The organism is Rothia sp. HMSC067H10, from assembly GCF_001810635.1.
Lineage (GTDB): Bacteria > Actinomycetota > Actinomycetes > Actinomycetales > Micrococcaceae > Rothia > Rothia dentocariosa.
Genome location: NZ_KV802317.1, coordinates 827041 through 884711 on the forward strand (window position 1 = coordinate 827041; position 57671 = coordinate 884711).

Consider the following 57671-nt stretch of genomic DNA (forward strand, 5'->3'; position numbering starts at 1 on the left):
CCACAGGCAGACAACAGCACAGCAAACCCAGAAACACCCAAAGCGCTCATAAGGGCACGACGAGACAAAGTAAGGGTACGAGTATTCATCGGTGAACACATCCTCAAAAAAAATTGTGGCTGGGTGAATAAAATACGGAAACACGATTCGCCCCCACACACTCCTACTGGCTTATGTATTTCAGGTTTCCAGCGGCGGAACCCCAGAGTAAGCCCTGAGTGAGAGTGGCGAGAATTTATCGCTTAGTAGCTACTCTACGATGATTCAAAATATTTAGCGATTCACCCGCGACATATATAACCATTTATTAATAAATAGTCCCGATATATTTATCTTATACATCAAAGGAAACAGAGCATAAGCTTTACCTTTAAACAGTATCCGCCTACGTTTTAGACAAACCCAGATATAGGATTATCCTATTCTGTTTAGTTTGCACGTTTCTTCTGGCAGCTACAGATATAACTAGGCACAGCACATTGAATCAGCAATACAAAAATAAAAACTCCCGAAATCATAATTATGACTTCGGGAGTATTCCGTTGCGGGGGCAGGATTTGAACCTGCGACCTCCGGGTTATGAGCCCGGCGAGCTACCGAACTGCTCCACCCCGCGGCGACTCATACAACTATACATACCGCTCTGCAACATCTCAACTTGAAGCTGTCTGCTGAGATAAACACCACAGAAAATCCCAAAACTGGATGTCTGAACACCCCTTATTGCTCTCATAGACAGCCCGAATCAATAATTTAAGATGACGAAGCGGGGCGCCACCCGAATGTGATGGCACCCCGCTATAACCGTCAGACCGCAAGCACTACTACATCTTATTTAGAGGTAGCTTCCCCAGAAGGACTCTGCGATGCTGAGGATGAACCGCTCGGCTGCTGCTCACTTCCCTGCTGATCCCCGCCCTGTTTCTGATCCTGCTGTTGTTTATTTTCGGCTTCAATAGCCTTCTGCAAAGAATCGTTCAGACGCTTCTGGGCCTCACCATATGCTGCCCAATCGCCCTTCTTGAGAGCGGCATCCGAATCCTGCATAGCCTTGGATGCATCCGCCAAATGCTGTTTCAGGCTAGCGGACTGGTCTGAGCCAGAGGCTCCAGAAGAGTTGGACGAAGATCCAGACGTCTTCTCACCGTTGCCTTCAGTGCCAGCTCCCGAGGGTCCCGACTGAGCATCCATCTTGGCACCGGAAGAACCGTTGAAGACCTGGTTGAGTGCTTCCTCCAGTGTGGGGGCAAACCCGACCTTGTCACCGAAGCTGACCAACACTCGCTGCAAACGCGGGTACCGTGCGTCGCCGCTAGACTGCACGTAGACCGGTTGAACATACAGGATGCCGCCCGCCACCGGCAGAGTAAGCATATTGCCGTTAATGACCTCGGAGGACCCGCGCCGCAGGAGGTTCAGCTGGTTCGAGACCTCAGCATCAGAGTTGAAGATATTCTGCGCCTGGCCAGGTCCCGGAACCACCGATGAACGCGGCAGTTCGAGCAGTCGCAGCTTACCGTAATCCGCGCTGCGTTCGCCGTCCTTGCCGGTACCGGCGTCACCATTTGCAGCGAGGAATCCGTACATCACGTTACGCGAGTTTGAATCACTCTGCTGAGGAATAAAGGTCGACGTCAGCGAGAAATGAGCCTTCCTATCCCCAGGCATCTGGAGCGAGAGGTAATAAGGCGGAATCTGGCGACCGCTATCATTCGTAGGGTCGTTTGGAATCGACCAGACGTCATCGCCCGCGTAGAGGCTGTTCGAGTTCGTCACATGATACTTATTCAGCATCGAGCGCTGAATAGTAAACATATCCGAGGGGTAGCGCACATGGTTAAGAAGCTCGGCGCTCATCTCTTTATAGCTCTTCACGGTTCCGGGGAATACGCCCTGCCATGCCTTCAAAATAGGATCATTTTCATCCCATGCATAAAGGGTGACCGAACCGTCGTAGGCATCCACGGTGGCTTTCACCGAGTTGCGAATGTAGTTCATCGAATTCGTGCGCGGATTCTGATTATTCTCCTGGCTTACACCCTGCGCATATGGGAACTGGTTTGTGGTCGTATAAGCATCCACAATCCACTGGACCCGATTATTGATAATAGCGGGGTACGCTTTGGAATCCACCTTCAAATACGGCGCAGCCTTCTGAACGCGGTCTACCGGGTTACGTTCGTACAGGATCTGCGAACCATCACGAACCGCATCCGAAAGCAAAATATCGGATGACTGGAACTTAATCGCGTAAGAGAGACGGTTCAGCGTGGAATCCAACCGGGGACCACCGTTGCCGTTGAATGTGTATTTTGCATCCGAAGAATTCGTTTCATCGGCGGACTGCGGACGGTCGAGCTCCAGCTGATCACCGCTGCCGCCCACAATGGAATACTGCGGAGAGCTCATACCGAAGTAAATACGAGGCTCATAGTTTTCAGAAATAACGCCATTCGCCTTGATACCGGACTGCATGAACTTGGGGTTACCCGCACCGTCAACCTGGTTACCGTAAGCTGCAATCACGCCGTACCCGTGAGTGTAAACCACGTGGCGGTTATACCAGGAATCATCCGAAGTCTGGGAAGGATTCAGCTCACGGGCGGCAATCACCGTGTCCTGAGTCTTATTGTCTACGGAATAGCGGTCCACCGAGAGATTCGAGTCGAACCGATAGTATGGACGGAACTGCTGCATCTGCGCGAATGCTGAGCTTACCACGTTCGGGTCCAAAAGACGGATGTTCGCAATAGTCTCACTAGAGTTCCCCAAAGCGCCTTGACGAGTATCGATCGTGGCGTCATAGGGAGTAGTCTCTACCTTATCGAGACCGTAGGCGTACCGTGTTGCGTCGATATTGCGTTGGATAAACTGCGACTGTGCAGCCTGTTCATTCGGCACAACCTGGAAACGCTGTACGATCCAGGGGTACAGCCCGCCAGCGACGAGAGCTACAACCACCAGCATCGCGGTTCCCACTAGAGGCAAACGCCAACGATGCGCGGAAGCCGTAGCCAAGAACAACACAGCCACCAGAACTGCGGAAATCGCCAAAATAGAACGTACGGGAATAATAGCGTTCGTATCGGTGTACATAGCACCGGCCCAGCGCCCCGACTGCTGCTGAACTGCGGTGTACCGTTCCAGCCAGAACGCAGCACCGCGCACCAGAAGGAAGGCGCATGCCAAAACCGCAGCATGACGGCGGAACGCGGCGGAAGTTCCTACACCGCCTGGGCGAACCTTAATACCACCGTAGAAGTAGTGCATAATAGCACCGCCAATAGCGCAGAGCACGATAACAGCGGTCAAAAGATTAACCACCAGATTGAGGAACGGAAGAGTGAAAACGAAGAATCCAACATCCAACCCAAATTCGGGGTCTTGAACGCCAAAGTCCTGGCGGTTCAAGAAAAGCGCCACGGTTTGCCACTGGCTAATTCCGGCACTCCCAATAAAGAACCCTAAAGCAACTGGTAGAATCACCAAGAGAATCTTGCGGATGCGTTCCATACCCCGACGGTACCGCGCCATACTATCGGTGAAATCACGCCCGCCAAACATGTCACGCAGAAGGTCTTCAGCATCCATATGCTCATGCTCGGTCGTATGGCGCTCATGCGGACCGGCTTTAGAAGTCTCGTGATGAGCCTGTTCCTCAGATTTATCCGCGTTTTTGGCGTCTTTCTTCGCCTGAGAATCATCGTGGTCAGCATGTTTGATGGCGTAAGACATCGAAGCCCAGAACGGTACCGCTACGACGAGTGCGGTTACAACAAAGATAGAGCTCTGAAGCAAGATTTCGGTGGTGAAGACGCTGCCAAAACCAAGCTGATTGAACCATAGCCAATCCGTATACACCTGTGTGGCATACACAAACGCCATAATCAAGACTATGACCACCGCGATGGTAATACCCAAAGGACCCGGATAGCGCCGCTTTTTCTTTTTCTGGTCTGCTCCCGCGCGACGGGGAGGCTGAGGAGGTTGATGTTCGTTATCAGATGCCGTCACGGATTCCTCACTTCGTTGGTGGCTGGAACATAGTTAATAAACATTATCTCAAATGTGGCGCTCTGACACAGACAGGAGCGTAGGCAAACACGCGGAGATTTACCGTATGTTTGCCCATAACCCGACGTGCACGCCTAGATTGCCGAAAACCTTTTACCCGCAGGTGGGGAACTGATCGGGGGCGGCTCCGTTCTTAATCTTGGTGAGGGTATCCACAGCTTCATCAACGTTATCGACCGGGATTACCTGCATATCACCTGCTGGTGTTTCCCCACGATAGTATTTGAAAACATTGGGGTCGGTTCTGCGGATTTCTTGAAGATCGTCACAGTTTTCGCGCGGTGCCAAAAAGTAGTGGGCACCGTGGCGTCCGGAAGCGATAATCTTATATTTAATGCCGCCGATGGCACCGACTTTACCGCTGGCATCTATGGTTCCGGTACCGGCTACATAGCTTCGGGCTGAATCTTCGTTTCCTGCGCCTTCGGGGGCAAGCAGGCTTTGCTCGGTGAGCTTATCGATGGTACCGAGAGTGAGCATGAGACCCGCGCTGGGGCCGCCAACACCGTCAAGGTTGTAGGTTGCCTCAAAGGGAAGATCAAAGTCCTGTTTAAGCACAATTCCAACAAGCCAGCGCCCCGATTTATCGTCACGCCGCGGCGTGAGAGTAACGTTCTTGTTCTCGCCATTCCGGCTGATTTCGAAGGTGACGGGACGTCCTTCTGAAGCTTGCACAGTTTCGGTGACATCTTTGAGAGTATTGATCTGTTTATCCCCCACTTTGAGGATGCGGTCCCCACCCTGCACCTGCCCCTCAGCGGGTGAGCCGGAGGCGGTTTGGAGAACGCTGATCTTCTCGGTCACCGGCAGTTTAAGGTAACGCGCCGCAGCAACTTTCGCCTGGGTTTGAGAATCCGCCATTTGTGCGCTGCTGACCTGGTTAGCTTGCTGGTGGGTAACGTGCGGATAAGTAATTTCGGAGGGAACCACAAGGTAACGGTTGCCGTCCGCAGCCAGCCAACTGTAGAACGCATCCGCTCCGGGGAGAATGGTGTAGGGTCCGCCGGAGACAGATACCGTGGTCATATTCAACTTCCCAGTGGTGGGATAAGTTTGCGTGCCGTTGATCTGGATAATATCTTGATCCTGGTACTGCCCGAGAATATCGAAGAGAGGTCCGGGCCCTTCTTTGCTATATGAGCTGGGCAGCACAAAAGCACCGAGCATCAGCAAACAGGTTGCGGAAGCAGTTAGAAAGCGCAGATTCAGGGGACGTCGTTCTAATAGTGGAAGAGATTCATCGCTCTGCTGATGGGATTTTCTCAAGAAAAATGCACGCTTAGCCATGCTTCTTAGAGTACCCGATATTTTTGTTGGGAACACCACATGATGAGCCGGGGTACACCGCGGCGTCAGCATTGTACGCCGCCAAGGTCATAAGATGGGCTGTGCCTAGAGCGAATACCGCGAAATCACGGCAAACTCACAGGTTTACCAGGTACCCTTTACTAGACGGGTAGGGGCAGACTGTGCCCGCCCTCAATACTGAAAGGTATGTGACATGGCTGAGAACCCCACCAACGATAATTCAAATGACCGCGATCCCCTTGAGGAGTTCCTGAAAAAGATGCAGGAACAGGGTTTTGATCCTAACGCCGAGCAGAACGGCAACGGCACAGCGGATAACCCGTTTGCTTTTCTGAACGGAAATATAAACCCTGAAGATATGAACGCTATGGGTATGTCTTTTGACCCCTCTATGCTCCAGGGTATTTTTGCGCAGGTACAGTCAATGTTTACTGCTGGGGCTAGTGAAAACGGGATTAACTGGCAGGGTGTGAAAGACCAGGCTCGTCAGCTCTTAGCGACCACCGGGGAGGATCCTGCCATCACCGAGTCTTTGAGGGCGGCAACGCGCGATGCCTCTAACCTCGCCGATCTGTGGTTAGACAGCGTCACCATTTTTGAGCGTCACAATATTTCTGTTGAGGCCTGGTCCAAGGCTGAATGGCTCGATTCTTCCTTCGAATCTTGGCGTGATATGGTACAGCCCGTAGCGGCTGAGGTAACTCAGGCGATGGTGCTCCCCTCCACCGAAGATGTTCCCGAAGAGCTGGCTCAACTTTTGGGCGGCACCGGATTCTTGAACAATATTGGTTCCATGATTTTTGGGGCTCAGATGGCGCAGGCGCTGACCGAGCTTGCCGGTGAGGTATATTCTTCTACCGATATTGGATTCCCCCTCGCGCCAGGGCGCAGTGCGCTTTTGCCCGCCGGTTACACTCAGCTTGCTGAAGATATTGAGGTGCCCGCACAGGAAATTCTGCTGTACCTGGCGGTGCGTGAGGCAGCGCTGATTCGTCTGCACCGCACAAACCCGTGGCTGCGTGAAGATATTTTGGAGCTGGTAAGCCGTTATGCTCGTGGTATCCGTGTGGATATGAATCGTATTCAGGATGCCGCATCCCAGGTAGATTTGAGCAACCCCGAGGCCGTACAGGATGCCTTTGACGGCGGCTTGTTCAACCCGCAGCGCACCGAAGACCAAGAACTTGCAGTTGAGCGCCTGGAAGCTCTTCTTGCCCTAGTCGAGGGCTGGGTATCGCTGGTGGCTGAGCAGGCAACCCAAAACCTGCCCACAGCCCCGCAGCTGGCGGAAACACTGGTACGTCGCCGTATCGAAGGCGGCCCGACCGAGCGCGTGTTCGAGACTCTGGTCGGCTTGGAGATTCGCCCTCGTCTGGTGCGTGAGGCACAGAATTTCTGGCGCACCTATGAGGAGAAGCACGGATATGAGGCCCGCGATGAACTGTGGGCAGCGCCGGAGACTCTGCCGACCGCCGCTGAGCTTGAAGACCCCGATGCCTATGAAGCACGCCAGGATGAGTTCAAGGTTGAGGATATTGACTTTGACACCGAGCTGCAGAAACTTCTGGACGGTGGTTTTGATGAAGGCGAGTCCGACGGCGGTGAATCTTCCACCGGCGACGAACCTAATACATAACACGCCACGCTTCGTAATCGCGCATTAGACGCTGTGGGCGATCGAGGGATGCGCACCGCATCTCATGCGTGATACCAGCCGATGAAATGCTCTGTGGGTTCCGAAGGTTTTCTGCCTTCGGGGCCCACATTTGTTGTGGATCATCGCGGTTCTTAGTTGGTGGCTTGCGCGCTTATAAATTCCATACCCGCCAGGAATGCCCGTGCTTTATCAAGGTCAGGGAACCGGGCTTCTAAAGTGCGAAAACGGGCGTTATGGTGAAGTTCCACGAAGTGACAAAGTTCGTGGTAGATCACGGAGTCCACCACGTATTCGGGGGCTCCTTGAAGATCATCGGAAATACGGATGGTACCCTGAGTCGGTGTGGCGGATCCCCACCGTTTACGCTGATTCGAGACCCAACGGATAGAATTGGGAAATTTCTCGGGCACGAGCTCGGGCAGATGCCTTGCAGCCAGAGCACGAGCACGCTCCGTTAAGTAATCATCAGACGCAAAAATGCGGCGCCGCCGAGAAGTCTCCCGTTGCTTCCTTTGCACACGGGGAATCAGGTTTTCCAGATATTCGCGAATTTGCGCATCCGTACTCGCCCCGGGAACCAACAGGCGAATACTTCCATCTTCCTGTGGCTGGGCACTGACGGTTCTGCGGCGGCGAGACGAACGCACCACCAGGATTTCCGGGGCGGATACGGTCGCCGGAATAACTTCGTGGTGCTGTCGGACTTTCTGTCGTGCCATCATATGCTGCCCTATCATGAGCGTTAGGTACGGTGTCTTATGATCGTAATTCTCCGCGAGTGCGCAGGTATTATTTAGCTGTGTCAGGTGGATTGACGGGACGGGTCAATATCATCCAGGAAGCGGGAACGACGGCGTTTTCCCCGCCCACCGGCGGTCCGTGAATCCGACCATGTGAACCACAGGTATTTGCGGGCACGTGTAATCCCCACATAAAGCAGGCGGCGTTCTTCATCGATCTCGTCGGAGGTTTGAGCAAAGGTAATGGGCATAAGTCCCTCATTTAAACCGCAGAGGAAGACCGCATCCCATTCCAGCCCCTTTGCAGAGTGCAAAGAGGCTAGCGTGACGCCTTCCATGACGGGAGCATCCTGGGTGGCAAGACGGTGCGCAAGCGTTGCAACGATATCGTGTACGGTAAGTCGATGCGGAACCGGAGCCCCTGAGGCCTCCGCTTGAGCGATGTCTTCGATGCGGGTAGCTTCCAGATGATCAACCATTGAGACGATCGCGGCAAGAGACTCCCATTTTTGGCGTACAGCTCCAGCGGACTGGGGCGCTTTTTCGGTGTATCCCAAAGGTTCCAGCACTTCACGCACATAACGGGGCACGTTCTCGGAACCGTCCGTTGATTTTGCCGACGCTCGCAGGGCAAGCATCGCTTGCTTGATCTCGGGACGATCGAAGAATTGCTCAGCTCCGCGTAACTGATACGGAATACCGCGATCGGCGAGCGCCGCCTCCAGAAGCCCGGACTGCCCGTTAGTGCGGAAAAGTACCGCGATTTCTGATGCCGGAACGCCATCTTTTTCGAGGAGATCCTGGATGTCTTCAGCGATACCCTCGGCTTCACGTTCGTCATCCGTATATCCGAACCATTGGCTTTCAACTCCCGGTCCGCGCTGGGAAATGAGTTTGAGCGGGGGTGCCCAGGAGAATTCGGTGGAATCCGGGCGTGGACGCCGTGCTGCTAGGAGTCGGTTTGCCAGTTCGACCACTTGACTGTGCGAGCGGTAATCTCGGGTGAGCCGTACTGTGTGTGCGCCCCGGTACCGTCGCGGAAATTCCAGAAGGTGCCGACTGGTGGCGCCGGTAAACGAGTATATGGTCTGCGAGGCATCGCCCACGACGCATAAATCGTCGCGCTCCCCCAGCCAGGCGCCGAGAAGGCGCTGTTGGAGGGGCGAGACATCTTGATATTCGTCTACCACGAAATGGCGGTACTGTTCACGGATGGTGGCAGCGAGCGCATCGTCATCTTCGATGATGCCGACGGTCAGAAGCAGAACGTCCTCAAAGTCGATGAGGTTCCTTTCGTCTTTGAGGTCTTCGTAGGCGCGGAAGAGCCGCACCATGTTCTGCGGGGTTATTCCGGAGGGCAAGTTGCGCTGGTGCAGGTGCGGCGTGAGGGTGTCGGGGGTGAACAGGCTGACTTTTGCCCACTCGATTTCTGCCGCAATGTCGCGTACAAGTGCCCGGTCGACGCTCATGCGCAGGCGCTGGGCGGCTTCGGTGATTAAACCGGCCTTATGTTTGACGATATCGGGGAATGAACCGCCGATAGCGCTGGGCCAAAAATACCTGAGTTGGCGCAGCGCTGCGGAGTGAAAGGTTCGGGTTTGGACTCCTACGGCGCCGAGGGATCGCAGTCGAAGGCGCATTTCTTCTGCCGCGCGGGTGGTGAAGGTAAGAGCCATAACGCGTTGGGGAACGTATTTTCCGCAGGCGATTCCGTAGGCGATTCGGTGGGTGATAGCGCGGGTTTTGCCGGTTCCGGCGCCTGCGAGTACGCGCATCGCGCCGTTGAGTTCGGAGGCGACCCGGCGTTGGTCTTCGTCGAGACCCGCGAGAATGTCTTCGGGGGAAAGCTGGGGCGTAGCGTGATTTTGTTGGGGGGCTGCTAGTGAGGGGACCGGTCGTGCCGGTACCTGTGGAGTTTGGGAACGAGTCGGGGATGATTTTTGGGCGGGTATGCCGAAGAGAGCTTGCTGTTTGGATGCTCCGGCGCCCTGTGCTGGCATAACGCCCCTCTCCTGGTGCTCTGCGGGTGTTCACACGCTGGTTACTATTGTACCTTTACCTCAGGTGGGGTCTGTCTGCGGCGGTTAGTATAAGCATGCCCAAGGTAGGAGTATCTTTATTCCGTGTTTATTGCTGCGTGACCCAAGTTTTCAAGGGATCGTACGCGAAAATGTGTGCGAGGGGCGAACGTGCCGAACCTCATGAGGCTCATTTGATACCCTAAGAGGGTGACTTTAACGCCTCTTCAGCTTGCCGCCATTGTGTCAGCGGGTGTGCCGGGAATTTACCCTGTGGGCGCATCCGCCGTTCTTGACGACACCGCCGATTTTGACTCAGCTATTATTGTGGATTCGACCAATCGTCGCTGGCGTGTACGTGCTCCTCGTCGCCCCGATGCCAGCATGCGGCTTGAGGCGGAGCACCTTATTCTTCAGTCTTTTACCCCCGGTCTGCGTGCTCGCCTGCCTTTCCAGGTGCCGACTGTGGTGGGTACTGTGCCTTATCAGGACGGCAGCGTTTTCATTTACACGCATATTCCCGGTACCTCTTATGAGGTTGATGATCTTGCGGCGCAGAACGGGCATATGGCAGATGGTCAAGATAACCTGGCCGTTTCTCTCGGTAAAATTTTGGCGACTCTGCACACGATGCCGCACGATCTGGTGTTTGAGGCGGGCCTGCCCTCGTATAATTCTGAGGAGATTCGCCGCCGCCGCAGTGTTGAGCTTGAGCGTGTGGCGCAAACCGGCAAGATTCCTGCGGATCTGTTAGCACATTGGCGTTCGGTGCTCTCCCCCGGTCCCACATGGCAGTTCCAGGCTCACGTGATTCATGGTGACATGAACTCCGATAACCTGGTACTTGACGGCGCGAAGATTGTTGAAGTGACCGGTTGGTCTGATGTTCAGGTGGGAGATCCCGCCCAAGATTTTGCGTGGCTGTTCTCTTGTTCCGATCAGGGCTTTACCGACAGCGTATTGGATGCTTACCAACGGCAGATGCGCCCCGAACCGGATGAGCATTTGATTCAGCGAGCGCACTTCTATGCAGAATTTGCGATTGCTCAGTGGTTGGCGCACGGTGCTGAGATCGGCGATGACGATATTGTGCAGCATGCCGTCGCCATGCTTTTAGATGTGCAGGATGGTCTGCGCGCGACCGGTGGGTTACTCGGGCAAGAAGAGGAAGAAGATATTCCACAGGTTATTGACGACGAAGATTAGAGTAGAAAACGATAGGTTTAAAGGCTGAGACGCCACCCTGTTGGGTAGCGTCTCAGCCTTTATTTTGTTGCGACTAAGGATATATTCCGGTTGCGCTATCTACCTCTACCATGATGCATGGACCAGGCTACCGCGGCCGCCCCGGAAGTTCTTCGCCCCATCCGGCGCGGGAGATAATGCGTTCAAGCTGCTGTTCGTTCTGCAGACCACCGGCAATATCGGTGTCCCACACGGTCTGGTCGGAGCCCACATAGTAGAACGCCGCGTGTACACGTTCAGGGTCTATCCCCTGTATCTTAGCGAAGGCGAGCCGGTACAATGCCAGCTGGATGCGTTTATGCCGCATCGCGTGTGCGGAGGGTTTACGCCCGGTTTTCCAGTCCACGAGATCCCAGTGTTCCTGCTCCTGGAGGGTGCCGTCGGCGTTAGTGATCTGTTCGGTGCGGCGGAAGACCGCATCAATACGCCCGCGGATGTTCACGCCCGCCACGTGAGTTTCTACCGGATATTCGGCGCGCCATATGGTACGGGAAGCCCATTCACTCTCAAGGAATGTCGCGCGCAGTTTATCAAGGTCGAAACTGCCGTCAAGATCATCATCGCTATAAAGTTCGTCCTGTATATCGAGCATAGGTTCGTCCCCGAAGTACTCCTCAACCCAGGCGTGGAAAAGTGTACCCTGCCGCGCCGCCGCAGATGGCTGCATCGGTACCGGACGCACCAGGCGACTCAGAACCGTCTCTTTATCCTCCGACAAAGCAATGAGGGTGGATGCCGACATATGCTCGGGTTTCGCAGGAACCGCTGGGGTAACGGCGCGCTGTGCCAAGGCAAGAAGCAGATCGACCTCATGCTCCCAATCTTGAATCTGCTGAGCTTCCGCTTCGGTAGGGTTGGCAAGTTTATCGAGATCGTCAAGGCTTAACGATCCGCGTGCCACGTTAAGAGCGGCACGCTCCACCCGTGCACGCCGCTGACCGGGTACCGCAATAATGTCACGATTCTCGGTGCGTTCGGCGAGGTCTTTCTCGGATGCCCAGCGGATCACCTGAGCGCCGTCAAAGGGGTCAAAAGGCCAGTCGGCGGTCAGCACGGAGCCCTGCTGCGGGTTATCTTTCACCCACGCCGCCGGTTCCAAGAAACGGTGCACAATCTGCGGTCGAACCCCCGGCTGCTCAGGGCCTTGTTTTCCCTGAGCAAGCTGCGCTAAAGGTTCGCGGGCGTAGCGGAAATTCTCGACCGCATCCAGCCCGTAATGCTTTTTGAGCTGTTCCAGATTTTCATCGTATGCCCCTTTGGACTCCTGCGGATCGGGCAGGTCGGGCTCCTGTACGCCGCCCATCAGCGCCTGCTTCACCCGGTGCACCTCAGGCAGATTCAGTACCTCGGCATTTGTGATCGGGTTTCCGTCGTCGTGCACAAGCGCATGCGCAATCTGCTCATAGACCGCGCTTGTATAGCACTGAGAAGCCGCCGCATCTTCGGGGTCATCAGGAGCGGGAATAACCGGTACAGACGTACCATTTTCCAGGCGTATGCCCTGGGGAATACTGTAATTCTCAAGCCACAAGCAGCGCCCAAAAAGTACCTCAATGCTGGCGTCACGATGCTCAATCGCCCACCCAGAGGTGTAAAAACCGGTGCCCAGATAGCTCGGGTAAAGCCAGGGTGCCACCTGAATACCTTCGTAAGGTTCCTCAGCATCACCCTGCGCGAATTGCACCAGCTCGTTCCAATAGGGCTCGGGCTGATAGGGGTTTACATTCGGACCCACCCATCGGCAATTACTGATGTGCAGCAGCGAGCGGGCGCGGGTCATCGCCACATAAACCAGCCTCCGTCCCTCAAAGCCCACATAGTCATTCGCCATATCTTCGCCGTCTTCAAGACGCGCATTGAGCTCTTTATAGTTCTCTAGGGCGCTCACCTCTTCAGCCCGTTCCAAAGCGGACGGCAGATAGTCGCGGTCACCTCGTAGAGGCCAGGGCAGGCTTCCAGGTTCCAGGCGGTGCCAGGTGTGTGGGCGAGTGGGATATTTATCGCACATGCGTGGCAGATACACGTGATCCCATTCCAGACCTTTCGACGCGTGCATCGTAAGGATTTGCACCGCATCGCGCCGAGGTTCCTCTTCGGCGGGAGTTAGCCCCCGCTCGTGGTTTTGGGCCTGTTCCAGCCAGGAGAGAAAACCCAGCAGATAGCTAATACCGTTGGCAGAGAGCACAAACCGCCGGGCGGTGGGGGCGTCCTCATCAACCTCGGTTCCGTCTGCGCCAGCATAGAGCATCGCGTTGATGCGCGGTGAACTCGCAGCGTAACTTGCGGCGACCTCATGAAAAGCATCCAGATGCGCGCGCGATCCGTAGGCGTCCCCGCCGGGGCGGGCGGCAAGCTCGATATCCAGGAGCATCACACGCTCAATCTCATAGAGCAGGGTGCCAATATCCTCGGTGGTGAACTGGCGCAGATACTCAACCTCGGCGGTGAAAGCGTGCAGACGGCGCAAACCTTCAACGCTCAGACGGCGCCGGGATTCGGGGTAATCCGCAGGGTAAATGGGGTTACCGGCCTCATCCGCTGTGGGAAGATGCTCGATCGCTTCAATAAGCGAACCGTATTCGACGAGGTCTTCCACAGCGTTTTTATGGGCCCGCTCAAATTCTTCGTGGACGGCACGCAGATTGGCATCGGTATCAGTTTGAGGGCTCGAAGGTACATCTCCGCTCGTCTCCTCAGAGGACTGCTCGCCAAAGGTTCGTCCCATATTTTTCTCGCGCGTGGTCGTCAGGTAATTCGACCAATCCCCCAGCGCAAGCAGATCCGCTGTGCCCAACCGCCAACGTGCGCCAGCGAGCAGACGCATCAGGGCGTCCGAACGGTTCGGGTCTGCTAAAACCCGCAGCAACGAGACCATATCAATAATTTCGGGACGTTCCAGAAGCCCGCCCAGACCAACCACCTGCACGGGAACACCCAGGCTCTCGCAGGCCTGGCGAATGGGTTCCATCTGCGCCCGGGTACGGGTAAGCACCGCCATCGTGGGCATCTGCGCCGGAGTACCGGCGTAGCGGGCGCGTTCCTGCACGATACATTCGGCAATGCCCTGTGCTTCCTCGGTCTCAGACCCGTAGCGTGCCAACTGCACTGAGCCGAGCATAGCGCGGTAACCTGATTCATCGGGATTGAGGATCACCGAGCGAGGCCGCAGATCGGGCACGTGAGGCGGAGCAGGGGCACGCACCCAATCGGGAATATTCTTGAGTTTAGCGGCGATCAGGTTTGCGGCATCCAAAATAGCGACGTCATTACGCCACGCAACTGTCAAATAAAGAGGCGTTTCATCGCGTGTTGGGAAGTATTGATAAAAACTAAACAGCTGACCGTCGGAAGCACCGCGGAACCCGTAAATAGACTGTTTCGGGTCTCCCACCGCCATGACCGGATGCTCAGGCTGACCGGGACACCCATCATGCCCGTCGCGAGCGCCATATAAATCAGCGAAGAGCCGCAGCTGGGCGTGCGATGTATCCTGAAATTCGTCAAGAAGCACAACCTTATAGCGTTCCCGCTCCAGCTGTGCGGCGGCTGGCACCTCACGGGCGATCCGCGCTGCCAACGCTATCAAGTCGCCGTAATCGAGCACCTGCATACGCGCTTTCACTCGCGCATACCGCTGCACAAGCTGCGCCAAAATAATTTTGGCTTTCAGCCTCTCTATGACCTTTTTTGCGTTGGCACTGGGACCGGGCGAACTGAGTGATTCGTACGCCGCCAGGTGTGCGGAACAAAATTCGATAACCTGCTGCGGGCTTACCAGATGTTCGGCGCACTCCCCCGACAGCTGCAAAAGGCTCTGCACGATCGTACTTTTTGAGGCAACTCCCGAGGCTGAGCTGGCGGCGGGCAAGTCACCGTCCCAGTACTGCACGATCTGCGCGGCGAGCTGCCAGGCTTGAGCATCGCCAAGCATTTGTGCATCCTGCTCAACGCCCAGGCGCAGACCGTATTCTTTGACGAGATTATTCGCGTATGAGTGGTAGGTAGAGACGGTGGGCTCGGAAGAGCCTGCAAGAAGTTCTTCTTCGCTCAGCTCAATCAGGTTACGTTCGCGCAGAATATTTAGGCGGGTGCGCATGCGATCGCGCAGCTCTCCTGCGGCCTTGCGGGTAAAGGTAACGCCCAGAACTTCATCGGCGCGCACGATTTTATTGGCCACAAGCCACACCACACGATCGACCATCGTCGCGGTCTTTCCCGAGCCCGCGCCAGCGATCACAAGCCGCGGTTCAAGCGGCGACTCAATGATGCGAACCTGTTCATCGGTGGGCGGATTCAACCCCAGCGCATGCGCGATCTCGCGGGCGCTAAGTCGAGCAGGTTGGTGTGCTGTTCCCCCGGATACTCCGGATGCGCCACGGTCGCCGTCATGCTTGTGCGGCTGAGCCGGTTCAGAGGTAGTCATACGGTACGTATCCATTCCTGACGGGGTGATAGTGTCAGCTGTATCAGATGTGATACAGCCACAGGATGCAGTTTACCACCGACGCAGTTCAGAATAGAGGCCGCACGTCACCCTCTAGGAACCACTGGTGTCCTGTGAGAATCTGTCGTTTCTGCTGGGGTTGCCTGCTCGGCACACCAGCAAGCAAAAGCCCCGTTGTCGGGCTAATCCTGAGTGATCTGGCGTCCCTGCGGGCATAGGGGGCAAATTTCCGGCAGTCGGCAGGTTTCTCCGGGCCGGTGCCGTGCCTGCATGACGGCACCGGCAATCAGCTCCGCCGCACGCTGAACCAGCTGAACCGCCCAGATACCGGTTTCGGGGTCGAGCGCATCCTGCTCTTGGGGACGATTTCGGGAAGAAGCTGCTGTGCCGTCGCCCAGCTGCACGAGCGCGGCTCCCCCAGATTTGCGCGTGAAAACCTCGAAACGCTGGGGCGCCGCCTCACGGTGCTCAAACCCGGCAGGAATATCAAGACCGTCAGGCTCAACGCCGAAATCACGGCTCATGGCATCCCCGGCGCCCGCCTCTACCGCTACCTGATAGGCAGCAAGCTGGGCGTGCTCGGCGATCTGGTTTTTATTGGGTTTGGTTTTACCCGTCTTCAAATCGACGATGACGTATCGACCGTCCTCGGTTTTCTCCAGCCTATCGACTCGCCCAGAAATCTGGGCGTTCACAGTATCGCCAGGAACCAAAACCCGGAAGGCCCCCTCCACGCCCACGAGTTCGCGGTGATCACCCGGCATAATCTCGTTGATATACGCCGCGAGTTTATCCACCATTTTCTCTGCACGTTCACGTATCTGCTGCCCCTCCCAAGTATCAGGCAGAGCAAGCGTGCTCAGGCGTTCTTCAAGCTGACCGCGCAGGGTCATATAGTCGGCGTCCGGGTACTCTTCTGCGATCGCGTGAATGAGCGTTCCCAGCGAGCGTGATGTATCGGTCTGCGCCTCGGCACGAGCCGCCGATACGAACCAGTCCAGGGGCGACTTATGAATCGTCTCGATACGCGAGGGCGATACCGGAACTGTGAGTTTTTCGGGGTCACCAGAGTCAGTCGACAAGCTGTCGCGATGCGGATGCGGTGTAAACGCATTCTGTTCGGTCGAGAGAGGCAAAAGTCCCCACCACTGTTCCGGGGCTGCCCCCGGTGCCCCGGCCTGCGCCAGCCTGTTGAGCTGTGCTGCCGCAGCATTTGCCAAGGTGGGGTCTGTATCTTGAGCCTGCGCATACCGCCTCAGTTCCGCGACAAGGGCGCGCAGGGTCATGGGGCGGCGCACGTGGGTGATGTCGGCGGTGCGCGCATCCGGCACGAGAATATCGAAAAATTCGCTGGGTGCGTCTTCCGTTGAGCTCACGGCGGTGACAACGAGCCTTTCGTTCGCCCGCGATATTGCCGTGGAGAACATGCGTAATTCGTCGTGCCGCACCGCCCGCACACGGTCGCTCATGCGCACCTGCTGAGCTGCGGCAATACCCATATCGCAGATGTCGGTCAGCTCACCAGCTTTGAGGAGCGAGCCGCGCACCGTCGTATTCGGCCAGGTTCCATCCTGTAGCCCACAGACGTAGACGGTCTGCCAGTGCCTGCCCGCTGCGAGTGCCGGGGTGAGGATTTCAACCGCATCGTAGCGTTTGCCGCGCGCCGCGAGAGTATCCATGGGAAGGTCTTGGGCATCGATATAGTCGAGGAACAGCTCAGCGGAGGAACCGGGCATCTGGTCGACGAAACGAGTAGCCGCCTCAAAAAGCCCTATCATGGCGTCAAGATTTCGATGCGCCCGCTCGGCTTCCGGCCCGGTCTGCGCGCTTTCGGTCACCCAAATTTTTTCGAGTCCGCTTGCCTGCCACAGCGCCCAAAGTACGGTTTCGGCGTTGGCGCCGCGTTCGGTGAGAGCCTTATGCCCGGCGGCAAGTACACGTGCCACGCGGCGTACCGCCGCACCGATACCTTGCGCCGGAAGTGCCTGCGGGTTCAAGAGGGCGCCCAGCAGAAGATCGTCGCTACAACGGTGCCCGCCCGCTCGCAGTTCTGCGGCGCGAAGCTGCTGACGTAGACGGCGCACTTCCATGCTGGATGCGCCCCCAAGCCGCGAAGTCAGCAGGGTAATCGCATTGTGGGCACCGCTGCCGGGGTTTGTGCGATTTTCTTCGGCGAGAACATCGGCTAGGCTTTGCCGCGCAAGCTTTTCGGCCTCATCATCGGCAGAACGTGTGCCCGCCTCCGTGACAGCTTCGGGGGGTATATTCTCCGTGAGGCTCCCGTCAAAATCGTTATGATCCGGCAGTTTCAGGTAGTCGGCGCTTTGCTGACGGGCATAAACCAGCAGAGAAAGCGCATCCAGGAAAGGGCGTACAGCGGGTTCATCACGCACCGGAACTAGCGCTGTACCCGTCACGGTGGGGATGCCGGATGCCGCCAAGACACGCCGGAACCGCGCAACTTCGGTGCCGCTTCGCACGATAATCGCCGAACGCGCATACGCCGCTCCCCGGTACAGATAGTCCTCAAGAAGGAGTTGTGCTACCTGGTTCGCCTCGTCCTGAGGTGAACCCAGAAGGTACCCGAAAACCCCCTCGGGAAGTTCATCAGAGTGCCGCGGGTCAAGCAGGTCACCATCATCGCTGAGGCGCAGGAGCGCAGATTCCTCATATTTACTCGGTGCGGTCTGCGGTTCGCGCGGCGTAGGTGCATTCGCAATAACGGGGAGCCGACGCGCGATATTTCTCCAAGCCAGGGTGATGGGCGCATTCATGCAGTACGAAGTCTTCAGTTCTTCTCGCTGCAATTCCGGGAAAATCTGGGGTAAAGTCGCCGCTAGATCGGGGCGCGCACCGCGGAACCCCTGCACCACGGTTTCAGTGCAGCAGGTTATTAGTACCCGTGCGGACGGCGCAAATGCAGCCTCCACCGCATCACGCTGATCACCCGTGTATGTGGCAAGAACCTGCCCCGGCTCGCGCCCTACTAGGATGCGCATCAGCCGGTACACGGAGGGGCTCAGTTCCTGCACATCGTCAATCAGGATCAGGTCGAAGCGCGCGCGTTCTTCCCGCAAATATTCGGGGTTTGCCAGCAGGAAGGCGCACGCTTCATGGATTAACGCGGCGGGATCGTAAGCGTTTGGGGCACGCAGACGACGAATCTGCTGGTACTCGGTATAGAGCTGCGCCACCGAATGCCAGGCTGGGCGGTCCAGGGTTTGCGCCAGGTTTTCAAGTTCTTCGGCGGTCAGCGCATATTCGGCAATACGGTCAAAAAAGTCACGAATCTCCTGGCGGAAACCGCGAGTACCTAGAGCCTCATGCAAATCGGCGGGCCAACGCACCGCCGCGCCCTTGCCTTCGCGGTGCCCCGCCAGGATTTCGCCGATCATCACATCCTGCTCGGGCCCGGAAAGCAGCTTCGGAGCGAACTCCACCCCGGGCAAAAGTCCCGACACATGCGCGCGACGCAGCAGATCGAAGGCATACGCAGCCCACGCGCGAGTGGGCGCGGTAGACATGCTGCGGTCGATACGCCGTGCCAGCTCATCGCGCACACGAGTAGCACCCGCGCGGGTAGGGGTCAGCACCAAAAGCCGCGCGGGATCGCCCCCGGCGTTCAGAAAATCTACCGCCGCCGTAATCACGCGCTCAGTCTTGCCCGTACCGGGCGCCCCCAGGATGAGTGTAGCCGTCATGGCTTTAAGTTTATCGGGGTTTCTCGGCGCTACGCAGATGTGTCCTCTGCCTGAGAACGTCACGAAGCATCGGGCATTTACACGCGAACTCCGCTAGGCTTGAGCTATGAGCTGGATAGATGCCCCTCGCGCAACCTTCGATTTAGAGACCACCGGTGTCGATGTAACGACCGCCCGCATCGTGACCGCTTCGCTGCTTCTGCTGAACCCGGATGGGAGCGTGCAGCGAGCTGGCGAGTGGCTGGCTAACCCCGGCATTGAGATTCCCGAAGGTGCCGCATCCGTGCACGGTATCACAACCGAATATGCGCGCTCCCACGGGCAACCTGCCCAACAGGTGATCTGGGAGGTCGCGGGTGCGATCGGTTCGCTCTTCCTAGACGGCATACCCGTCATCGCGTTTAACGCCGCCTACGATTTTTCGGTGCTTCACCACGAAATGCTCCGCTATAACATCGCCCACGGCGAGCTTCCCGCCGGGCACATTCTTGACCCGTACGTGATTCATAAGCACGTTATTCCCCGCAAACGCGGCAACCGCAAGCTCGAAACCCTCACCGCCGAACACGGTGTGGTTCTAGAGAACGCCCACACATCTAAGGCGGATGCGCTCGCCGCCGAGCGGCTACTCGTTAAGCTCGCCGAGCGTTTCCCCGAGGTCGCCACGGATGCCGCTGCCCTCCACACGCATCAGGTTCAGTGGTCGCTTGATCAGGCGCGCGATTTCCAGGACTGGCTGCGCACCAAGCCGGGTAAAGAGAACGAGGTTATCGACGGTCGGTGGCCAATACGCCGTTAATTCTCTATCAGCCTCGTTGATTTCGTCACGTTGAACAGACTCTGTTGAGGCCGCTTCGCTCCCCTATTCACTATGTATCGCGAAGGTTATCTCGCCGGTTTGCAAAGCGTCCGGCACTATACCTGCGCGCCGCTAACGCCTATGCTAAAGAGGTAGGGCTTCTCGCCCCAAGGTGCAGTGCAGCGCGCCGGTTATGTATCACATCAGCATTCAGAATTGTCATGGAATATCAAGACACCAACACGTACAGTATCTACCTCGGTTCCTCCCGCGAACAGCACAAATATATCGTGTCGCAATCGCAGGTGGTCCTCAAGCTTGGCAGAATCCTCATGAAATCGGGGGCAAGCGCCTACCGTATCAAGGCATCAATGGCGCGTTTAGCGAAGGCCGTGGGGCTACAGGAACATCATGCGCAAGTGACCTTCACAGAGATCGCCACCTCATCATATACAGACGGTAATTTCCGTACTGAAGTTGCCGAGCAGCGCACGATGGGCATTAACTCCTACAAGATTGACCTGCTGGGTAAGTTCATTTCTGAACTTCCCGATCGCATATCTCCATCTGAGGCTGATGCCGAGATTACCCGCATCGATTCCATGCCGCATCTCTACAAACGCTGGATGCTCTCCCTCGCCTCCGCCATAGCCTGCACCGGGTTCGCCTTCCTGAACAGGGGCGGTCTGGTGGAATGCCTCGTCGTGTTTATTGCCGCTGGCGCCGGGCAATTTTTGCGTTCTACCCTGATGAAGCGCGGCACAAGCCATATGGCGATCTGGATGGCGTGCGGATTTCTTGGGGCAGGAACCTATATTGGAATTATTAGGCTTCTGGTGGCTCTGAACCTCGTGGGAAGCGACCATATGGTGGGGTTCATCTCCTCAATTCTGTTCTTGGTGCCAGGCTTCCCTATGGTGACCGGCATGCTCGATATTTCCCGCATGGATTTCCTGGCCGGTGTTTCACGCCTGACCTATGTGGCGGTGCTTTTGGTGAGCGGGTCTTTCGCGGTGTGGGTTCTTGCCTCGCTCTTCGAGATTCCGCTTCTGCAAAATATTCGCCCGGATATTCCGGTGGGGTTATATATCCTGCTGCAGGTTATCTCATCGGGGGTTGCCGCCGCCGGGTTCGCCATGCTCTTTGCCGCATCTCCTGTGGCGTGTGTATGGGGCGGCGTCATTGCTGCTGTCGCTAACCCGGCGCGTATCTGGCTTGTGGAGGCGGGTTGGGCTCCCCATATGGCGGCGACGGTCGCGGTGTTCGGGGTCGGCATTATGGCGGAGATCGTAGCGCCGCTGCACGGGCGTAAATATTCGCGTATCTCCCTGTCGGTTCCTGCCGTGGTGACAATGGTTCCGGGTGTGCCGTTTTATCTGTCAATGTCGTATTTTTCGGGCGGGAATATGTACGCGGCTACCAACGGTTTCGTGCAGTCGCTCCTCACCTTCTTGGCCCTGGGGCTGGGGCTGGCTTTTGTGCGCCTTCTTTTCGATAAGAATTGGCTCTTTGATCAGGATACTCAGGTGATGAAAAAGCTCGATAGCGCATCACATATGCGGTAGATCTTCTGCAATGAATGCGTGACGGCTCGTCGTTTAGGTGGCGGATTCTGCAAGCTTCCGTGACGAGTCAGCCAACCTGTGCCCTATCTCATGTGCTACGTTTGTATTGTTTCAGGGGTTTTGTGCCGCTCACACTCACCAACCAAGCGACTACTCTTCCGGTGTCGCTCGTTTGCACGGCGTATTTTCCTCTCAACCCATTACCGAACGAGAAAGATCACCGTCATGCTACACCGCATTATCCAGCGCCCTCTGAATACTGCCTTTGATAAACTTTATGCACGCCGTGCCGCCAAGTTCCCTATAAATCCAGATGGTGTTTTGCGCGTCAGACATCCGGCCTTGATCCTTATTTCGGTCTTCATCTCGGCTTTGGTGGGCACTCTGCTCACAGCTCTTATCGTGTATATGGTGCTGCATCCAAACACAACGCAAACGCCCCAACAATCACTCTCAATCCTGGGATCTTTTATCCTGTGTGTTGTTATCTTTTATGGCTTAGCCGTTTGGGCGTACCTCAACTATAGAAATATCTACGTTGAGACAGCGCGTGACTATGTAGAGCAACGAAATGCTTTCGGCCGAATCACCCGCATCTATTACAGCGAGGTAAGCGCTTACAGCTATTGGTATGAGTACAACAACAAAATACTGACACTGTTCTCCTCTGATGGTCGTCAAGTTTCTTTCCGACCCAAAATATACCGTGGGGAGCGTGTGCTCGCGGTTTTGGCGTTTAGGATGTATAACTCCCGCTGGCCTGACCCGCGAAACAGCAGCGATCAGTACATTGTCGAAACTCAGGCAGCAAACGGTATCGCCGAAAAAGCTCTCTGGAATGAGCATCCGGTCGGTAAGAACCTGTTGATGCCGCAGGATGTTCAGTAATTCCACAGTAGACAGTGGGAGCAGAAATCATCTGGGTTGTTTCTGCTCCCACCGTTTATTGTTAGGGGCTATATTTCGGGTGAAATTATCTGAGGTTTGCAGGTTTTAAGATGCGCTCCCCTGCGGTGGGTTTTGATTCTGCTGATAGTTGTGGGGCTGCTGCAGGTATCCATAGGGGCTCATCTGCTGGTTCGAGGGCTGCTGACCTGAATTCAGATAGCCATCTTGAGGGTACGCGTTCTGCGGGTATTGTGGCGGCATTGGTTGTTGTGGGACAGCAGTCTGTTCGGGCGTTATAAATCCATTTACTTGAGGGTATTCCATCAAGAAATCGGTTACTTCATATTTGGAGTCTGCTAGTTTCATGATCACAAGTTCATCTTCAGGGTTCTCAAGGTCAGGCCAACGGCCAGAACGTGCCCGCGCATAGAGCAAGGCGCCAAAGATTCTTTCTTGAGGTTTGGCCGGAATACACGAGAAAACTGTGTTTCCCCAGGGATCTATCAGATAAAGATCATCGCTAAGGTCTTGAGTAATTTTCCAATGCTGTCCATCTAAGGTTTGACGTTTCCTTTTGGGACTGTATATATACCCGTCAATAGCTGCAAAGGGAGTAAATTTTTCTTTCCCGAAGACGGTCTGAGTCAGGAACCCTTCAGAGGTTATATCGATATAACTCATATCATGCTGAGCAACGAGGAAAAATAAACCTAATATCAGGATGGGTCCACCATATGCAAAGATTGTTATCTTAATGGTATGCGACCCATCATATTCTCCTGAAAATATGAGTGGAGCAAAATACAGATATCCAATAACTAAAATATAGAGAATATAGTTAGCTCCATGAAAGCGCCGTACGCGGTACGGATGTTTTTTAGACTCCACCCAAGATTGTACCAGCGAGAAAATAAGGTGAATAGAACATAGCACTGCCACGGCAATCCAGGCAAAAACCATTATAGAAACTCCATATCATCGGTGATATTTCCCTACCAGGATACCCTGAGAGGTACCCAGGTCTCATGCACAGTTCCTCCCTTAAAAATCCTGTCGCCATCGATTAACGGTTAGATACCTGACAACCACATCTTTCGTGTACTCCGCCAGAATTTTTTCATCCTCTGAGTACCCCAGCTGAGGCCATCGTTCCTGCATACCGCGAAACATCAAGCACTGTCCCACATAATCCGGCATGGCCGAATGACGTACCTGTGTCTGAAGAATTTTTTTACCTTCGTGATTGATCACGCGGAGCCTATCGCCGCGGGAAGTATTCACAGCGTGTCGATCTCCCATGGACACGCGAAGGGTTCCTTCGAAATCAAATCGAGCTGGGCGATAATCGTACCCTTTGATATCAGAAAAAGGAATATTATGCACTCGCCCAAAACCACTACGAAAGACAAACCCCGAAGGAACAAGCTCGATATACCGAATCGTGAGACCACGTATAAGGAGAATAATAAAAATAAAGAATGCGAATATTAGGCACATCGGTACAGCAAAAAGTACTATGACTATAGGAGTCCCTGCGCTTGGCGTCAGAATGACAGAAAGAACAAATGCAAAGAAACTGCCAAAGCCCACCAGAAAAATATCAACAATCACTAGAATCCACCACGGGTATCGTGCCCGCCGAAGCATTGCTTCGCTCTCACGTTTAGCTCTCATCCCCAAATAGGTAATATGTAACGCTGCACAGGTAAGCAACACACCACCAGCAATACCTGCACTCACAAAAACTGATGTATTCACAGGTGTACATCCTCCCACGGTCCTTGACGTTCTATAGATTATTTAAATAATTCTTTGGTGAGTGTCTAAATATTCTGATTCTCGCAACTGGTGCCAGAGTCCCCCATTCTGTTCTTTATTGGCATTTCAAGGCTAGCATTACATCTCCTCCAATACGGGATATTTAAGTCTTAGAGGAAAGATTTTGCTCCTCCTTGCATCAGGTCTTTGACCCTCCAGCGTGCAGCCCTTCAATACAGATCGTCAGCAAATCCCATAATTCTTGCCGTTTCGCATCACTGAGTCCACCCACCATGTGCTGCTCAACATCGCAGATGCGCCCGGTCGCCTGATCGAGCACACGCTCCCCTTCCGCTGTGAGTATGGTCGGTAGCACTGTTAGCCCCGGACTCTTGGTACTCTTCACAGTTTTAGGAGGTTCTTATGCGCTACTGGGTTGGAGTAGCCTCACGCGAGCATGTTTTACTCGGCGTTGCGGGCGGATTCTGCCAGGTTTGCCACGGCAAACAGGCACCGCTGGCACGTATGAAACGGGGCGATTGGATTCTGTATTACAGCCCTAAAACCGGCATGAACTCTGGTGAAAAAGTTCAGGCCTTTACCGCCGTGGGGCAGATTGTGGACGGCCGAGTCTACCAGTTCCGCATGGCTGAAAATTTTGAGCCATTCAGGCGTGACGTTGTGTTTCAGGATGCGCCGCATCCGTGCCCGATTGAGGTAGCACGCGAGCACCCCGAATGGCGAAGTTATGCGAAGCAGCTGCGGTACGGACATTTTGAGGTCTCGCACGATTTCTTCGAGCACATTTACCGTTACATGATGGCGAGCAAGCACGAGATAACACCCGATAGGTGTTAGGCAGCCAGCCATATGGCAGCACGCAGAGCTTTACGGTATAGAAGCAAGGTGTGGCGGTCGGTTCATCGAGAACCACGCCACTCAATCCTTTGTAATCGGACGGATGCTCGCCCAAACTCGTAGGTATTGACGCAGCGTCGCTGTCCGACGACCGATAACCGCCTATCATGGGATAAGAGACTTCCAAGCGCCACACACGAAAGGTTACCCATGAGCTTATCAGCCGAACACCACCTCGCACACCAGTACAGCGAAGAGCTTTTTGAACGCTCCCGTTCCGTCATTCCCGGCGGGGTAAACTCCCCCGTGCGTGCTTTCAACTCCGTAGGCGGCACGCCCGCCTTTGTGACCCGTGCATCCGGCCCCTACATCTATGATGCTGACGGCAACGAATACGTGGACCTCGTCTGTTCGTGGGGTCCGGCGATTCTTGGGCACGCGCATCCGCAGGTTGTTGCGGCGGTTCAAGAGGCTGCCTCACGCGGACTGTCGTTCGGCGCTGCATCCGCGCCCGAGGCAGAGCTCGCAGAGCTTGTGGTCGATCGCGTCAACACCGCGATCCCCGGCGCAATCGAGCAGGTACGTATGGTATCTACCGGCACCGAAGCCACCATGACTGCTATTCGCCTTGCACGCGGCATCACCGGGCGCGATAAAATTATCAAATTCTCGGGCTGCTATCACGGGCATGTGGATGCACTGCTCTCTGAAGCAGGCTCCGGCGTGGCGACTCTCGCCCTACCCGGCTCGGCGGGCGTGACCGCGGCGACCGCATCCGAAACTATCGTGCTCCCCTACAACGATCTTGACGCCGTGCGCGAGGCTTTCGCCGCGCATCCGGGAGAAATTGCCGCCGTCATTACCGAAGCTGCCCCCTGCAATATGGGCGTGGTGACTCCCGAACCGGGCTTTAACCGTGGTCTGCGTGAAATTACTCAGAGCAATAATGCCCTGCTGATTTTTGATGAGGTGCTGACCGGTTTCCGTGTCTCATCCGCCGGGTACTGGGGTAAGTTCGCCCCCGAAGATAACGGTTGGGTTCCCGATATTTTCACTTTCGGTAAAGTGATCGGCGGCGGTATGCCGATCGCCGCACTCGCCGGTAAACGTGAGGTGATGGAACATCTGGCACCGACCGGCCCCGTCTACCAGGCAGGCACGCTCTCGGGTAATCCGCTCTCGGTGGCGTCCGGCATTACGACCCTCAAACTCGCCGATGATGCCCTCTACCGCACGCTCGATACACGTTCGGACCAGTTGCAGGCTGCGCTGACGCAGGCGCTTACCGATGCCGGGGTGGATCATTCAATTCAGACGGCGGGCAACCTGTTCTCGGTTGCCTTTGGTACCGGCGAGCACGGCGTGCACAACTACGCCGATATTAAGAGCTCTGCTACCGCCAAATACACGGCTTTTTTCCACGCCATGCTTGATGCCGGCGTATACCTTCCCCCGAGTGCTTTTGAGGCGTGGTTCCTCTCCGGGGCGCACGACGATACCGCGATGGAACGCATCATTGAGGCGCTGCCGGGCGCGGCACGTGCGGCGGCTAAGGCGTAACGCAGACTGCCCCCCATACTCTGACCTCGTGGTTTCCCACGAAATCACGGCATAAATCCCGGACTCTGCCCGCCGCCAGCAGCAGCTTCTCAGCTTTGCTGGCGGCGGGTATTTTCTGAGATGTTCATCCATACTGTGAGCATCGCAAAAGCGAACAACGTAGAATGCTGTTATGGACTTTCGGGATATTTGGCTTATAGCATTCATCGTATATTTGGGGCTATGCCTGCTTATTGAGGCGGTCTATCCGGTGCGGGTACGTAAAAAGTATGCGCTCAAAACCGAGCACGCTAAGTGGTTTTGGTCGTATAAACACTTTTTCCTGTACCTTTGGGCATGGATTGTTAACGCGTCCCTTTTCATGCTGTTCTGGGAGTTTAATGAAATACTCCGCCCCATAGCCCTATCTCTCCCGTTCCTGATGGTATATGCGGCGGCACGTATTGGGCGGCGCAACTACCGCATCTTCCACGGCGCTTCTCCAGACGACCGCGCTGTGGGTATGCCCAAAATCTACAGCGCTACCCTGGGTAAGCTCAGCAAGCCCCTGCGTACGACGGGTCATCAATCTGGACTAACGCTAGATCATGATCTGAGCACTACCGCGCTGATAAGCAGCCTTATCTTTTTCGCGTCCACTGCCCTGTTTTTGCTTCGGCTGACCGATATCGATTTTGAATACGCGCCGCCGGTTCCCTATAACGCTATTATTCTGGGAATCGGATATATTGCCGGTATCGTCGCGCTCGTCTCGTATACGAACTCGTACCTTGTCTCCACCCCCACTCTTCTGCAGGTTGGCCGGGGACCTTTCCGCAACCCGCGCGATATTCCATACCGCCAGCTGAGGAGTTACCGCGTGGTGCCTCAAGACCCAGATGCCACTGACCCTGATACCAAAGATTTATCGCAGTGGAATCTGGAATTTAAGGTACCTCGGGCCAACAAATATACGAAAGAGCTGCGCGACCCCAATCTTGAGTATTTGGTTCGGCAGATTGCCTTCCGCGTGGAGCAAGAACGCTGGGCTGACGATAACTCCCCTGCCGACCGAGAACGGCTCGAAGAATATGGCCGGGATGCGCGCCTCGTGTGCATCACTAAGGGCTATATTCCGGCCGGTAAACACGCGCAGGAGGCGGCAAACCGCGCATCCTTCAAACAGACGCATTAGAGTTTTCCTCGCTCTGCTGCACAGGCACAAAGATGGGTTCTCTATTGTCGTGACGCTATCGCAGAAATGCTGGTTTCACGTTTTATGGAGAGCCTATCTTTGAATATTCTTCGCTTTTTACCGATATCTCCTCAATCCGGCACTAAAAGTTATGACAGTAAAGTAAATCTTCTACATTTCTTCAACGGTTTTCTGAGAATATTCTATTAAATTAAATATTTTTTACGTAAACTTTGTGATTGGTTCGCACAAAACGCTTATTCGTCGTACAGTTGCACTAGAGGTACTCTTTTGAGGATCTTCTGCCCTGTATCGTGCGTACCGTTTTGCGCATCCGCACCATGAAATACGGATATAAGACGCGGCTCTCGCAAGGTACTTGGCGAATCCTCAAAGATTGCCTTGACCTTCCCCAAAGAAGATCACAACGTTCTGCGGCTGGGCGCAAACCTTCCGGATCGGCTAATTCAGGCCGGGAGTATGCGTCACACCATCGTCGGTTAGCTCGCCTGCTGTGCAGCGCTGAGGTTCTTCTGTGGGGGTACATATCACTTCCGACTATTCACCAACCACTACAACTCAGAAAGCCAATTCACCGATGAGCATCAGCAATAACTTCACCACCTGTACACGCCGAGCCGCGTTCGGTTTTCTAGGAGCTTCGTCTCTGGTAGCGCTCTTGACCGCCTGCGACGACGAGGACAAGCCCGGGGCCCGGCCCAGCACGACAACCAGCAGCGCCGCCGCGCCTGATACCGAGCCCCCAGAACCTGCCGATTCACCCAGTGCCGCGCCCAGCTCATCCGGCCCCAAGTATTCCGGCAAGTCTAAAGCTCCTGCGGGAGAGTTCCGGGCGGCCGATATTTACGGTCCGGCACAGAATGTTCCTAAACCCACAAATCCTCCTGGCTACACCGAACCCACTCTTGACGGCATGATGAAAAGCATGAAGGCATGGACGCAATGGCGCAATTACGGCATGCAGACAGGTGATTACACCGAGGCATATAAGTTTGTGTCTAAAAACCTCGTCGAAGAGATTAATGCTTACAACGCAGATGCAAAACTGTACCACGACGGTGGCTGGATTATCGGCGGTGAGCAGCGCTCTTATGATTTCAGAAATGACCCCGTTCACCAGGGTAACGGCGTGTATTCCTGGGATTTCTTCGTGGGATGGTCCTATATCATCACCGTAGGCGCAGATGGGCGGCACAAACGCAGCAGGAATACCAACTATGCCGATAATCTTTACACGCTCACCGTTCATTATGAAGAAACAGGGTGGATTATCGACAGCATTACCCGCAAGCAAGCCCAGAAATAATTCTTAGATTTTGCTTTCCTAGCCGTGTTAATCCCCGCCGGTACATTCATGATGAATGCGCTGGCGGGGATTTACCGAAACTGTAGGCTAATACATATACCTAAAAAAGGAACTCGATGGAAATCTCCAAATTGTTGCGCCAGGGCATTTTAGAAGACGGTATTACCTGGAGTTCCGAGCTACTTATAGAAAGATTCCATAGATACCGCTATAGAATTGACAACACTCACGGAACCGGTGAACCCGCTATTTTCATTGGGTTAAACCCAAGTTTAGCCGGAAGCTTTAGAGCCTCCGATCCTACGGTAAAAGCTCTAACTCAGGCTATGCTGGGAACCTGTCGTTTTCTCGATCCCGCGCATTCTGCACCATTGCTGCACGCCCGTACAGTGCTACTTATTAATCTATTTACCTTCGTAGAACCAAATGCACACAATATAGATTATTCCCTAGACCAGCATGCGGTTGCCGAATTAGAGACAGTACTTACCGAGTTCCCGCACGCGCCAATTGTCTGTGGCTGGGGCAAAGAGAATAATTCACCTGAGAGCCGGGAAGTGTGGCATCAGCAGATAAGCGAGTTTATCCGGCGGCTCGCAGATCGTGCCTGCTACCGTCTGGAGCTACCATATTCCCATGTTCCTGATGGTTCATTGGATGCGCGTTCCTGGTCACCGCGAGGTATCAACAGTGCCCTCAGGAACTTGCCGTCTGGTACCCGCATGGTCCTTGCCCGGTTTACTCCCCAATAAAGTATCCCTAGGGTTAGCCTTCACGCAGCCAGCGGGCGGCTTCGGTTGCATAGTAGGTGAGAATCATGTCTGCGCCCGCGCGGTGAATCGAACGCAGTGCCTCTAACGCCACGGCGCGGCGGTCGATCCAGCCGTTTGCCGCGGCGGCCTCAATCATGGCGTACTCCCCCGACACCTGGTACGCCGCCACCGGAACAGGCGAAAATTCGGCGACCTCACGCACAATATCGAGATAGCTTCCGGCGGGCTTGACCATCACCATATCGGCGCCCTCGTCAATATCGGTCTGCACCTCTAGGAGAGATTCGCGGCGATTCGCCGGATCCTGCTGATACGTTTTGCGGTTCCCGGTAAAGCTAGACTCCACCGCATCGCGGAACGGGCCAAAGAACGCGGAGGCATACTTCGCCGAATACGCCATGATAGAGACGTTCTGGAACCCGGCCTCGTCCAGCGCGGCGCGCATCGCGGCAATCTGCCCGTCCATCATGCCTGAAGGAGAGACCGTGTGCGCCCCGGCGCGTGCCTGGGAAACCGCCATCTTGCAGTACAGTTCCACGGTTGCATCGTTATCGACAATCATGGTGCCGTAACCGTCATCAACAAGCACGCCGCAGTGCCCGTGAGAGGTGAATTCATCCAGGCAGGTATCGGCCATAATAACAATCTCGTCGCCAAACTCGGCACGGCAGGCAGCGATAGCCCGGTTCAAAATGCCGTTGTTATCCCAGGCCGCCGAGCCTACTTCGTCCTTATCATCATCCAGCGGAACCCCGAAGAGGTCGATGCATTTAATGCCCGCCTCCGCGGCCTGACGCACAGCAGGAATTAGGGACTCCAGAGTGTGCTGGTACTGCCCGGGCATGGACGAAATCGGCTGTGGTTCGCTAATGCCGTCGCGCACGAAAAACACCTGAATCAGCTGCTCGGGACGCAGCGCGGTCTCGGCGGTGAGGGCGCGCATCGCGGCGGTGGTGCGCAGTCGGCGGGGTCGTCGGGTAAGATTCATCGACATAACCTTTCACAAAATACTTCTATTATTTAGCGCCTAGGCTGAATGCAGCAGTTCAACGGTTGCTAGAGCCAGGGCCTCCGGGGTGGGAGAATCGGCCATCCTATGGCGCAGCCCCAGTTCCTCGCAGGTGCGGGCTGTTGTGCGGCCGATAGCCGCCACCGGCGGGATTCGTTCGGGGTTTGGGTTCTCCCCCACCAGCTCTTTGAGCCTTGACGGGGCGGTGGCAACAATAACGTCTACCGCGGCGGAATTCGAGCCAATACCGGCAATAAGTTCACGCGCATTCACCCAAGAGAGCTCTCCCGCCTCAAGTGCGGAAGCGGTCGCCGACACCATCTCGTATACCACCACACGCACAGCACGGAAGCCTAACCCCACCAGCCCTTCACGCAGAGTTGGGCGGGCGTTTGCCCCTTCAAAGACGAGTACATTCGCCTGCGCAGAATGCATATCGTCCCAGCCCAATGCAGCAGATTCCGGGGTATTCTGCGGCTTACGCAGGCTCTCAGGGATGCCCAGCTCAGGATTGGCACCCTCGGTAGGAAATTCTGCGAGCATACCCAGAGCATCCTGCTTTTCGGGCATGAAATGGGGTTCCAAACCGATCTCACGTAGCGCCCGTGCCGTTGCGGACCCCACACAAGCGATCCGGGTTCCGCCATCGCGCAGCGCCCACGCAAAGGAGGTGCCAAAGAGCTCGGCGCAGGAACGCACTGCATTCGCGCTCGTGAAAGTAGCCCAAAGAAAGGCTCCCTCCGCCGCTAAGCTCACCAAGGAAAACAGCGAATACTCGGGCGCAACTGTACGAGGCAGCTGCATGGGCGCAAAATCCACCTGAATCTTCGGAATGCCTCGCTCCGCAGCCAGATCGTTCAAAGCACGCTCAAAAGGCGCGCCTTGAGCCGCTGTGCGGGTCAGCAGAACACGAGCCACGCTCTATTTCACCTCAAGACCGGCAAGGGCTGCGGCGCCCATCTGAAGCAGGTCTTCGGCAACACGAATACCCAGTCGTTCAGCGCCGGGAACATCAAGCTCACCGGTGGCGGACGTGTGGCGCAAGCTTTTGGTACCGTCAGGCGATGCGACAACTGCTGTGAGCACAAGATCGCCGTCTTTGACGGTGGCATAGGCGCCAATGGGGGCGGCGCATCCAGCTTCAAGACGGCGCAGAAGACGACGTTCGGCGGTGACCTCAAGGTGGGTTTCAAAGTGGTCGGCAGCAATAAGCGCTTCCCCCAGGGTGCGCACAGGCTGGGAAATTTCAGGGTCGAATAAAGTCGCGGTATCGGGGTTAACAAATTCTGTTTCGCGTACCTCAATAGCGAGCGCGCCCTGCCCGGGGGCCGGGAGCATGCGGGAGGGGTCAAGGTATTCGGTAATAACGGATTCTTTGCCGAGACGTTTGAGTCCCGAAACGGCGAGGATGACGGCATCGCAGTCACCGGTGTTTTCGGTACCGATTCCGCGGTGTGCGGCTTCGTCGGTTTCGGTGTTGTCACGCACGACGACTTGGCGGTTTCCGTGTTCTTCGAGCCCTTTCACGCGGGCTATGCGAGTGCCCACGTTGCCGCGGATATCGACGATTTCAAGGTCGGGGCGCAGAGCACGTACTTGTGCGGCGCGACGCGGTGATCCGGTACCGACGCGAGCGCCCGTAGGCAGGGTATCGAGGGTGAGGTTATCGCGCGCTACCAGGGCATCGCGCGGGTCTTCGCGTTCAAGAATTGCCGCGATGACGAGCCCGGGGCACGGTTCGGCAGGTAAGTCTTTGAGGGAGTGCACCGCAACATCGACTCCGTCGGGGGTATCGCCGTCGAGAAGGCGCTGGCGCAGTGCGGCGGCGAAGACTCCGGTGCCGCCGAGGGTTGCGAGCGGTCCGGTGAGCACATCCCCGTCGGTTTTGACGGTGGTGATGTCAAAGGATAGGGTGCGTTCGGCGCCGTGTTCGCGGGAGTGAGTGTTGAACACCTGAACGATGTGTTCGGCGGCAAGGGTGCTCTGGGTGAGCGCCAAAGCTGAGCCTCGGGTGCCGAGAATATAGGGGTCGCTCATGGTTCTCCTCAGGTTTCATGGGTAACGTATGTGCGGACTCATCAATACGGTTGGGATGAACCCGCACATACGGCAGCGCTTATACGCGCTCATGACAGCAGGCACAGGTTTTCTTAGGGGTATACTCCGCAATTACAGGCTTTTCTTGATCGCGCAGGGGTTTACAGCAGTCAGGGTCGCATTCGTCGAACCAACCGAGTTCGCCGGATATGGACTCGCCGAAAACGCTTTCACGCCTGTCGTGATCGGATTCTGCGGGCTCGGCCATACGCTCGACAATCAGGCGGCGCAGCGATTCCACATAGGCGGGGTGCACGCCGGGAGTGGGGGTGCGCACCGCCACGATACCGTGGTTGCGGCAGGTCTCCATCGCCTCGGTATCGAGGTCCCAGAGGACTTCCATATGGTCAGAGACGAATCCCAGCGGAACCATAACGATGCCGTCTACGTCACCAGCGATTTTATCGATGGCATCGTTAACATCGGGCTCTAGCCAGGGGGTGGAGGGTGAGCCGGAACGCGACTGATAGACGAGCTCCCAGTCGGTACTGTCCAAAAGGCTCTCGTCCTGTTCACGGATCTTTGCAAGAATAGCGCGCGCCACCTGCAGGTGTTTCTCTACGTAGGCAGAACCGCCCTCGTAGTCGATTCCGCGCGGGCCCGCCTCATTAGCAGCAGAGGTCGGCACCGAGTGGGTGCAGAACATAATGCGAATACGCCTATTCCCTGCGGCCGCCGTTCCGTCAGCAATGCGCTCCGCCACGGTATTGCGAACCTGTTTCAGCCCGTTCTCTAAGCCCTCAGTAAAGGCCTCAACGAACCCGGGGGCATCGAAAAATTGGCGAATCTTATCGATGCGCATGCGGTCTTGAAGACCGAGTTTCTCCAACGCCACGCCGTAGTCTTCGCGGTATTGGCGGCAGCTGGAGTACCCGGGGTAGGCGCTGGTGGCGAGCACCAGAATATTGCGGTGCCCTTCCTCATAAGCCTGCTGTACTACGTCGGTCACATAGGGTTTCCAATTGCGGTTTGCCCACACGATCGGAATATGCGGCCCGCGTTCCTGCATGACTTCTCGAAGTGCTACCAAAAGCGCACGATTCTGCTCGTTAATAGGTGAAATACCACCGTTTGCGCGGTAGTGGGTGGCGACTTCTTCCAGACGTTCATCGGGTATGCCGCGCCCCGCCGTAACGTTGCGCAGGAAGGGAATCACGTCTTCCTGTCCTTCGGGCCCGCCGAAGGAGGAAAGAATCACCAGGTCATAGGGGGCAGGCACGGCGGTGCGAGAACGGGTAATACCGCACTCCCCCCGGTACGACTTTAGCGTCTCGGGGGTAAGCACTGCTGGCCCGTTAGAAGCGGTATTCGCGGGGTCTGTAGCGTTCGGGCAAACATCGTCCGGGATGTTCCCGCAGCACCCTGCGCGTACGGTCTCACTCACGCGAGAACCTCGGCGACATCGGCGGCGTTCACACGACGACCGGTGTAGAAGGGAATTTCTTCACGCACATGCAGGCGTGCCTCGGTATTGCGGAAGTGGCGCATCATATCGACCAGATCGACAAGTTCGGGAGCCTCAAGGGCAAGTACCCATTCGTAGTCGTTCAGACCGAAAGTTGCCACGGTATTCGCGAGTACCTGCGGGAAGTCGACAGCCTTCATACCGTGGTTCTTGAGCATTTCGGCGCGGCGTTCGGGATTCATGTAATACCAGTCGTAGGAACGCACGAAGGGGTAAACGCATACCCATGCCTCGGGTGCCTTCTGGCGCGCATAGGCGGGTGCATGGTTGCGGGTGAATTCTGCCTCGCGGTGCACGCCCATAGTCGACCAAACGATGGTGGTCGCGCTGAAGAGCGCGGTACGGCGAATCTTGCGCACGGCTGCCTGCAGCTTTTCGGGAGTCGGCCCGTGGGTCCACACCATAACATCGGCGTTATCGCGCATAGCGGAAACATCATAGAGTCCGCGCAGCGTTACGCCGTCCGCTTTGAGCTCTTCGATGAGCTGCTCGAACTCTGCGATAGCTTCCGCCGAGGATGCGCTTTCGGCACGCTGCCCGGCACGGGCGAAGACGGTGTATAGGGTATAGTGCAGGGTTTCGCCTTCTTCACGGCCGCGTTTATTCTCATCGGCCGGGGAATGCTGCACAGTATATCCTTTAGGCGCGCCCCCGTACCCGCTTCCATGAGAGCCGTGAGCCGCATTCTGATGTTCTTCGTGAGACATTTTCTTCCTTTCGGTGAAAACCGCCCAAGATTCGCTGAATGTTTCCTGTTCACCTGCGAGTCTCAGCCAAACAGATCTTAGTCTGTCTGCGGTTTATGCTCCTCACTCGTGAGGTTTTGTCTTCTGCTTTCTTTGGTTAACACGGTGCCTGCACTGCGCGGGCAGCCGCAAGTATCTTCGTCACTTCGAGACATGCTTTTGCGTTATGTGTGCAATGAATTGATCCAGTTGTTCCTGGGTATCGCGCACCACAGCGGCGAGCCCGGAGCCTGCGGCCCACGAACCAACCGTGCAGACAGTATCGAGTTCAGCCGCGCGTTCGCGGAAAAGCTGCACCCGCTCGCGGTACCCGGGCGTTGAGAGAGGCAGCACGCCGTTCCAGCGAACCACATCTGCATCCACAAGATTTTGGGCGGTAATGGGTACATCGAGCAATTTCGAGGCGTCGCGCAAGGCGAGGGTGATCAGCTGGTCTTCGTCAAGAGAAACGTCGGAGAAGGTACTCTGTTCTCCCCCGCGGCCGTAGGAAAGCCGCACCACGTGGCGGTTCTTACCCGCCTCTTCGGCTACCCACGCCCATTTAGCGGTGGCATGGGTGAGCGCTTTGGCGCGCACGTTTGTCACGGCTTCGGAAACCAGCAGACCCGTACCACGCGGGTTCGAGTTAAGCGCGGGCTGATCGACGACGAGCGTTACGAGAGCAACCTCGGGGCCAGGGTCAATATTAGGCAGAGAACTTCCCTTAATATGCGGTCCGAGCAGACGCGCAGCGGTGGAACCATCGGTAGCAATCACCAAATAATCGGCACCCACCGAGGCAGCTTTCTCACCATCGCTGCGGCGGCGAATTACCACCCATTCATTGGTGATGGGGTCACGATCCACCGCAATCACGCCGCATTCGGGAATGTACCGCACGGGTGCGGGCATCTTCTCGATAAGCTGTTCGATCAGCAGGTGCATGCCCCCAGAAAGTCCAGCGACCTGCGAGCCCGCGGGTGCTTGAGCGCGTATCGCGGCGGAAGCGGCAGCTAGGGACTTATGTTTTTTCAGCCCTTCGCGTAAGCCGGGGATAACGGCATCAATATCGAGCATATCCGGGTGGGTCGAGTACACCCCGGAGACCACGGGCGCAACCAGGTTATCGAGTACTTTTTTACCCATACGGGCACGTACCAGTTCGCCCAGTGTCTTTGCGTTTGCCCCAACCGAAGCAGGCAGCACCTTATCCATACGGGCGCGGCGCAAACCGCTTTTACCGAGCACACCGGCCAAAGATTTATCAGAAAGATCACCGGGAATGCCCATAATTCCAGTGCTCGGGGTCTTTCGGGCACCCTGAGGCAGATACAACCATGAACCGTGGGAGTTAGGATGCACAATCTGGTCGTCTAGACCAAGCTCTTTGACGAGGTTTGTCACGGTTGGGGTTCGGGTCGCATAGGATTCCGCACCGGAATCTAGCACCAAACCGGCGACCTTATGCGCGCCGAGGGCGCCTCCCAGATAATCATTCTGGTCTAGGACGGTCACGTTCACTCCGGCATCGGTAAGACGACGCGCCGCCAACAACCCAGAAATGCCGCCGCCGACTACGATGGCGCTTGGTGCATGATGATTCTTGTGCTGATGTACCATATTCATCCCCGTTAATGTTTCGGTTCTAACTGCCTCTCTTAAGAGTATCCGTTTTATGGGCGTCGAGTGCGTTCGTGAAGATATGTCACTAGATCGGTGAGCACCTGCGGATCCGTTGTAGGCGGTACCCCGTGCCCCAGGTTCACGATATGGGCGGGGGCGCTCGCCCCGGCGGCGAGTACCTCATCCGCGTGAGCATATAGAGTCTCACGCCCTGCAGCTAAAAGCGCGGGGTCAATATTCCCCTGAAGCGGCACCGCACCGTTGAGCCTGCGGTTTGCCTCATCAAGGGGCAGGCGGTAGTCCACCCCGATCACATCGGCACCGGCCTCATGCATGGCGGGCAGCAGGTCGGCGGTCCCGGTACCAAAGTGGATGCGCGGCACCCCAAATTCTTCGACCATGCTCAAGGCGGCGGCGGAGTGTTCCTGCACATACCGGCGGTAGTCAGCTTCACCCAATGAGCCAGCCCATGAGTCGAAGAGCTGTACGGCGGATGCACCCGCCTCAATCTGAGCCCGCAAAAACTGCCCCGAGGTGCGCGCGGCCCACTGCGCCAACTCGCGCCAGGCAACGGGGTCAGCATGCATCATGGTGCGGGGGCGCAGGTGATCGCGGGAGGGACCACCCTCAACCATATAGGCGGCAACGGTGAAAGGTGCACCCGCAAAACCGATAAGAGGGGTGGAACCGAGCATCTCGACGGTTGCCTCAACTGCCTCACGAATGGGGTCAAGTGCCGCATCGGTCAGCTCCGGCAGGGAACGCACTTCATCAAGCGTGCGCACGGGATGTTCGAGTACGGGACCTCGGCCGGGCACAATATCGACGTTCACACCCGCGAGTTTCATGGGGATAACGATATCCGAGAAGAAAATACCGGCATCGACTTTGTGACGGCGCACCGGCTGCACGGTAATCTCGGCGGCAAGTTCGGGTGTCAAACAGGCGTCCAGCATGGGAATTCCCTCGCGCGCCTTGCGATACTCGGGCAGCGAACGCCCCGCTTGGCGCATAAACCAGACCGGACGATGCTCAGATGCGCGCCCGGTGAGCGCCTGCAGCATCGGAGAATCTGCGGTTTGAGCGGCACGCAGCGGGTGAGATGCGCTCAGGCGCGACAGCTGCGCCTCGGTCAGCAAATCGCGCTGACGATCTCTCGGGTGAGCACCCACTATAGAGCGCGACTGCTGAGAATCTGCACCATTGGCGGCTCGCTGGGGCTGCTGGATTTCGGTCATACCCTCTAGTCTGACAGGTTTTCGCGCCTGTTTTTATGACACGGTGTCATAAAGTGCTGCTTCATAACCCATGTAAATTTTGGTGTAGGGTTACCTTATTTTTAAACCTGTTTTAGCTATCTCAAAATTTATTTACCCTAAGTTTTTATACACCGGTCCTTTGCTGGGCCTTGTTGGGCATAGTTTCGGACCTTTTCACACAAACTCACACTATTGGGAGCCAGCTCACGTTAGGTTACACTCACCGACTAAAAATGTGTTTATGATTATTGTCTAGTGGCTACGTACTCATTTGTTGCATCACACAGGATCATCGATCTCACCACCGTCGCTCTACTGAGCAACGGTGCAGCTGGCATACCCGAGCTTTTTCGTACCGAAACCGCGCAAAACTTGGGCGTTACCGGCACTATTGTGCTGGCAACCTGCAACCGCCTCGAAATTTATGTGCAGCTCTCAGTGGCCGAGCATTTAGGTCCCGTTAGCGATATGCTCTACGCCGAGATTGCGCAAAAATCTGAGCTCGATGCAGAGCTTATTGCGGGCAGTTTTGAAATCTACGAAAACCTTGAGGCCGCCAAACATCTCTTTACAGTGGCATCAGGGCTGGAGTCCGCCGTGGTCGGCGAGCGCGAAATCGCCGGGCAGGTGCGCCGTGCACTTGCCTACGCCCAAGAAGAAGGCACGGTTCCTGGGGAGCTTGTACAGCTTTTCGAGCATGCGGCACACACTGCCCGTCAGGTTGGGCAGCACACCACTATCGGATCACAGGGACGCTCAATCGTCTCGGTCGCCCTGGATTTGGCGGATGAGGTCGCTGAGAAAGACTGGAAAACCCGCCGTGCTCTCGTCTTTGGAACGGGTGCCTACGCGGGTGCTACTATTGCAGCCCTGCGTGAACGCGGGTGCGAAGACATTTGGGTTAACTCCCGTTCGGGCCGTGCCCCGGAGTTTGCCGCAAAACGCGATGTTCGCGCGGTTCCCAAAGGTGAAACGTATAAGGCCATGGAACAGGCGGATGTGATTGTTGGCTGCTCGGGCGGGTCTGAACCGCTCTCCCCCGCCGAAATTCCACCGGGGCATCATACGATCCTTGATTTGGCGCTCTCCCGAGATTTTGACCCCGCTATTGCGGATCTGCCGCAGGTGGAGCTTATTACCTTAGAGTCAGTGCGCTTGGCAGCCCCCGAAGAAACTGAGGAGGCGGTCGCTACCGCCGAGCGCATCGTCGAGTCTGAGACTCAGGCCTTTGCTGCACGGCAAAAGACCCGCAATATTGATTCGGCGATCGTGGCGCTTCGTTCTCATACTATGGAGGTGCTGGACGAAGAGCTCGATAAGGTACGCAGCCAATTCGGTTGTACCGCCGCCACCGAGCAGCTCGAACTCGCAATGCGCCGCATGGTGAAGTCCCTTTTGCACACCCCCACGATACGCGCGAAACAGCTCGCAACCCAGGGGCGAACCTCCGACTACATTGCGGCGCTCGAAACGCTCTACGGAATCACCATCGACGACCGCTAATTGCGGGATAATCTTCTGCACGCCGCGCTTTATTCCACCGCAGCCCTAAGCCACAGGCGAATCATGCGCGCATCCTTACGGCATCCGCCTGGCAGGCACGGTACACTAAATCCAGAAGAAAACACCGCTGACGGCTTGAAGGGTCATCATGGAAATCAAAATTGGTATTCGTCACATTAGCCGCGAAGTTACGCTCGAAACCAAGGAAAGCGTAGAGACTATCCGCACCAAGGTAGCCGACGCCATTACGAACGGTTCCCTCCTTGAAATCACCGACGATAAGGGAGCAACCACCCTCGTACCCGGTGAGCAGATCGGTTATGTTGAGCTCGGCTCCGAAGACAAGCGCCGCGTTGGGTTCGGTGTCGGCGCCTAACAGCAGGGGGTACACCCAATAATTTTTACGAAGCCCGCATTTCACGGTTTTACCGTATGAATGCGGGCTTCGAGCGTTCCTATGGCAGTACGCATACTCGACATATCGACCTGTAAGGGTGCATCTGACGCCAAGACGGGTTAAGATTTAAGGGTTAAGTGGATGCCCGGTCGTTCTTGATATACCAGACACCGCGTCTTTCCGGGAGCCTGAGTTCTTTTACAGCAGGTACATCTTCAAGAGCTCGACTTCGGAACATGAATTTCCCGCGATCGGCTTCCTTCACCTCGCGCCAGCCCGGCGTTGTGAATACACCGTGCTCCCCGCAGTACTCGGGCAGCTACACGGCATAACACCTGTGCACACTCACGCACAGGTACGGGTGCGGCGCAAACCGCCCGATCAGGGCAGGAAGATATGAGATGACCGACGCTCAAAACGCGACGACCGATGAGGCCCAGCCTTCCTCAACACCACAGTCTTCCCCCAAGTCCTTTGCCGATTTTGGGGTTCGCCAAGATATTAGCGATGCACTCGCCGCTGTGGGCATTGTGAGCCCCTTCCCCATCCAGGAAATGACCCTGCCGGTCGCACTCGCCGGGCATGACATTATTGGGCAGGCAAAAACCGGTACCGGTAAAACCCTCGGGTTCGGTCTCCCCACGATTCAGCGTGTGGTGGGCCGTGACGACGGTCAGTGGGGTTCACTGCAGAAGCCGGGGGCACCTCAGGCACTTATCTTGGTACCCACCCGCGAGCTTGCAATTCAGGTGGGTAACGATTTAGCGGTAGCCTCTAAACTGCGCAATGCTCGCGTGGCAACCCTGTACGGCGGTGTTCCCTACGAGCCTCAGGTCGAGCAACTCACCAAGGGACTGGAAGTTGTGGTCGGCACTCCCGGACGTCTGATCGACCTGTACCAGCACGGTGCGCTCACCCTCACCCAGGTTAAGACGGTGGTGTTAGATGAGGCCGATGAGATGCTCGACCTAGGCTTTTTACCTTCCGTCGAAAAAATTATGGGATACCTACCCACCGACCGCCAGACCATGCTGTTCTCCGCGACAATGCCTGGCCCGGTGATCACGATGGCGCGCAAATACATGACTAAGCCCATGCATATCAGTGCGGCAGACCCGGAAGATCACGCCAAGACCAAGGCCTCGATTCGTCAGGTGGTTTACCGCGTGCACCATATGGATAAGGACGAAATGCTCGGCCGCATCCTGCGTGCTCATGGGCGGGGACGCACCGTGATCTTCACGAAGACTAAGCGCGATGCTGCGCGTGTTGCCGATGAGCTTATTGCGCGCGGATTCGCCGCCGCTCCCCTGCACGGCGACCTCAACCAGGGCGCTCGCGAGCAGGCTTTGCGTGCTTTCCGCAACGGCAAGGTAGATATTCTGGTGGCAACCGATGTTGCGGCCCGCGGTATTGATGTGGAAGACGTGACCCATGTGATTAACCACCGCGTGCCCGAAGACGAGAAAACCTATCTGCACCGCACCGGGCGTACCGGTCGTGCGGGCCACGAGGGTACCGCCGTAACCTTCGTGGATTGGGAGGATATTTCCCGGTGGCGCCTCATTAACGATGCGCTCGATCTGGGCGTTTCCGATCCTGTGGAAACTTATTCTTCTTCTGAGCATCTGTTCTACGACCTGGATATTCCGCCGGGCGCCAAGGGTCGCCTGCCGCGTTCCGAGCAGACCCTCGAAGGTTTGGATGCGGAGCACCTTGATGATTATGGCGAATCGCGCTCTTCACGGGGTAGCTCCCGTTCCTCTCGGGGTTCGCGTTCAGGTTCGCGCGGTTCTAAATCCCGCGGCTCCCGCGGCGGTTCTCGCAAGGCAAAGTCCGAAAAGCGCGGGGAGGCTTCATCTTCGAAGGATACTGCGCCGAAACGTGAACGCCGCCCGCGCCGCCGCACCCGACGCGTTGAGGGTGAAGCCGTTGAGACGCGTACCGAGAAAACCGCGGGGAAATCCGCCGAGAAAAAATCGGCTAAGAAATCCGGCTCTGCCAAGGATAGCTCGGTTGAGAAAACAGATTCTCAAGGCTCGTCGCGCCGCCGCAGCCGTCGCCGTTCCGGGAATATGGGCAAGGCAGACTCGACTGCAGCTAAGAAAGCGGGTCGAAAAAAGTCTGATACCGCATCGGGTGAGGGGTAAATAGCGAGTGAGCGAAGCAGTATCCTCCGCCGATACATCTGTGCCCAAACGGTCGGGCACCGGCGATGTTCCAGTTTTCGATCCGAATGGTTCATCGCTGGTGGTTCAGGCCGATAATCTGGCGTATCTGAGCGAGTTGCCAAGTGCCTCGTTCACTGTGATCTACATTGATCCGCCGTTTAACACCGGCAAAACTCAGACCCGGCGTACCCTCAAAACCGCCCCTGCTGCAGACGGCGAAGACCAGGGTAAAGGTAACGGTAATCGTACCGGTTTTCAGGGCAAAAGCTACACGAGTGCCCTGCAAACCCTAGCGAGTTATCACGATGCTTTTGAGGACTACTGGGCGTTCTTAGAGCCGCGTATTAGGCAGGCTCACCGTCTGCTCACAGAGGATGGCACCCTCTACCTGCACCTCGATTGGCGTGAAGTTCACTACGCCAAGGTCATGTGCGACATGATTTTTGGGCGCGATTGTTTTATCAACGAGATCATTTGGGCCTACGACTACGGCGCAAAATCGACAAAGCGCTGGCCCACTAAGCACGACAATATCTTGATGTACGTTAAGAACCCGCAGGAATACTACTTCAATGCGGATGCGGTAGACCGCGAACCCTATATGGCACCCGGTCTGGTGACCGAAGAGAAAGCGGCGCGCGGAAAACTCCCCACCGATGTGTGGTGGCATACGATCGTTTCGCCCACGGGTAAGGAAAAGACCGGGTACCCCACGCAAAAGCCGCTGGGTCTGCTCAAGCGGATGATTGCTGCTTCATCACGCCCGGGCGACTGGGTGCTGGATTTCTTCGCTGGTTCCGGTACCACCGGTGCGGCTGCGGCGGCTCTGGGGCGCAGGTTCGTGTGCGTGGATCAGAACCCGCCCGCGATTGAGGTTATGGCGAAACGCCTGAACGTGGATGCCAAATCGTTTGCCGACTACCGCGGTGTGCCGCGCGGTGCGGCGGTGCTGTTTACTCCGCATCGTCACGTGGGGGTTCGCGGGGGTACCTCTCGGGATGCGCTCACGGCGGCATCGCGGCGCGCGCTGGCGGCGCAGAGTGAGAAGATTCGGGAGCGTGTGAAGCCTATTGACGGGGCGCACAGCCAGTTTGTGCGGCATCCTTCGACCGATGTTTTGGAACGCGAGCTGCGCGCCCAGGCCCGCGAAAAACTGCGTAAAGACCGCAAACGCCAAGAGCTGACGAAGAAGCGGAAACAGGTCAAGGAGACGGCGGCGTCTTCATAGCGGACTGACCCGGCGTATGCCGTACACTTTGCTGCATCTTCGTAGGGTTTAACCGTACGATATGCGGCAAAGTGTACGACTTACAGTGATTAATCTAGTGCTCGGCGGTGAGCTTTAGCCGCGAATCTGGGCACGGATCGCCTCAACAGTTTCGCGGGCAGTGGTATTCTCCCCCAGCTGGTTTGGTTTGCCCGCGCCGTGGTAGTCGCTGGAACCTGTCACCAAAAGCTCGCGATCGCGCGCAAATTCCAGCAGACGTGCACGGTTCGATTCAGAATTTTCACGATGGTATACCTCCACCCCGGCGAGGCCCGCATCCGCCATCTGCCCCAGGTATTCAAGCGGCAGTGCAGGACCACGATTTTCACTCATCGGATGCGCCACCACCGGCACGCCACCCGCCGCGCGCACCAGCCGAGTCGCCTCCAGTGGGTCCATGCTCTCTTGCGGCACATAGTAGGGTGAGCCCGCATAGAGAATACGACCGAACGCCTCCTCACGGCTGGCGACGATTCCGGCGGCGATCAGCGCATCCGCAATATGGGGTCGCCCCACCGATGCATTCTCTTCACCCGTCTGTTCCTGCACGTGCTCCCAGGTGAGCGGGTAGTCGGCGGATAGCAGCTCAACGATGCGCCGTGCCCGCCCCGCACGCGAGCGCCGAATTTCCTCAACTCGCCGCGCCAGCTCGGAGGATTGCGGGTCATACCCGTAGGCCAGCAGATGCACGCTCTTAGTACGCTTTCGCCCCTGCTCATCGCGGTACGTGTACCGGCACGAAAACTCGGCACCGGGCAGAAAATCCAGCCCGTACTCCCCCGCCAGCTCGGCCGCCTGCGACCATCCACGCGCGGTGTCATGGTCGGTAAGCGCGAATCCTGTCAGTCCCGCCTTACGAATAAGCGGAATTAATTCGGTGAGCGGCTGAGTACCATCGGAAATTGCGGAGTGAATATGCAGATCGTAACGTTCGGTCATAGTTCTAACTCTAGCGCACCCTACGTTCGCCTCACCCGCGATAGCGCCTTGCTCAAGGCGATTTCCCGCGGAAAATAGCGGCGGTATACCGGCGATTTCTCGCGGCGCGTGGGATAGAATACAACTATGACTGAAAATACGAAGAAGAGCACCGGAGCTCCAACAACAGATCACCGCGATACCCCCAAAGCATCAGCTTTTCAGGAGTTCATCGCATCAAACTGGGAGCCCGCTGCCGATGATGGCTATACCCGCGAACGCGTTGCCGATTTTGCGGCGCAACGTCGTAAGAAGATTTCCCAAAAGTTCCCGGGTGAGCGCCTGGTTCTGCCCGCAGGGCCGCTGAAGGTTCGCTCGAACGATTGCGATTACCGTTTCCGCCCGCATTCGGCGTTTGCACACCAGACCGGGTTGGGTGTTGATCATGAGGCTGACGCCGTGCTGGTTTTTGAGCCCGTAGATGAGGGCACCGGCGATAACGGCTCGAACCATGAGGTTACCCTGTATTTCCGCCCGTTGGCTGGCCGTGACACCACGCAGTTTTATGCGGATGCGCGCTACGGCGAGTTCTGGGTTGGTCCGCGCCCCACGCTCAAAGAGTTTTCGGAGCGTTACGGTGTGCGGACGAAGGACCTTTCGGAGCTTGAAGTTGCGATTACGAAGAACGCCGGAGCTCAGGCGTTGGGCGGGGTGCGCATCCGACTGGTGCGTGAGGTTGATCCTTCCATTGATGCGCTGGTTGATACCTCCCGGTATAACACGGGCGTTGCACTGGAGGAATCCGATAAGCTCGATTCTGAGCTGACGGTGGCACTCTCTGAGGCCCGCCTGATTAAGGATGAAATCGAGGTTGAGAACCTGCAGCGTTCGGTCGATATGACGGTTAAGGGCTTCGAGGAGGTCGTGCGTGAGCTTCCGAAGGCGGTGGCGCATCATCGTGGTGAGCGCGTGGTTGAGACAGCGTTTTTCTCGGTGGCACGTACCGACGGCAACGACCTAGGCTATGACACGATTGCGGCGTGCGGAAATAACGCGACGATTCTGCACTGGATTCGCAATAATGGCACCGTGGATGAGGGCAAGCTGCTGTTGCTGGATGCCGGTGTTGAGGACGATACCCTGTACACTGCCGATGTGACCCGCACGTTCCCGGTGAACGGTAAGTTTACCGAGGTTCAGGCGAAGGTCTATAACGCGGTGCTGGATGCTGCGGATGCGGCGTTCAAGGTCGCTGTGCCGGGTCGTAAGTTCCATGAGATTCACGATGCCGCGATGGAGGTGCTGGCTCACCGCCTAGAGGAGTGGGGACTGCTGCCCGTTTCGGCTGAGGTTTCTTTGACGGTTGAGGGCGGTCAGCATCGCCGGTGGATGCCGCACGGCACCAGCCACCATTTGGGTTTGGATGTGCACGACTGCGCGCAGGCGAAGGCGGAGCTGTACACCGGCGCAACTTTGGAGCCGGGTATGGTCTTCACGATTGAACCCGCGCTGTACTTCAAGGATGAGGACTTGTCTGTTCCCCAGGAGTACCGCGGCATCGGTATCCGCTTGGAAGATGACGTGCTGTGCACCGAGGACGGCAATGTGAACCTCTCAGCGGCACTGCCCCGCACGGTTGAAGAGATTGAAGCGTGGATGGCGAAGCTCGCCCAGTAGTCTCTTAGTTTCGCAGACGAAAGTCCCCGCAGCCAGTACTGTCCTGGCTGCGGGGACTTTTTCGTTGTGTCATATGCCTCTGTGGCGTTGGAAACTAGTCTTCCTTGACTCCCTTGGGCTTAGGAGTCTCACGAGTTGGGGCCTGCCGGATAGTTTTGGCATATTCTTCCGGATCGTCAATGCGCAGACCGAACCGCTGTACTGCTGGTGCCTGAGGCTTGCGTTCGCGGGCGTCGGCGGCGGGCGAAGACTGCTCAGAAGAATCGTCGGACTGGGTTTGCTGCATGGCAGTCTGTGATGCAGCGGCTTGTGACGCTTGGGAATCCCCACCGACTGGGCTTTGCCACGGAATCTCCTGTGCCGCACTGCTCTGTTGTCCGTCCGCATCCGCTTGCTCGGGATTCGGGTTCTTGGCAGCGCTATCGTGGTTTTCAGGGTAGCCGCCTTGCTGATCCGTCACAGTCGACGGGGTGCTCGGAGCCTGCGAAGATTCACCGGCAGGCGTTGGTGTATAAGAGACATAGGGGCTGGCGGTATGGGGCAACCCGGTACCTGCACTTGGTGTTCCCGAGGATGCAGAAGCTACCGCCTTCTGGAACAGCGGGTTTGCCGAGAGGATGCGCCGCGCCTCCGAAGAATAATCACTCAGAGCGTAGACTATGGTGCGTTCCGGGACTGCCTCACCGCGCATCGGATAGCGACCGGAACCGCCGCGGCGAAGCTCAAAAATTTTCCAAACCACGAAGACCGCAACGGCGATCGGCACGGCGGATGAGGCGGCAGCCCAGAAGTTCGTGCCCGCGGTGGAAACCAACGCTGAGTAGAACAGGCCCGCAAGAATACCCTGGATAAGAGCGACCAGAAGCGGACGACCGTACCCCTGCTGGGTGGGGTATTCGACCTGTTTGAGTCCTTCGTTCACCAGGTATAGCGCGGTGATGGGGTAGTTTGCGGCGGCAAGCACATCAAAAGCGGCGAAGGCTTCTTCACGGCGGCTGAAGGCTGCCACGGGTTCGCCCTGAGGCATAAGCTGTCCGTTGGCCTGCGCCAGGCGAGACGCTAAATAAGAAGACGGGGGCATATTGGGAGGCATCTGAGTCATGCCCTATATTTTACCGGCAGAGAACCCGCAGGGGGCGGGATATTTGCGATGGGCTTAGTTCCCTACTCATAGAAAAATTTTACACATCGGTTAGGGCCTGCAGACCCGCACCGGTCATGACTCGTAGCGTGCCTATGCACTGGTGAAGTGCGTATTCGGGGTTCACAGCGTACCCTAGATAGAGTGAGCAATACTAAATTCAGCGCCCCCAGCAAAATTTATATCGCCCGCCTGCTCGGTCTTGATGTCTTCGACCCCTTCGGTGACCGCCTCGGTCGCCTGCGTGATGTGGTCGTACTCAAGCGCGGTTTTGGCGCGGCGTTGGCGGCTGGTGCTCACCTGCGCAAAGGCAGCGAGCCTGTGGTTGTAGGCATCATTATTGAGGTGCTCGGCAAAAAGCGTGTCTTCATGCCAATGACTCGTGTGCGCAGCATCGACGCCTCCCAGATTATTTCAACCGGGCTCGTGAATTTGCGCCGCTTTGAACAGCGCAACTCCGAGACTCTGGTGGTAGGCGAACTTTTCGACCGTCGTGTGCGCCTGCTCGACGGCAGCGGGGATGCCGTGATCGAAGACGTCGCCATTGAACAGCGCCGCAACGGAGATTGGGGTGTGACCGAACTCTTCGTATCCCGTGTGAGTAGTTCCAGCGGGTGGCGCCGCCGCTCCAAAGAAACCCTGGTGGTGGACTGGGATCAGGCGATGCTCTCCACCGAGCTGGAGCCGCAGGCCGCGACCGCTTTCGTGGCGAACCACGAAAATTCTAAACCTGCCGACCTTGCCGATGCGATCCATGAGATGAACGATAAACGCATGGTCGAAATCGCAGCGGAGCTGCAGGATGAGCGCCTGGCGGACGTGCTTCAAGAGCTGCCCGAAGAGGACCAGGTACAAATTCTTTCCTACCTAGCAGACGAACGCGCCGCGCAGGTTCTTGAAGAGATGGAACCGGACGACGCCGCCGACCTTCTAATCGAGCTCGACGACGTGCAGCGTGAAAAGCTGCTGGAACTCATGGAACCGGATGAGGCAGACGATGTGCGCCGCCTGCTCGAATATGACGAGGGCACCGCTGGTTCGCTCATGAACCCGGTACCGATTATCCTCTCCCCCGAAGCCACAGTTGCCGAGGCACTGGCGCATATTCGCGCCGAAGAAATCTCGCCCGCGATGGCTGCTGCGGTTTTGGTGGCCCGACCGCCCCTCGAAACGCCGACCGGCAAATATTTGGGGCTGGTGCATATGCAGCAACTTTTACGGGTGCCGCCGAGCGAATCGATTGGCCACATTCTAGACACAGACACCGAACCGGTCTCTGACCAGGCAAGTCTTGCGGAATTAGCGCGCGTACTCGCCGCCTACGACTTGACCATTATCCCCATCGTGAACGAATCTCACCGCCTGGTCGGTGCGGTCACGATTGACGACGTACTCGATGCGCTCCTGCCCGAAGACTGGCGCACATTCGACGACGGAACCCCCGTACGAAAGGTAGGGCGACGCTTTGTCTGATCAGAACCGCCGCAACGAAAACCTGAAGCACGAGGAAAATCCGAGGATCGATAAAGCGCGCATCCTCAAAGACCGTCTCGAAAAGAAATACGCCGAACGTAGCCGCGACACTCGGGAACCCAGCAGGAGCGGGAACCGCACCGAATCTCAACTGAGCACCCCGGCAGAGCGCAAGAACAAGCTTTTTGCGTACAACCCGAACCCGGATGCTTTCGGACGTATGACTGAGGCGTTCGCCCGGTACATGGGTACGCCTCAATTTCTGCTGTGGATGACCGTCTTCTGTGGCGTGTGGCTGGGCTGGAATACGCTCGCCCCCGAAGAGCTGCAGTTCGACCCGCGAAGCCTCAACTTCACCCTGCTCACCCTGATGCTCTCATTGCAGGCATCCTACGCCGCTCCCCTGCTGCTGTTGGCGCAGAACCGGCAGGATGACCGCGACCGCGTGGTTGCCTCCGAGGACCGCAAACGCGATCAGCAAAATCTTGAGGAGACACAGTATTTGACGCGCGAGATCGCTTCGCTGCGCATCGCCCTGCGCGAGGTTGCCACCCGCGACTTCGTGCGCAGCGAGCTTCGGGATATTTTGGAAGAGCTGAAATCTATTCAAGAAGAGCAGGAACGCCAAGCCGAACAGCTGCAGGATATTGGCGACGATATCGAAGAACTTGAAGATGCGGACGGGGAAGAAAACACCGAGGCTGAGAGTCACACTGCTAATACCGAAAATTCTCCTGACGCCAAGGCACCAACGGCGCATAAAGGCGAACGACCCACATCCTAAAGCGTGTTCTGCAACCCAGTTAAGCTCTTAAGCTCGCAGAACACCAGCCTAGACAAATAATGCGCAAACGCGCATGATAGTAGCACCGCAGCCAACCATCTACGCGGCGGTGTTTTTATCGCCCGGTGCGGCATCGTCACCGCGACGATATATACCCTCTTATGAACGCGCTGAGGAGATACCATGAGTAGCCCTAACGCCACACCGCACGATCGTTCCCGCGAAAACGAACCGGCGCCCGATAATCCCCTGGAGGATGCGCTCTGGGCGGCGCTCGCGCGCGTGGAAGACCCCGAGTTGCGCCGTCCTATCACCGAACTTGGCATGGTGGAATATGCCCGGGTTCTCGCCGAAGAAGACAACCCGCAGCGGCACTATGCCCAGGTGAAAGTTCTGCTGACCATTGAGGGATGCCCGCTCAAGAACACAATCGACGCCCAAGTGCGCGAGGCGGCTGCCGCCGTCACCGGTATCGATCGCGTGCAGCTTGAGCTTGGTGCCATGAACTCCGAACAGCGCGGCGCCCTCAAATCCCGGCTCAAGCCCGAACGCACCAATCCCTTTACCGCGCCCGGATCGCTCACCCGCATCTTCGGGGTGGTTTCCGGTAAGGGAGGCGTGGGGAAATCCTCCATGACCGCAAATCTCGCGGCGGCGTTTGCTTCGCGGGGTCTTGCCGTCGGCATTATCGACGCGGATGTGCACGGCTTCTCGATCCCGGGACTCATGGGCATTACGGAAGCCCCCACCCGACTGGATGACCTCATTATTCCCCCGACCATAGACGTTCCTGCCTCGGTACGGGGTAAAGACGATACGGGCGGGCACGAGTTGGCGGCTGGCGCATCCGGCGGTTTTGTGAAAGTTATTTCAATTGGTATGTTTCTCAAGGATAATCAGCCCGTCGCCTGGCGCGGGCCGATGCTGCACCGGGCGCTTGAACAGTTCATTCTTGACGTCCACTTTGGCGCGCTCGATGTTCTGCTGCTTGATCTTCCCCCGGGTACCGGTGATATTGCGATCTCAATGGCACAGCTGCTTCCCAACGCCGAGTTGATTCTGGTCTCCACCCCGCAGCATGCGGCGGTGGATGTCGCCGAACGTGCCGGTACCCTCAGCCTGCAGACACAGCAAAAGGTGGTGGGCGTGATCGAGAATATGGCGGCGATGACTCTACCCGACGGTACTGTGTTAGAGATGTTCGGTTCAGGCGGCGGCGAGCATCTGGCGACACGTCTGACCGAGGCGCTGGACTATTCGGTGCCGCTGCTCGGTTCGGTTCCTCTTGATGTTGCCCTGCGTACCGGCGGTGATGAGGGTATGCCCGTGGTGTGGGGCTACCCGGAGTCAGCAACTTCTGTAGAAATTAAGAATATTGCTGCACAGCTTTTGCACCGCAAGGATTCCCTGGCGGGCAAGCCGCTGTCACTAATCGTGTAGAGTTTCTCGGATAGCTCGCAGAAGAGCTCACAAGAATATAAGTATGCTGGGCATCGAGATTCGTATTCTCGATGCCCAGCATACTTATGCGCAACCAAACGCCTCAGGGTTTAGGACAAGAGCATACCGGGGACCACCCACCCAAACACTCAGAGGGCAAAAGCATTAGGGTATATTCAAGTCCCCCGGACCGTGACTATGCCACAGCCAACCTACCCATATCAGCTGTAAAACAAGCCCGAAGAACACCAAAAGCCAGTGGTACGCCCTTGAGTCTTTTCCGTAGCTTATGAGCACGAGTGCAAGTGGGAAAAGAGGCAGCAGAATACGGAATGTTGAGGTTTGCGGAAGCCAGAAGACACCCAGATAAACCATATAGGCAGCACACCAGATCAGCATGACGGGATGCAGCAGAGAGCGGGTACTACGCGAAAAAATCCAGCAGAAATAGGCGAAGAAGCCTACGGCAACCAGCAGGGCAACAGCCCACATGTTCCACTGTGGCAAATAGGTATTCAGGTTGGTAACCCATTGCACCACATAGTGCTGCCCATCATCGACAGTACGCCCGCTCCAGCCTATTTCAGTGGCAAGATAAGCGTCTATCCGCCCAGTCGCAATTGCTGCGTGAAGCGCATGCCCCAGCGCGAAGAAACACACGATCAAGGCGCTGATAAGGTGCAGGGATCGTGCCGCGAACGCGCCCATCAAGGCTTGCCCGGCGCTGAGGGGCGAAGGTCCACCAGCCGCGCGGCGAACACGGTATTCAGAGGTCACACAATACAGCCACCATATACCCGCGAGCGCGCCGAGGGGCACGCCGACGGGTCGGGACTGTGTAGCGAGGAAGGCCACCGGTATAGCCCAAAGGTACCGGTCGTATGCCAAAAGTAGGATAAACAGGGCGATCGCGAAAATGGTCAGAGACTCCGCATACCCGGTTCCAAAAATAACCGCTGGCCCGCAAAAACCATAGGCGGCAACCGACCATAGTGCCAGGGAACGATGCGGTGATTCCTGGCTCGCACGAATCTCGAATACTCCGTGCTCACGCCAGTTAAGGCATCCCACGAAGAGCAGATAGATGACCCATGCGAGGGCAAAGCTCACCACTACGCTGAGCATCACGGTGCTGAGGGCAAAAGGAATACCTGTGGTATCGGCTATGAACCCTGCAATAGTAGGTTGGGCCGGAAGGAAAGCCCACGTATTATGCCCAACAACTCCGTTATCGTATACGGGTAGTTGGACGGGGTATCCGTTCTTGTAAATCCGTTCGTACCATTCGGCGTCCCACCACCCCAAATATTCAAGAAAGGTGGGCACATGGCCGTCGCCTATTTTCTGCTGACCGGCAACCTGCTGCATACCGACAACCCAGAAAACGATAAAACCCCATAGGCGGCTGGGTGCCCAAATACTCAGCACCTGAGCCCAGGCTGGTAACGCAGCAAAACGATGCGCCACCCGGCGCAGAGCAGCAGTCGCGGAAGTACCGAGGGAGTCGAAAAAGGAGAAGCCGCCGGTATGTAAGGTAAAACGAGTGGGATTAAAACGTTCTGCCCTGCGCGGGTTTAGCGGTGAAATGGGGTCCCGTAGTTTTTCCGCCTCACCATACGTGGGGCTATCAAGGCTTTCGCTCATCGGCGTATTCTCCTGGGCGGTGCGGTGTCTCGGAAGTTAGGTGATGTTTTTGCTGAAGTTTTATGTTTCTCAAGGCTTTATCTATGTGACTGCCGCTAGGGCTTCGCACATAGTAAATCCCCTGCCGTAGGGCTAGGGGACCTTCCATAGAATCTAAGCCTTGTTTAGGTCGCTTCCGTATCGTAGGGAGCGTAGGCACCGCGCGGCAGCCGGTTTAGATTTGATGCGGCGGGCTTGTTCGCTTCGGAGCGTTCTTTAGCTTCACGTGCCCGTTCTGCGTCGTCTTCCGCGAAGGCTTCGCGCACAATAACGCGGGGATCATATTGACGGGGGTCATACTGACGCCAGTTGATCTCGTTGAGTGTTGCATCCCCCAGCGTATCTTTAAACTCGTCTCGGGCGTCGAAGGCCATTCGACGAACTGTTTTGATGAGTTCCTTGATTTGGCGCACGTATTCGGGCATGCGTTCGGGGCCGATCACGAAGAACGTGAGAACGGCTAAGACGACGAACTCAGTGCCACTAATACCAAACACAAGATATAGAGTACCAGCATCTTGAGTGCGACGGGAATTGCCACGAAGGCTTTTATGAGGTGTTTCGCACTGAGCCGCACGGTTTTATCGTCTATATGTGATGCGCATCCCGCCGTAAGCTCTCGCCGGGATGCGCCTGGGTATAGCGTTCGGTTTAGGGCGGGTAGTCCCCGCCGCCCGGTAGTTGCTTCCAATGCCACAGCCAGCCCACCCAGACAAGCTGCAGAAGGGCCCCGGAACCAATCAGCAGCCACCGGTAGGCGCGCGAAGAGGATATCGCCACGATGGGAAGCATGAGTGGAAAGAGGGGCAGAAGCAGCCGGAAAGTTGAAGACTGTGGGTTGAGGAAAATCAGTAGATAGGCGCCATAGCATGCGCACCAGAGGATGATGGGACTTGCGAGAACCCGTTTCACGAGCGGACTTGCCAGAAAGGCTGCATACCCCACGATCAGGAGCGGAAACAGGAGGATCGTGAAGTACCCGAAGTATGCTATACCCTGAGAAATCCAGGGTGCCACGGGTGCAAGATCACCCTGACGCCAGGCGGTTTCGGTGGCGGTGTAGGCGTCAATACGACCGGTTATTTGCCAGGCGTAGATTGGCCAGATGAGCGCGCAGAAGCAGATGAAAAGGGCACTGCCGAGCTGCGGTAGGCTGCGTAAAAAAACGCTCTCGAATCCTTCTTGGTCTTCGCCACACTGACGGCGCTGCTGCTGTGCCTTAGCCTCTGTAATCAGGCAGGCGAACCACCATAGCCCGGCGGTGGCACCCAAGGGTACTCCAACCGGGCGGGACAGGCATGCCAGGAGCGCGACGGGCATCATGAGCAGATACTGCTTGCGCATTATCAGCAGCAGAGCCCAAACGAGGAATACGAGGTTTAAAGATTCGGCATAGGGCACTTGCAGCACCGGGGCAACCGGCAGAAATGCTACCGCCGCAACCGCCCAGAGCGCCAGATTGTGCCGTGAGGTTTTTACATCCTTCGGATCTTCGGTGCTCGACGCTGCCTCAGATACCTTTTCGCCATGCGATTGGTCTCGGTAACCTACAATATTCAGGCTCGTGGTGAAGAGCAGGTAGATAACCCATGCGGCAGCGAACCCAGCCAAGAGCGCCACTGTAGCCGCTACCGGATAGTAACCGATCCCTGTGATCCGGTTAATACCGCCAGCGATCAGGGGGAATAGCGGGTAAAAGGCCCAGGGATTTTGCGCCACCGCTCCGGTGGAATCATGGGGCAACTTACTCGGGTACCCGGATTGCGCAATCTGCCCGTACCAGCTGGAATCCCAGGTGCTAATGAAGGGAAGGTACCCCAGATGCTGGCCCCAGGGACCAAGCAGCTGTTGGTTGCCAACCACAGAAAAAATAATGAATCCCCAGACGCGGCTGAAAGCGTAAACGAGCATGACTTGCAGCCAAGCGGGAAGTCTTAGAAAGGCCTCGCCCATGCGGCGCAAACGCTCCCCCGATGCTATATACAACCATGTGATATCGGCATTGAGGGTAGAAGTTTTTGAGGGGTTTTTATCCTCATCTCGGCTGGATGTGCTGGCAGGCTTAGTCTGTGACGCCGGTTTGTTCGCTGAGCTCCAGGGAATAGAGGGCACGGTGGTGTGCTGCTGGGGAGTTTTATCAGAGGGATTGTTCATCGGGAATGTTGGGGTAGAACCGGTGATGAGGTCAAGGTGCTTTCGTCGCTTACGGACTCCCGAGGTGCCGTTTTATCCGCGAACACGTCTAGTCCATCCCGAGCGATATAGGTCGCTAACTTCTTGCCGGGGTATAGTCGCTGGCTGGTGAGACCAAAAGTTCCCAGCAGGGTGAGGATCAGAACCACCACCGCCAGAAGCGTGATCAGGATGTTCATGGGATACCTTTTCGGTTCAGGTTCGGTTCACGGGCCCTATGAGCCCTCAGATACGCCTGTCATAGGAAACACGACGTTTCTTAAGGCGTACCCAAAGTAGCTGCTGATCGCCGTTGCCTGCGTACAATAACGCATCCAGCGGGTAAGCGGTGCATCGCGACTCATAGATTTACTCTATCTGTTCAGTCTAGCCTACCTGCCCGGCTGGCACAGATATAAAGTGCGTATTTGTATCGGTGTGGGGTTTATCGGCTAGTCTTCGTCGACTTCGGTATGCAGCCAAAAAAGCAGATCGGTGTAGCAGCGGGTAAGCGCGCTGAAGCTCACGTACTCGTTGTCGGTGTGAGCGAGGAGCGCATCGCCAGGACCAAAATTCACCGCAGGAATACCGATCTCGCTGAGCCGCGCCACGTCTGTCCACCCGTATTTGGGTTTGGGCTCCTGCCCGACAGCCGCGATAAGTGATGCCGCCAGCGGGGTATCTAATCCGGGCCGCGCCGCCGGAGAAAGGTCTACGAAGTCGAGTTCATAGCCGTCGAAAAGCTCAGTGACGTGCGCTTTTGCCTCATCCAGGGTCTTATTCGGGGCAAACCGGTAGTTAATGTGCAGGGCGGCAGCATCGGGAATAACGTTCCCGGCGACTCCTCCGGAAACCTGCACGGCATTGAGTCCTTCACGGTACGCAAGCCCCTCAACCTCGTAAGTTTGCGGTTCGTAATCTTCCAGAACACGCAGCGCCCCAGCGAGCTTGTGGATCGCGTTTTCACCCTTCCAGGCACGCCCGGAGTGCGCTGCGAGCCCGGCGGTGCGCAGGTAGAAGCGCATCGTACCGTTGCATCCGCCCTCAATAGTGCCGTCGGTGGGTTCCAAGAGCACACCAAAATCAGCGTCAGTCAGAAGCTCACCGTGGTTGCGAATGAGCCGCGCCATGCCGGAAAGTTCGCTGGCGACTTCCTCATGGTCGTAGAACACGTAGGTGAGGTTGTAGTCGGTATCGTGCTCGCCCAGTTCTGCCGCCAATTTGAGCTGCACCGCAACGCCGCCCTTCATATCGGTGGCACCGCGCCCGTAGAGAATCCAGTCCCCGTTATCTTCAACAATGCGTGCGGGTACGGTTCCGAGCGATCCCTCAACCGTGGGCAGGGGCACGGTATCCAGGTGACCAGCCAGCAGAATGCGCGTACGTTCCTCACCGTTGCGGGGACCAAATTCGGTACGGGCTATCATGGCGTCACCATCACGGGTGAGATGCAGATGCGGATATGCGCTGAGAGCCTCATAGACGGCGTCTGCAATAGTTTTTTCTTCCCCGGAGACCGAATAAATATCAAGGAGCGTGCGGGTGAGTTCGGGCATCGAAACGTTCAGATCAAGCGAAGTGGTCATCAAGGGGTCTTCCGTGGTTGCGCAACAGTCTTCGTGTTCAACCCTAGCATTTCAACCCGTGGGAGGCCGCGCGTTTTCCCTATACGGCGCCCGATAGCGCATCTATAATGGTGGGCATGTCTGAAAACCTATCTTCCGAATCCCGTTATGCTTCCGGTGTCGCGCTGGTGAATGTCGTGGCTGCCGGGAATGAGGCTGGGACCGTGCTCGACGCTTGGTTCCCTGCCCCCTCGCTAACCCAGACCCCCGACCTTTCTCTCGCCGATGAGCTGGATGCGCTCGTCGCCGACCACCCCGAATGTAACGCCCGCACTGAGGTGCGCACTGCCTCCATCAACCTGGATGAGGCCCCCGAGGATGCGGTCGATGCTTACCTGCGCCTGCACTTACTTTCGCATACGCTGGTACGCCCGAACAGCATCAACCTGGACGGACTGTTCGGCAAGCTGGCAAACGTGGCGTGGACGAATCACGGACCGGTGCTCGCCAGCGAGTTTCAGAAACTTGCGCTGGGGCTTCGTAAGCTCGGGCACCTGAGTGTGAGCCATATCGATAAGTTCCCGCGCTTGGTGGATTATGTGGTTCCCGCCGGGGTGCGTGTGGGCGACGGCGACCGCCTGCGTCTGGGTGCGCATCTGAGCCCCGGCACCACGGTCATGCACGAGGGCTTCGTGAATTTCAATGCGGGCACCTTGGGTACGTCGATGGTTGAGGGGCGTATTTCCCAGGGCGTTGTGGTGGGCGACGGCTCCGATGTGGGCGGCGGTGCCTCTACGATGGGCACGCTCTCTGGCGGTGGGACGCAGCGCGTCTCGATAGGTGAACGTTCCCTGCTGGGTGCGGAATCGGGTATCGGCATCGCGCTCGGCGACGACTGCGTGGTGGAAGCCGGTCTGTATGTGACCGCCGGATCGCGCGTGAGCGTGCTCATTCCGGGCGAGGAACCGCGCGTGGTCAAGGCCGCCGAGCTTTCGGGGGTCTCAAACCTGCTGTTCCGCCGCAATTCGGTCTCGGGTGCAATCGAGGTTCTGCCGCGTGCCAAGAACACCGTGGAACTCAACGATGCGCTGCACCTGAACTAATGCCGCTCCCCTAAATTTTTCACACGAAAAGTCGCCTATTGGTCTCATATGTTCGACCGGTGGGCGGCTTTTCGGCATAAAAAGTATTCACAAAAGTCACGCGGATCAGGGCTAAGTGATACAGATGGTTTTCAAACGTGAAATACGCGAAAAACCTCCAGGTCAGCATACCGGCAAGACATACACAACACAGCCTCACAGGCCACGGAAAATCCGGCATGCGCATCCGGGGCGGGCTACTATATTAAGCGACGTTATCACGGGGTGAGCACTCACCCAAACACCATGAGGAAGCACGGGCAAAGCCTCG

At 56.6% G+C, this 57671-nt stretch carries 42 protein-coding genes and 1 tRNA gene; 19 read left to right on the forward strand and 24 right to left on the reverse strand.

The window, feature by feature from the left end; genetic code table 11:
• Positions 1-542: 542 nt before the first annotated feature.
• From HMPREF2756_RS10545 to HMPREF2756_RS10555, 3 genes are all read right to left on the reverse strand, one after another.
• Positions 543-616: transfer RNA gene (locus tag HMPREF2756_RS10545), tRNA-Met, on the reverse strand.
• Between the two features lie 215 nt (positions 617-831).
• A complete protein-coding gene (locus tag HMPREF2756_RS10550) occupies positions 832-4014 on the reverse strand; it encodes a UPF0182 family membrane protein (RefSeq protein ID WP_070620945.1) in 3183 nt (1060 codons plus the stop codon).
• Between the two features lie 153 nt (positions 4015-4167).
• Positions 4168-5361 carry a YlbL family protein gene (locus HMPREF2756_RS10555; RefSeq protein ID WP_070620946.1) on the reverse strand — a complete coding sequence of 398 codons (1194 nt, stop codon included), beginning with the start codon at positions 5359-5361 and terminating at the stop codon, positions 4168-4170.
• A 214-nt stretch (positions 5362-5575) separates the two neighbouring features.
• Between HMPREF2756_RS10555 and HMPREF2756_RS10560 the strand changes: the two genes are divergently transcribed.
• Entirely contained in the window at positions 5576-7018 is a 1443-nt protein-coding gene (locus tag HMPREF2756_RS10560) for a zinc-dependent metalloprotease (RefSeq protein ID WP_070554252.1), read from the forward strand.
• Positions 7019-7170: 152 nt separating this feature from the next.
• Here the strand turns inward: HMPREF2756_RS10560 and HMPREF2756_RS10565 are convergent, their stop codons facing one another.
• Positions 7171-7761, reverse strand: coding sequence for a M48 metallopeptidase family protein (locus tag HMPREF2756_RS10565; RefSeq protein WP_070621099.1), 591 nt, complete (start codon positions 7759-7761; stop codon positions 7171-7173).
• An 80-nt stretch (positions 7762-7841) separates the two neighbouring features.
• Entirely contained in the window at positions 7842-9779 is a 1938-nt protein-coding gene (locus HMPREF2756_RS10570; protein ID WP_070620948.1) for an ATP-dependent helicase, read from the reverse strand.
• A gap of 228 nt (positions 9780-10007) precedes the next feature.
• Between HMPREF2756_RS10570 and HMPREF2756_RS10575 the strand changes: the two genes are divergently transcribed.
• On the forward strand, positions 10008-11003 hold the full coding sequence (locus tag HMPREF2756_RS10575; RefSeq protein ID WP_070535902.1) for a macrolide 2'-phosphotransferase: 996 nt from the start codon (positions 10008-10010) through the stop codon (positions 11001-11003).
• A gap of 127 nt (positions 11004-11130) precedes the next feature.
• On the opposite strand, the gene HMPREF2756_RS10580 is transcribed toward HMPREF2756_RS10575, so the two are convergent.
• Together HMPREF2756_RS10580 and HMPREF2756_RS10585 are read right to left on the reverse strand one after the other, a co-directional pair.
• A complete protein-coding gene (locus HMPREF2756_RS10580) occupies positions 11131-15465 on the reverse strand; it encodes an ATP-dependent DNA helicase (protein WP_246825931.1) in 4335 nt (1444 codons plus the stop codon).
• Between the two features lie 203 nt (positions 15466-15668).
• Positions 15669-19187, reverse strand: coding sequence for a UrvD/REP family ATP-dependent DNA helicase (locus HMPREF2756_RS10585; RefSeq protein WP_070620952.1), 3519 nt, complete (start codon positions 19185-19187; stop codon positions 15669-15671).
• 106 nt (positions 19188-19293) lie between these two features.
• Between HMPREF2756_RS10585 and HMPREF2756_RS10590 the strand changes: the two genes are divergently transcribed.
• The 3 genes from HMPREF2756_RS10590 (at position 19294) to HMPREF2756_RS10600 (ending at position 22439) form a co-directional block, all read left to right on the forward strand.
• Positions 19294-19986 (forward strand): exonuclease domain-containing protein, encoded by a 693-nt coding sequence (locus tag HMPREF2756_RS10590; protein ID WP_004005081.1) that lies wholly within the window; start codon positions 19294-19296, stop codon positions 19984-19986.
• 221 nt (positions 19987-20207) lie between these two features.
• Positions 20208-21551 (forward strand): threonine/serine exporter family protein, encoded by a 1344-nt coding sequence (locus HMPREF2756_RS10595; RefSeq protein ID WP_070620954.1) that lies wholly within the window; start codon positions 20208-20210, stop codon positions 21549-21551.
• A 225-nt stretch (positions 21552-21776) separates the two neighbouring features.
• Complete coding sequence (locus tag HMPREF2756_RS10600; RefSeq protein WP_246825932.1) at positions 21777-22439, forward strand: G protein-coupled receptor family protein; 663 nt, start codon at positions 21777-21779, stop codon at positions 22437-22439.
• A gap of 105 nt (positions 22440-22544) precedes the next feature.
• Here HMPREF2756_RS10600 and HMPREF2756_RS10605 read toward each other — a convergent pair whose 3' ends face one another.
• From HMPREF2756_RS10605 to HMPREF2756_RS10615, 3 genes are all read right to left on the reverse strand, one after another.
• Complete coding sequence (locus HMPREF2756_RS10605; protein ID WP_246825933.1) at positions 22545-23120, reverse strand: hypothetical protein; 576 nt, start codon at positions 23118-23120, stop codon at positions 22545-22547.
• Between the two features lie 360 nt (positions 23121-23480).
• A complete protein-coding gene (locus HMPREF2756_RS10610) occupies positions 23481-24197 on the reverse strand; it encodes a hypothetical protein (protein WP_004005085.1) in 717 nt (238 codons plus the stop codon).
• A 199-nt stretch (positions 24198-24396) separates the two neighbouring features.
• On the reverse strand, positions 24397-24603 hold the full coding sequence (locus tag HMPREF2756_RS10615; RefSeq protein ID WP_246825934.1) for a hypothetical protein: 207 nt from the start codon (positions 24601-24603) through the stop codon (positions 24397-24399).
• A gap of 17 nt (positions 24604-24620) precedes the next feature.
• Between HMPREF2756_RS10615 and HMPREF2756_RS10620 the strand changes: the two genes are divergently transcribed.
• The 5 genes from HMPREF2756_RS10620 (at position 24621) to HMPREF2756_RS10640 (ending at position 29868) form a co-directional block, all read left to right on the forward strand.
• Positions 24621-25055, forward strand: coding sequence for an EVE domain-containing protein (locus tag HMPREF2756_RS10620; RefSeq protein ID WP_070620960.1), 435 nt, complete (start codon positions 24621-24623; stop codon positions 25053-25055).
• Positions 25056-25265: 210 nt separating this feature from the next.
• Positions 25266-26615: a glutamate-1-semialdehyde 2,1-aminomutase gene (gene hemL, locus HMPREF2756_RS10625; protein WP_070620962.1), complete on the forward strand. Its 1350-nt coding sequence runs from the start codon at positions 25266-25268 to the stop codon at positions 26613-26615.
• Positions 26616-26787: 172 nt separating this feature from the next.
• Positions 26788-27789, forward strand: a complete 1002-nt coding sequence (locus tag HMPREF2756_RS10630) for a hypothetical protein (protein WP_070620964.1) — start codon at positions 26788-26790, stop codon at positions 27787-27789.
• A 598-nt stretch (positions 27790-28387) separates the two neighbouring features.
• Positions 28388-29116, forward strand: a complete 729-nt coding sequence (locus HMPREF2756_RS10635; RefSeq protein ID WP_070450449.1) for a DUF6318 family protein — start codon at positions 28388-28390, stop codon at positions 29114-29116.
• 116 nt (positions 29117-29232) lie between these two features.
• Positions 29233-29868, forward strand: a complete 636-nt coding sequence (locus HMPREF2756_RS10640) for a DUF1643 domain-containing protein (protein WP_004005092.1) — start codon at positions 29233-29235, stop codon at positions 29866-29868.
• Positions 29869-29881: 13 nt separating this feature from the next.
• Here the strand turns inward: HMPREF2756_RS10640 and hemB are convergent, their stop codons facing one another.
• The 7 genes from hemB to hemE form a co-directional block, all read right to left on the reverse strand.
• Positions 29882-30877, reverse strand: coding sequence for a porphobilinogen synthase (gene hemB / locus HMPREF2756_RS10645; RefSeq protein ID WP_070620966.1), 996 nt, complete (start codon positions 30875-30877; stop codon positions 29882-29884).
• Between the two features lie 39 nt (positions 30878-30916).
• Positions 30917-31816 carry a uroporphyrinogen-III synthase gene (locus tag HMPREF2756_RS10650; protein ID WP_070620968.1) on the reverse strand — a complete coding sequence of 300 codons (900 nt, stop codon included), beginning with the start codon at positions 31814-31816 and terminating at the stop codon, positions 30917-30919.
• 3 nt (positions 31817-31819) lie between these two features.
• Positions 31820-32935: a hydroxymethylbilane synthase gene (hemC, locus tag HMPREF2756_RS10655; RefSeq protein ID WP_070620970.1), complete on the reverse strand. Its 1116-nt coding sequence runs from the start codon at positions 32933-32935 to the stop codon at positions 31820-31822.
• A 79-nt stretch (positions 32936-33014) separates the two neighbouring features.
• Entirely contained in the window at positions 33015-34379 is a 1365-nt protein-coding gene (locus tag HMPREF2756_RS10660; protein ID WP_070620972.1) for a ferrochelatase, read from the reverse strand.
• Entirely contained in the window at positions 34376-35167 is a 792-nt protein-coding gene (hemQ, locus tag HMPREF2756_RS10665; protein WP_083301724.1) for a hydrogen peroxide-dependent heme synthase, read from the reverse strand. The genes HMPREF2756_RS10660 and hemQ overlap by 4 nt, the downstream gene beginning before the upstream one ends.
• Before the next feature lie 180 nt (positions 35168-35347).
• Positions 35348-36811 (reverse strand): protoporphyrinogen oxidase, encoded by a 1464-nt coding sequence (hemG, locus tag HMPREF2756_RS10670; protein WP_070620974.1) that lies wholly within the window; start codon positions 36809-36811, stop codon positions 35348-35350.
• Between the two features lie 47 nt (positions 36812-36858).
• Complete coding sequence (hemE, locus tag HMPREF2756_RS10675) at positions 36859-38046, reverse strand: uroporphyrinogen decarboxylase (RefSeq protein WP_070620976.1); 1188 nt, start codon at positions 38044-38046, stop codon at positions 36859-36861.
• Between the two features lie 276 nt (positions 38047-38322).
• Between hemE and HMPREF2756_RS10680 the strand changes: the two genes are divergently transcribed.
• The 4 genes from HMPREF2756_RS10680 to HMPREF2756_RS10695 all read left to right on the forward strand — a co-directional run bounded on the left by HMPREF2756_RS10680 (position 38323) and on the right by HMPREF2756_RS10695 (position 43366).
• A complete protein-coding gene (locus tag HMPREF2756_RS10680) occupies positions 38323-39570 on the forward strand; it encodes a glutamyl-tRNA reductase (RefSeq protein ID WP_070620978.1) in 1248 nt (415 codons plus the stop codon).
• A gap of 148 nt (positions 39571-39718) precedes the next feature.
• The gene (locus tag HMPREF2756_RS10685; protein WP_070620980.1) at positions 39719-39946 is read left to right on the forward strand and encodes a DUF3107 domain-containing protein; all 228 of its coding nucleotides are present in this window, start codon (positions 39719-39721) and stop codon (positions 39944-39946) included.
• A gap of 422 nt (positions 39947-40368) precedes the next feature.
• Positions 40369-42117: a DEAD/DEAH box helicase gene (locus tag HMPREF2756_RS10690; protein WP_070620982.1), complete on the forward strand. Its 1749-nt coding sequence runs from the start codon at positions 40369-40371 to the stop codon at positions 42115-42117.
• A gap of 7 nt (positions 42118-42124) precedes the next feature.
• Positions 42125-43366 (forward strand): DNA-methyltransferase, encoded by a 1242-nt coding sequence (locus HMPREF2756_RS10695; protein ID WP_246825935.1) that lies wholly within the window; start codon positions 42125-42127, stop codon positions 43364-43366.
• A 114-nt stretch (positions 43367-43480) separates the two neighbouring features.
• Here the strand turns inward: HMPREF2756_RS10695 and HMPREF2756_RS10700 are convergent, their stop codons facing one another.
• A complete protein-coding gene (locus tag HMPREF2756_RS10700) occupies positions 43481-44344 on the reverse strand; it encodes a PHP domain-containing protein (protein ID WP_070620984.1) in 864 nt (287 codons plus the stop codon).
• 126 nt (positions 44345-44470) lie between these two features.
• Here HMPREF2756_RS10700 and HMPREF2756_RS10705 point away from each other — a divergent pair, with 126 nt between their 5' ends.
• Positions 44471-46000, forward strand: a complete 1530-nt coding sequence (locus HMPREF2756_RS10705) for an aminopeptidase P family protein (RefSeq protein WP_048752983.1) — start codon at positions 44471-44473, stop codon at positions 45998-46000.
• Positions 46001-46094: 94 nt separating this feature from the next.
• On the opposite strand, the gene HMPREF2756_RS10710 is transcribed toward HMPREF2756_RS10705, so the two are convergent.
• Entirely contained in the window at positions 46095-47102 is a 1008-nt protein-coding gene (locus tag HMPREF2756_RS10710; protein ID WP_070620986.1) for a hypothetical protein, read from the reverse strand.
• Positions 47103-47285: 183 nt separating this feature from the next.
• Between HMPREF2756_RS10710 and HMPREF2756_RS10715 the strand changes: the two genes are divergently transcribed.
• From HMPREF2756_RS10715 to HMPREF2756_RS10725, 3 genes are all read left to right on the forward strand, one after another.
• Entirely contained in the window at positions 47286-48614 is a 1329-nt protein-coding gene (locus tag HMPREF2756_RS10715; RefSeq protein WP_004005110.1) for a magnesium transporter MgtE N-terminal domain-containing protein, read from the forward strand.
• On the forward strand, positions 48607-49398 hold the full coding sequence (locus HMPREF2756_RS10720; protein ID WP_070620988.1) for a DUF1003 domain-containing protein: 792 nt from the start codon (positions 48607-48609) through the stop codon (positions 49396-49398). Before HMPREF2756_RS10715 ends, HMPREF2756_RS10720 begins: the two co-directional genes overlap by 8 nt.
• Positions 49399-49581: 183 nt before the next feature.
• The gene (locus HMPREF2756_RS10725; RefSeq protein ID WP_070620991.1) at positions 49582-50838 is read left to right on the forward strand and encodes a P-loop NTPase; all 1257 of its coding nucleotides are present in this window, start codon (positions 49582-49584) and stop codon (positions 50836-50838) included.
• A 165-nt stretch (positions 50839-51003) separates the two neighbouring features.
• Here HMPREF2756_RS10725 and HMPREF2756_RS10730 read toward each other — a convergent pair whose 3' ends face one another.
• The 5 genes from HMPREF2756_RS10730 to dapE form a co-directional block, all read right to left on the reverse strand.
• Positions 51004-52482 carry a hypothetical protein gene (locus HMPREF2756_RS10730; protein WP_070620992.1) on the reverse strand — a complete coding sequence of 493 codons (1479 nt, stop codon included), beginning with the start codon at positions 52480-52482 and terminating at the stop codon, positions 51004-51006.
• Positions 52483-52646: 164 nt separating this feature from the next.
• Positions 52647-53018, reverse strand: coding sequence for a twin-arginine translocase TatA/TatE family subunit (locus HMPREF2756_RS10735; protein WP_004005117.1), 372 nt, complete (start codon positions 53016-53018; stop codon positions 52647-52649).
• 154 nt (positions 53019-53172) lie between these two features.
• Positions 53173-54675, reverse strand: coding sequence for a hypothetical protein (locus HMPREF2756_RS10740; RefSeq protein WP_246825936.1), 1503 nt, complete (start codon positions 54673-54675; stop codon positions 53173-53175).
• The gene (locus HMPREF2756_RS10745) at positions 54672-54893 is read right to left on the reverse strand and encodes a hypothetical protein (RefSeq protein ID WP_004005119.1); all 222 of its coding nucleotides are present in this window, start codon (positions 54891-54893) and stop codon (positions 54672-54674) included. The genes HMPREF2756_RS10740 and HMPREF2756_RS10745 overlap by 4 nt, the downstream gene beginning before the upstream one ends.
• Before the next feature lie 252 nt (positions 54894-55145).
• Complete coding sequence (dapE, locus tag HMPREF2756_RS10750) at positions 55146-56279, reverse strand: succinyl-diaminopimelate desuccinylase (protein ID WP_070620994.1); 1134 nt, start codon at positions 56277-56279, stop codon at positions 55146-55148.
• 107 nt (positions 56280-56386) lie between these two features.
• On the opposite strand from dapE, the gene dapD reads away from it, so the two are divergent.
• On the forward strand, positions 56387-57361 hold the full coding sequence (gene dapD / locus HMPREF2756_RS10755) for a 2,3,4,5-tetrahydropyridine-2,6-dicarboxylate N-succinyltransferase (RefSeq protein WP_070620996.1): 975 nt from the start codon (positions 56387-56389) through the stop codon (positions 57359-57361).
• Positions 57362-57671 lie beyond the last annotated feature (310 nt).

Coding starts and splice junctions, on each gene's coding strand:
- dapD (WP_070620996.1), top strand. CDS start 56,387: ATGGTGGGCATGTCTGAAAACCTATCTTCCGAATCCCGTTATGCTTCC.
- HMPREF2756_RS10640 (WP_004005092.1), top strand. CDS start 29,233: ATGGAAATCTCCAAATTGTTGCGCCAGGGCATTTTAGAAGACGGTATT.
- HMPREF2756_RS10710 (WP_070620986.1), bottom strand. CDS start 47,102: ATGACTCAGATGCCTCCCAATATGCCCCCGTCTTCTTATTTAGCGTCT.
- HMPREF2756_RS10730 (WP_070620992.1), bottom strand. CDS start 52,482: ATGAGCGAAAGCCTTGATAGCCCCACGTATGGTGAGGCGGAAAAACTA.
- HMPREF2756_RS10580 (WP_246825931.1), bottom strand. CDS start 15,465: ATGACTACCTCTGAACCGGCTCAGCCGCACAAGCATGACGGCGACCGT.
- hemL (WP_070620962.1), top strand. CDS start 25,266: ATGAGCTTATCAGCCGAACACCACCTCGCACACCAGTACAGCGAAGAG.
- HMPREF2756_RS10685 (WP_070620980.1), top strand. CDS start 39,719: ATGGAAATCAAAATTGGTATTCGTCACATTAGCCGCGAAGTTACGCTC.
- HMPREF2756_RS10700 (WP_070620984.1), bottom strand. CDS start 44,344: ATGACCGAACGTTACGATCTGCATATTCACTCCGCAATTTCCGATGGT.
- HMPREF2756_RS10630 (WP_070620964.1), top strand. CDS start 26,788: ATGGACTTTCGGGATATTTGGCTTATAGCATTCATCGTATATTTGGGG.
- HMPREF2756_RS10605 (WP_246825933.1), bottom strand. CDS start 23,120: ATGAGTTATATCGATATAACCTCTGAAGGGTTCCTGACTCAGACCGTC.
- HMPREF2756_RS10635 (WP_070450449.1), top strand. CDS start 28,388: ATGAGCATCAGCAATAACTTCACCACCTGTACACGCCGAGCCGCGTTC.
- HMPREF2756_RS10620 (WP_070620960.1), top strand. CDS start 24,621: ATGCGCTACTGGGTTGGAGTAGCCTCACGCGAGCATGTTTTACTCGGC.
- HMPREF2756_RS10600 (WP_246825932.1), top strand. CDS start 21,777: ATGCTACACCGCATTATCCAGCGCCCTCTGAATACTGCCTTTGATAAA.
- HMPREF2756_RS10690 (WP_070620982.1), top strand. CDS start 40,369: ATGACCGACGCTCAAAACGCGACGACCGATGAGGCCCAGCCTTCCTCA.
- HMPREF2756_RS10745 (WP_004005119.1), bottom strand. CDS start 54,893: ATGAACATCCTGATCACGCTTCTGGCGGTGGTGGTTCTGATCCTCACC.
- HMPREF2756_RS10565 (WP_070621099.1), bottom strand. CDS start 7,761: ATGATGGCACGACAGAAAGTCCGACAGCACCACGAAGTTATTCCGGCG.
- hemG (WP_070620974.1), bottom strand. CDS start 36,811: ATGAATATGGTACATCAGCACAAGAATCATCATGCACCAAGCGCCATC.
- HMPREF2756_RS10740 (WP_246825936.1), bottom strand. CDS start 54,675: ATGAACAATCCCTCTGATAAAACTCCCCAGCAGCACACCACCGTGCCC.
- HMPREF2756_RS10560 (WP_070554252.1), top strand. CDS start 5,576: ATGGCTGAGAACCCCACCAACGATAATTCAAATGACCGCGATCCCCTT.
- HMPREF2756_RS10590 (WP_004005081.1), top strand. CDS start 19,294: ATGAGCTGGATAGATGCCCCTCGCGCAACCTTCGATTTAGAGACCACC.
- HMPREF2756_RS10705 (WP_048752983.1), top strand. CDS start 44,471: ATGACTGAAAATACGAAGAAGAGCACCGGAGCTCCAACAACAGATCAC.
- HMPREF2756_RS10570 (WP_070620948.1), bottom strand. CDS start 9,779: ATGCCAGCACAGGGCGCCGGAGCATCCAAACAGCAAGCTCTCTTCGGC.
- HMPREF2756_RS10725 (WP_070620991.1), top strand. CDS start 49,582: ATGAGTAGCCCTAACGCCACACCGCACGATCGTTCCCGCGAAAACGAA.
- hemQ (WP_083301724.1), bottom strand. CDS start 35,167: ATGTCTCACGAAGAACATCAGAATGCGGCTCACGGCTCTCATGGAAGC.
- hemC (WP_070620970.1), bottom strand. CDS start 32,935: ATGAGCGACCCCTATATTCTCGGCACCCGAGGCTCAGCTTTGGCGCTC.
- hemB (WP_070620966.1), bottom strand. CDS start 30,877: ATGAATCTTACCCGACGACCCCGCCGACTGCGCACCACCGCCGCGATG.
- HMPREF2756_RS10595 (WP_070620954.1), top strand. CDS start 20,208: ATGGAATATCAAGACACCAACACGTACAGTATCTACCTCGGTTCCTCC.
- HMPREF2756_RS10555 (WP_070620946.1), bottom strand. CDS start 5,361: ATGGCTAAGCGTGCATTTTTCTTGAGAAAATCCCATCAGCAGAGCGAT.
- dapE (WP_070620994.1), bottom strand. CDS start 56,279: ATGACCACTTCGCTTGATCTGAACGTTTCGATGCCCGAACTCACCCGC.
- HMPREF2756_RS10585 (WP_070620952.1), bottom strand. CDS start 19,187: ATGACGGCTACACTCATCCTGGGGGCGCCCGGTACGGGCAAGACTGAG.
- hemE (WP_070620976.1), bottom strand. CDS start 38,046: ATGACCGAAATCCAGCAGCCCCAGCGAGCCGCCAATGGTGCAGATTCT.